A 56,689-nucleotide genomic window follows, 5' to 3' on the forward strand; every position below is an offset into this window, starting at 1 on the left:
AGACGCATCGGAGTATTTGTCAATGGTGTCAATTCTTCCTTCGCCCCACCATACCATGTTTTCTGGTTCGATCAGTTTTGAAAACTCAATGGTTCTTTTTTCTGATACAAAAAAATTGTTGTCATGAAATTCGATCGCATTGCCGCCAAAGTTTTCCTTCAGATATTTAATGTCTTTATAGATTCTGTTGGCCGATTTACCTTTCCACCTGGCATTATAAATGGGCACTACGGCACAAAAAGAACATTTAAAAGGACAGCCCATGCTGGAGTGATAAGCGATGGTTTTGGTGCCGAGATAGGTTTTGCCCAAATAACGAGGAATTGGATAAAACTGGTTTAATTTTTCATAGGGTAGGGAGGGTAGTTCATCCTGGTCGTATAATTCGTCTTTTGGAGTTTTAACAATGTTGCCTCCTGTGCTGTAAATAAGATTATGAATCTCTTCAAAATAAGCGTTTGTCTCCAATGCATTTAGCAAAGCCGGAAAAGTTTTTTCCCCTGGTCCGTTAACAACAAAATCTACATAACCGGAATTCAGGACGGCTGCCGATTGATTGGAAGCAAAATAACCTCCCCATATGATGGTAACCTGTGGAAATAACTCACGGATACTTTTTGAAATAGGAATGGCTTGTTTTAGCTGGGGCCCTGGCATAGCAGTACAACCAAAATACCTGAAGTCGCCATTGGAGAGATAATTGTAAATCTTTGTCCATGGATCGGTCTCAAGATTACCGTCTACGATCACATAATCATACAGCCCCTCAATAGAAGAGGCAATGCTAAGAATAGAATTAGGTATCCTCGGCTTATAATTGGCGCTTCGCGGATTGAACAATAAAACCCGGCTCATGCAGGATGGCTTTAAACAGTTGGTACAGTGTTAAATCGTATCAACGCAGTAAATAGTTGCCCGGCAGATGTTGATTGTAGCGCCAGGTGGCATACACGTTGTGGATATGTGCAAGGGTGGAGGGGCTGTTTTCCACCTGCTGAAAGGAGATGATCTTAAAAATAAACAGCCGGTGAATGCCATGTGTAAATGAGTCGATCAATTCAAGCTCCCTGTAACGAAGGGCTGATAACGGAACAGGTAGCTGAAAGGTAGGCGAGACCTTAGCGCTGAAGGGAAAGGATTCTTTGCGCCTCAGTTCCTGCATGTGATTTTTACCCAGTAAATAAGCCGCCTTATAAAATTCGCTGTTTACTTCTGTGAGCAGGATCTTTCGGCTTTGTTCAACCTGCCGGCAGGCCTTGCCATTATAACGCAGTGATCCTATATAATATTCGTTGTTTACCGGGCCATGAAGGTCGGTAGGAAATAAATTGTATAATTCGCCATTGCCAACCGTGATCAGGGAGATAATTCTCGGTACGGAGTAAGCGATCTGTACCTGTTTATACAAGTTGTTATGCAGGAATACGTTTCCTTTTTTCCTGTTATAGAGTCTGTTGTTTAAGCCGATCACATACTGGTAAAAAGGATGAATAAAATGATGATGACCTTTTATTCCTTCAAAAAAATAAAGTATAAAATTGTCGGTTAATAATGTATGCATCAATCTCAGTGATAAGGTAGCCAGGGCAGCCTTTTGTTCAAAAAAATCGTTAGGGAGAAAAACCTTTTGCGCAAAAATGATAGTAATATTGACAGGGAGCTGTGAATGGCTTTCACCAGCCAGGGTAATAATAAGGGGATTATAACCGGTAAACAGATGCTGATCCGTAATATCTTTTATGATCTGCCCTTCTGCTGTAAGATAAACATGAAGCGGTTGTGCCAGGGCTTCTTTGGAAAAGCATAAATACTCCTGTTGGTAATGAAGGCCATTGAGCTTGTTTAATACTTTTTTTACGAGCGCCATCTTTAAAGCTATGAAAATATTTTCCGTCCGAATAGAAACGACAAAAAATGAAGATAGTCACTACAAGCTATGCCAAAGATGAAACTTTTAACAATCCGTACGCCTGGCTGAAACGGATCAGTTTTTATACTGGTATCCTCGAAAAGCTGGCTGCAGATCATGAAGTGATCAGTATTGAAAGAATCAATTATGAAGGTTGGCTGCAGTTGAATGGTGTCTTTTATTATTTTATGCGGCTGAAAAGAAACGTTGTTTTTTTCCCCTGGCGGATGCACCGTTTTATACGCAAACAGCGTCCGGACATAGTATTAGTGCATGGATTTATTTTCCCGCTGCAAATCATACAGCTTCGGCTTTCATTGGGTAAAAGGCCAAAGATCATCGTGCAAAATCATGCTGAAAAACCTGCTTCCGGGGTAAGAAGTTTTTTTCAGCGTTTGGCGGACCATGTTATTGACGCTTATTTTTTCACTTCACCCGAAATGGCCCGGGAATGGACAGAAAGGGGAATAATAAGAAAGGAGAAGAAGGTCGTTGAAATCATGGAAGTGTCTTCTGTTTTTTCTTACAGTGAAAAAGATAGAAGGAAGAATTTGGACAATGTTAAGGGCCTTACTTTTTTATGGGTTGGCAGGTTGAATGCCAATAAGGATCCCATTACTGTTGTAAAGGCTTTTGTAAATTTTCTTTCCCATCAACCACAGGCGAGATTGAATATGATATACCAGGAAGATGTGCTATTGAACGATATAAAGCAATTGATCGGGGCAAACAGGCAGGCGGCAGGCGCAATTGTTCTTGCTGGCCAGGTTCCGCACCGGCAATTGCAGGAATGGTATAACGCTGCTGATTTTTTTATCTCCGGGTCGCATTATGAAAGCGGCGGGGTGGCAGTTTGTGAAGCTATGTCCTGTGGCTGTATCCCTGTTCTGACCAATATTATTTCGTTTCAAATGATGACGAACCGGGGCGCATGCGGATTGCTGTACGAAGCAGGTAATGAAAAAAATTTGTTGAATTGTTTACTGCAAACGCAAAAAATGGATATCAATAAAGAACGGGAAAAAGTACTAGAGCAATTCAACAAGGAACTTTCTTTCGAAGCAATTGCTCAAAAGATTGATAAGGCAATAACTGCGCTATAAATAATAAATACTTGAAGGGGATGCAGGTTCAGGCTGATACATATACCGTAAGTGTCATTATGCCAACTTATAACAGGGCCGGGCTAATAATGGAAACAATTGATAGTATCCAAAGCCAAACTTATCAGAACTGGGAATTGATCATTGTAGATGACGGTTCAGAGGATAATACCGGAGAAAAAATTGCAGGGATTAAGGATGAAAGAATTCAGTTCCACAGGGCCGGTCGCATAGGGATTGGGGGAAAAGTAAAAAATATCGGGTTGCAAAAAGCAAAGGGGGAGTTGATCGCATTTATGGATTCGGACGATCTTTGGGCGCCAACAAAACTGGAGAAACAGGTAGTTGCTTTGCAGCAATATCCTGAAGCTGGTTTTTCGCTGACGGGAGGGTATAATTTTAGGGTGCCCGATCAGCCATTGGAATATTTTTATAAACAAACTGAAGGCGTGAAGTATGGTAATATGTTTAATTCTTTTTTTGAATCACAATTACCGGGATTTACACAGGCATTAATGGTAAGAAAAGAATGTTTTGCCGTGACAGGTTTTTTTAAAGAGGAAAAATCTTTTTCTGATCTTGACTTTATTGTAAACCTGGCATTGCATTTCAAGGCCGTCATCTTGTATGAGCCACTTTTGTATCGCCGCCTGCATGCCATAAGTTATATTAACTCAACCTGGAAGAAAAGCTACCAGGAGGGAATCGAAATTATTCAATTCTACAAAAATAAAAAGTTAGTGACTTCAAAAATGGCGGATAAAGCTTTGTTTACTGCGTATATAAATTTTGGGGAAGACTGTTTATTGCACAAAGAAAGGATAGGGGCGATAAGAAATTTCTTTACTGCGTGGAAGAATAAGCCGTTTAGTATTATTCCTTTTAAAAAAGTAGGAAAAGCTATTATTCATTATTTCACAAACTAAATAGCTCCATTATTTTTTTGGCGGTATCCTCTACTTTAAAATTGCTTATTCTCTTGTATTCTATAACCGGGTTTTGTAGAATCTCCAAAGCTTTTTGTTTCATTTCTTCTTTGGATTGTACAATATGCCAGTGTTCAATTTCTTCTCTCATCGCCTTGCAAAAGCTAATGACATGAGCTGCTTCAGACAAAGCCTCCATGCATACGCCTGAAAAGCCTTCGTACGAAGAAGGGTGCAGCAATATTTTTGCTTTTTGCATCCATAATAATGTTTCGTCATGGGATAACTCGCCGGGGAATACAATATTGTTTTCTAATCCTGATTGGACAGTAAGAGATTGCAGTCTTTGTATTTCAGGACCCTTACCTATCAATGCTGCCTTTACCGCAGGATAGTGTTTCTTTGTTTCGGCTACTACTTCAATAAAGATTTCATACTGTTTTAGAGGGATCAATGAACCAACCGCTAAAAGATCAATATCTTTTTTTAGACCAGGTTTCAATAGTCGTTTTATCTGCATACCGGGTGGAACAACAAATCCGGGACGGAGGCCATGATTTTTTTCAAATTCATCCTGCAAAAAATCAGAAAGTGCTACGAGTGTGCTCGCCGGCAATTTTATTTTTTTGGGATAATCATTTTCTTTTCTTGCATCCTGGCCCAATATCCAACAAAAATGCTGTAGGCCGTGTTTAGCCGCGAATTGGTGGCCAACGGCTGCACACTCGCCATACCAAAAACTTAATAGCCCTGATATTGCCGAAGTACGATGAATATTATCCAGGGAGGAAATTATTTTTTTTCTAAGCAATAGCCTGGATATTCCTCCTTTGTTGCGGCCACTAAATGGGATCACCTCAATTCCAAACCAGGAATAGTTATAGGTATGATAAGGGTATTGAAAGCTTAGTATTTTAACCGATATTTCCGGATTATTTTCTTTTAAGGTTTTAACTAGTTGTTGCTGCATTGGCAGACAGACGGAGTCTGCTTCGCTTTCGGCAAAGCCGGGAGTAAGTATGACCAGTGTATTTTTATTCCCCGCCATCCAATGAAATTATTTTTGTACAGTATGCCAGGCTCTTTTTATTATGTGTGATCAATACGATCATTTTTCCTTGTTGAGTCAACATCCGGCAATGTTGCAGTAGTGCAGTTTCAGCATTTTCGTCCAGTTCGTTGAAAGGCTCATCCAGCAGGATCATATCTGCGGTCTTGTACAAAGCCCTTGCAATAGCAATTCGTTGCTGCTGTCCGCCACTGATGTTCTTTCCATTTTCCGTGATCATTTTGTCGCATCCTTCCGGTGATTGACTGATCAGCTCTGTCAGCCCCGCTATTTTTATGGCAGACTCCAGCGTTGATTTGCTCACTGCTTCTTCTTCCAGCGTGATATTTCTGGAGAGGGTATCATGAATTAAAAATGTTTGCTGCCGGACATATGCTATCGAAGGCCAGGCCTTTTTTATTTCCCCGTTTTTAATGGGTGAATTATTGATCGTTAATTCGCCTTTTGCTGTTTCAACAAAACCCAACAATATATTCAGGACGGTTGTCTTTCCCTTACCCGAAACACCGGTAATGCCAATAAAATCCCCTGGTTGTATGGTGAGATTAAAGTTGTCAAGCACCGGATGCCCGTTATAGCTAAAGTAAATATCTTTTAATTGCATGGATCGGATGCCGCTTATTGCTGCATCATCTTTAGGCTGCGGTTTGTTTTTGTTGATCAAATCGCTGGCCGAAAATTCAAAGGCTTTCATTTGCCCGCTTAGATTGGTGATCTTCACGATACCGGGTATGATTTTATAAGCTGCAGCCATAAATGCTCCAATCGTCAATAGAAAACTTTCCACAGCAGCTGAACTTTTTGCAATAAGGATAAGAACAAAAAGTCCGAGCACGGCAAAAACTTCAATCACTCTTGGCGGCATGTTTTGCAAAGCCAGTGAATCGAACAGGGCATTACTAAATTGCTTTCTGGATTGAATAAAACGGTTTAGAAAAAAGCCATGGCGGTTATAGATATTGCTTTCCACCCATCCTTTCAGCGCATCCATCAGGTAACGGTAAGATTGTTGGTTATGAATCCTGATATTTTGCCTGGCCAGGTTCATTCTTTTTTTTATCCAATAAAAAACGATTATAACCGGGGGGAGTAAGATTAACAGGAGTAACAGGAAAAGTTTTGCATTCAAAATAAGAATGGCAACAACCGTAATAATGATAAGACTGGATTGGGTAATGATTTGCTGGATGCCGGTCAGGATATATTGACAAAATTCAAATGGTTGGAAACAGATATTTCGGATATGTTTGGATGAATCAATATTCACAAAGTCATCGTAGTTTGATTGTTGATAGCCTGACAAGTTGTTGTAGGATATACGAATTGCCACATCGCTGTTGAATTTATAATAAGCCTTGGAAATAAAAAATGCAGCGGCATTCTTGACAGCGAAGAAGATACAAAAGAGAGCGACGGGCCAGGCAGAGTCGTTATTAGTTAACCAGGCCGGCAGGAAGGCCGACTGCAGGTTGTTGCCTGGTTGGATGTAAAATTGTATGATCCATAATAATAATGCAAGTGATGCTATATCGAGGATGCTGATGAAGATGTCGAGCATGATCAGGATGTTGAAATGTTTCTTTTCTTTTTGAGAAAGAACCCGCCAGGTATTTTTTAGAATGCGTATCACTGTAAAAGTGTTATTTTTTCAGCACCCGGATTTAATTTGGTGGCGACCGTAGTATTTTCTTTTTGAAGGATGAATAAAGGAAAAAAAATAAAAATCATGATGCCATACTGCCTTTCAAGTACCGACTCAGTGAATAGCCAGGCAAAAAACAAAAGCACAATAAGGATCAGTGTTTTTTTTCTGCTTTCAAACGCCATTTTTCCGGCAAAAAAACAGGTGAGTAATAAAGCGGTCAGGCCAATAATTCCATTTTGTAAAAGGGTTTCTAAAAATTGATTGTGTGTGTTGTAAGCCATATACCCAATGTCGTTCCTTTCTTTTTCTCCGGTGTACATGTTTTTGGAAACATATTTTCGGTTTAGCAGATCCTGCGCATCCCCGGAGCCAACGCCCAGCCACCAACTTTTGTTTTCAGAAAGTATTTCCGGAACAAATCTCCATTGCAGTAATCGGAATTGCAGACCGTTAAAATAGTCGGCTTTGCTAAAATGAGGTTGGGTTATCATGTGAAGACTGCCATTTGTGATATCCCGGAAGCGTTCGCTGACCGGATTTTTTGAAATAAGGATAAGGCTGCTTAGGCCGAGGCTGATTAAAAAAAAGCCGCTTATAGTAATGCGTTTCACCCCGGATTTTTTTGCAAAGGATATAAAAAAATATAACAGGCATAATGAATAGAATAGTATAACCAGTTTGGATGAAAGCATGAATAATACGGCGGATAGAAAAACTATAAGGCAAATATTAATAAGCCCGGCGATGATAACTTTTTTTTTATAAAAGGAGTCGGTTAAAAAACTAATGCCGATCATTACTAATACGGAAAAATACACCGCATGCTGGCCAATGGGAGACACCAATGAATGATAGAAAAAAACAGAAGAATCATTGGTGTAGTGATGTTTTAACAGGGCACGAACAAAACAGTACAAAGAGGCGATGGTTAACAAAAGACAATAATGTTTCACCAGTTTTTGATATACATGCGGGCTGAAATTTAGGGATAGCAGAACGGCTAATGGAATCAGCAACAGGCCGGCTTTTACCCGCAAACTGTTCAGGGCCTGCTGTATATTTTCAGTATAGAGAAGCCCAAAAACCTGGAGTAAGAAAAGAACTGTGCATCCGGCAAGAAAAAACGTGAAATAGTTTTTTTTGAAAAGAGAAGATAAGGCTTGCTTGTTTGTAATTGCTCCTGTTAAAAGGATGGCGGCTATACTTAAACTGCTTACAGCTCTTAGTGAGAAAATCAGGCTGGCGAAAAAGGAGAAGTAAAGCGTGTAATTAAGTAAACCAAGGATTTTGTTCCTGGTATCTCCTGCATATGTCCGCCAACTGACTTCACCATTTGTAAGGCGCTCAATTCTGTTTTTCTTTGCGATAAGTGGCACGTCTCATTAGTTTTTGATTGATGGAACTAAACAGCGAGAAGAGGAAAGCAATAGAAAGGCAGGATGTCAAACCGATAAAAAGCCACACAAATAGATTGGGGCCTGCCAGCTGCCCGGATTTGCCAAAGCTTTGTAATACCTGTACGGAGCTGGTAAATTTCAACTCTTCCTTAAATCCCGATAGTTTTTCATTCAATTCCACAAGTTGACGGCTGATAGCAGAGCCATCAAAAATGAGAGATGAAGTATTGACGCCTTTCCCCTTTATAATATTTTCTACTGTTTGCTTCGTTGTCTCCAGCCTGTTTATTTCCACACTGGTTTTTTCAATAAGCTCTGTAAGCTTTGTCCTTTTTGCCGCCAACCGGTCTTTTATATATCCACTGTTATCAAAACCATAGACAATACCTTTCTGTAATTCAGGCAGGACAGATGGATCGGTTACCCATGCGTCGATGGTAAACCCGATTGGATTGGCAGGTGTAAATAATTTTTGAATCTCTTCTGCTTTTATGCTTTTAACCTTTGACAAAATATCCTGCGGGCAGTTCAATGCAGCTGCAAGTTCTGCGTACCCATTGTGATTTAAGAGGGCATTCCAGTTGGCGGTAATTTCTATGTTGTTTTGATTGGTTAGTGCGATGGTTGAAAGCAATACCAGCCGGGATTTATAAACTTTTGGCAAAGATCGATATCGTAAAAAACCTAATGCCAGGCCGCTGATTATAGCTACGATAAAAACCCATTTATATTTTTTGAAAAAAAGTATAGCTCTTTCCAATAATAAAAGCAAGTCTATATCATCTGACGGCAAGTTTTGTGTTTTAGGATTACCACTCATAAAACCAGCTATTGGTATTTTAATTTTGATAAACCAGCAATCAATAGGCAAGCCTTCAGGGCATAGCTATCCCCTGCATGTTCGTCAGCTATAAAACGGAAGTTCTTTTTTTGGGGTTGCCTCAGGACCTGCTAAAAAAAGAAATTATATTTTGCTTTCAGCGTTTATGTGGTATTATCTTCGTTTTGTCTATGCCAACTGGAAATAGCAATAAGCTGTTCTACAATTTCTTTTCACTGGGCACCGTGCAGGCTATCAGTTCCCTGATCCAGTTGATGGTTATCCCTTACGTTATCAGGAAGATTGGTGTGGATAGTTTTGGAGTAGTGGCGGTAGCACAGGTGGTGATGTTTTACCTGGCGGTGTTGGTTGATTATGGATTTAACCAATCTGCTGTAAGAGATATCGCCATTTATAAAGATGATCCTAAGCAGGTGTCAGCCATTTTTTTCAGGGTGCTTTTTTCAAAATTGATCCTTTGTGTTATTGCTTTTATCCTATTACTCTTGTTAGTTTTGTTTGTTCCGGTATTCCGTGAACATTTTGTTTTGTATGGAATGGCTTTTTTATTTGTGGCCGGTCAGTCTTTGTTATTATCATGGTTTTTTCAGGGATTGGAAAAAATGCATTTGGTGGCTGCCGCCATATTAACCGGCCGTGTCTTATTCGTCATACTTGTATTCATTTTTATTAAAAATAAAAATGACGATATCTTATACCTGCTTTTTTGGGGTATAGGTAACATTATTACCGGTATCATAAGTTTGGTGATAGCTGTCAGCGTTTTTAATTTGACTTTTGTCAGGCCGTCCCGACAAGATATTACCGCGGAGTTGTATGAAGGTTGGCCAATTGCTTTTAGCCATCTCTCTAATAGCGCCTGTCATTATTCAAATACTTTTATTTTAACTTTTTTTGCCAGTGACCTGGTAGTAGGTTATTATAGCATCGCTGAACGGATATTGTTTGCCATCAAACAAGTGTTTGTCGTGTTTTCGCAATCTGTTTATCCACGGGTATGTTTGTTGCTGCAGAAAGGAAAAGAATTTGTATTTGTTTTTTTCAGACAGGTATACCTGAAGTTTTTTGTATTGGTTGTGCTGGGGTGTTTCCTGCTTTTTATATTCTCTGCCCCAATACTTTATTTTTTTATGGGGAATGAAAATGTACATTCCGTATTTTTTCTCCGCATGTTTAGTATTGTAGCCATAATGATTTGTCTGAATATTCCGGCTACACTTTTATTATTGGCTGCAAACCAGAAAAAAAATTATTTCAGATTATATACATCGGCTGCTGCCATAAACATTTTACTCAACATTACACTGGCAAGTCGCTTTGAGGCGCGAGGCACCGTGCTGGTTGTTTTCTTTACTGAGTTTTTAATAACAATGGGGCTGAATCTTATCGTGTACCGGCAATATATGAAGGATAATAAACAGGTCGGGGAACAACCGGTTGACGTCAACTATTGATATATGCAGGAGAAAACAGGTCAATCCTTTTTTGAATGGGAAAGTATAAAGATCAATAAATATTTTCCTTTTGCATTCATTTACTTTTTTATAAATGCAGTGGCCCTGCCGTTTGGCCTGACTTATATGGCATTGTTGGCTCCTTTTTTCTATATATGGGTATTGCTGAAGCGAAAAAAAGAAATACTGCTTCCGTTTATAGTCATACTGTTACCTTTTGTTATTATTCATATCACGGTGGTTGGAGTGGAACTGAAGTCGTACACAATTTCATTGCTTAATCTGCTACTGGTCTATGTTTTTTGCCAGGCCGTTTATACTTTTTTGTGCGTATGTAAGGATGTTGAAAAAATATTCCGCTGGATACTTGTCCTGAATTTTATTTGTTGCCTGGTGGCGATACCCCTTTATTTCACCCCGTACTATCATGTACTGTGGGATGAGCAAATATTGACGGAAGGAGTTGGCCGGTTAAGACGGTTGAAGCTTTTGACTTATGAGCCGTCCTATTATGCCTTACTTTTTACTCCCTTTTTCTTTTTTTATCTCCTTCAATTTTTTTTAAAACAAAACAAGCTCGCCGGCAGCTTGTTGTTGTTCATGTTATTTCTGCCTTACCTGCTTTCTTTTTCCATTGGTGTTATGGCGTCTGTTCTGTTCGCTTTGTTTTTTACCTGGATCAGTTATTTTAAACGACTGACTTCGAAAAGGAGAATCACCAACGCCATTATTACCGGAGTAACGGTTGTGGCCGGGGCAATGCTGGTGTTGATTCTATTTTTCCGGCACAACCAGCTTTTTACAAGGATCAGCAATATTTTTAGCGGCACAGATACGTCCGGTAAAGGAAGAACCATCGATGCATTTATATTGGCAGGTAAAATGTTAAATGGAAAAAATGAGTATTGGGGTATAGGGCTTGGCCAGGTTAAAATCGCCGGTAACTCTATTATCAGCAATTACTACTTGTATAATATGGACTTTGTCGCCACCATCCCCAATGCTGTAGCGGAAACAATGGCCATCTTTGGCTGGGTGGGCGTTTCCATCAGGATACTTATCGAAGTAGCGCTTTTCTTTTTTACAAGTGTTTGGAAAAACTACTACAGGCTTTCACTTTTCTTATTCATGTTCATCTACCAGTTTACCGGAAGTTTTATAACCAATATTGCTGAGTATGTAATATGGATACTGGCATTTACCAATGTCTTTCGCCAATTTGATGTACACGGGAATAAAGAATCTGAAGCTACACGGACTTCGCAGCAGCCGGTTTAATGATCATTCGTTGTTCCCCACAAGCGGCCTGCAGCATCAGACGTTCATAGTCGGCAATGTTTTTTTCTATGCTATATACGTTCCTGATTTTTTCGAGGTTGGATTTTTTTCTTTCCCAGACGGCGATATTGTTTTGCGGCGTGTCAATGATGGTTGACACTTCTTTTTCATTTGAAAAATAATCGGCGCCTGCCTGTAATACGGCTTTATTGAAAATATTGTTATGGGCCGCGATATTGCACCCGCAAGCCATCGCTTCTAAAAGGGAAGGGTTGGTGCCGCCGACTGAGTGGCCATGAAAATAGCGGGTTGAATAATATCGAAGGTTGTTGAGTACATACTGATCATATATTGAACCAATAAACTTAACACCGCGGTTATTGAATTTCCTGTTTAAATATTTTCCAAACTTATTGTTGGTGTTGCCAACGATCAGCAATGGGTGGGATTGCCCGGAGCCAAGAAAACCCCTCACGATCATTTCAATATTATTTTCAGGCTCTATCCTCGCAACTAACAGGTGATATTGATTGGGAACAAGTTTATACCTGGCCGGAATGTCTTCATTTGGCTGGGAGAAGATATCTGCACCATAAGGAATGTACGCTGGGTTCCTGCCGTAGTTAGCCCAAAAATGATATTGCATTTGCGGGGAATCTGCAATAAGTACCTGGGCATTTTTGGCCGCCAGTGATTCAGCAAATTTTAAAAATCGCTTGGTAGGTTTATTGAATTTACTGCGCATCCATTCCATGCCATCTACGTTGAGCATGTTGATAGTTTTTTTGGGCCAGCGCCAATGCCAGATCGAATCGCTGGTATAGCCAAGATGCAGCAGAATGTCAAAATCTCTTTTACGGGAATCGTTGATACAATTGAGATCATAGATGAACTGCCCAAAAGTGCCCAGTTTTGCTTCGGGGTCGGTGCAGTGAATGATCTGTACGCCGTTCCATTCATTTTCCTGGTAAGGATGCCTGCTTGAATTATAAACGAAAACTTCATGTCCTCTTTGTACAAGACCGGCTGAGAGATATTCCGCAAATTGTTCGAACCCTCCATAGTGATTGGGTATGCCCCGGGTGCCTAATATGCCGATTCTTAATTTTCGCATGGAGATATAATGGTTTGGTAAGCTTTTAAAGTGGTAGCCGCAGCCTGCTGCCAGGTGTAATGAAGCGATACTTTCTGCTGCAACTTTGGATTGAAATCGGTATGTGCGGCATGCGTTACTGCTGCATAAATTGATGCCGGATCACCGGGATCGCAATAGAAAGCATCATCGTCAAAATATTCTTTGGTGAAGCCTTTTTCTGTCACAACAATATTGCATCCCATGGCGGCTGCTTCCAGCGAAGAAAGACCACAGGTCTCATGCCAGCTCGGCAGCACATGAACCTTTGCTTTTTTGTAATAACTGATCAATACATCAATTGGCACGCGGCCACAAAAAATAATATTATCAGCGGCTATCTTTTTACACTCTTCATAGTAAGCTTGCTGATTGGGCGCCGGCAATCCCGTTAGTAGAACATTATAGTCCGTATGATTGAGGGCCCGGATCAGGTTAAGCTGATTTTTTCTCCCTTCTATTCTTGCAGCCGATAAAACCAGTTTGTTATCTTTTTTTATTCCGGGATCGAAGGAAAATAAAGAACTGTCAATGCCATTTGGCACTACCCTGTATTGTTTCCGCACACCATATTGTTGTTCCAGTTTCCGGTATTCCGCTTCCGAATTAGGAAGAAGCAGTTTGGCTTTCTGTAAAATTTCCCGGATGCTTTTGGTCTGTCCTTTCCATAGATAAGACTTGCTTTGCAGACCGTCTTTTCGCAGCAGCCATCTTGCAATTGTCTTTATGTATTCATTTGCGGCTGAAGGAAACAGGCGTAGGATCAGCCCTGGCATCCCTTTACGATGATAGGTGTCATATTCAGTATAATCAACAAGGATGGTAGAAACAACGGCAGGTTTTGAGGCTTTTGAAATGTGCGATAAAATATCTGCCGGCCGGGTGATATTAAAGAAATGTACCAGGTCGTAACGGGAATAATCAATGGGCTCAGATGTCAAAAAAACACTTACATCTACTCCCAACTGTTGCAGGAATTTTGCTGTTTGTAAAACCTGTTCCGTATCTCCACCAGGAACAGTATGCAGCGTGGATCGGGTAATAAATGCAATTTTCATTATTTATCCGGTAAGCTTACAGCAACTTTTCAGGTCAAATCGGATAAAGCTGGTAATAGGCTGCCTGTGATAAATAAAAATTATTCTGTCTTTGGGATTAACAGGATTAATAGGAGGATAAATTTTGACAATCTAAATATTTTGATCCTGGCCATTTATTAAGATTGTATAGTAATTTTAGCCAAAACATATTTTTCAAAGCACTCTAACTATTGTTATGCACAAAATGAAAGTTCTTTTAGTCTGCACCCTGCTTGTTACACTAAATGGTATGACACAAAACAGCCGATGGCAAAAACTTTTTAACGGTAAGGACCTGCAGGGCTGGAAACAATTAAACGGGAAAGCAACCTATGAAGTGAAAAACGGAGAGATAGTAGGAACTACCGTGATGAACGAGCCCAATTCCTTTTTGGCTACCGAACAGGTTTATGGAAATTTTATTCTTGAGCTGGAGTTGTTGGTCGACACATCGATGAATTCCGGTATACAAATAAGAAGCCTCAGTAAACCAGAATATCTAAACGGGAGGGTACATGGCTACCAGGTAGAAGTAGATCCCGCCAAAAGAGCCTGGAGCGGTGGTTTGTATGATGAAGCAAGAAGAGGCTGGCTTTATCCATTAGAGTTAAATCCCGCCGCTAAAAAGGCCTTTAAAAACAATCAATGGAATAAATACCGGATAGAATGTATTGGTCATACCATTCGTACCTGGGTAAATGGTATCCCGGCTGCACATGTCGTAGATGCTGAAACAGCAGAAGGGTTTATTGCCTTGCAGGTACACAGCATCAATCAACCGCAACAAGCTGGTAAACACATTCGCTGGAGAAATATCCGCATTCAAACAGAAGACCTGACGGCGACAGCTTACGATAATATTTATGTAGTGAATACCGTTCCCAACAATCTTTCATCGCAGGAGGCCAGGAATGGGTTTTCCTTATTGTGGGATGGAAAGACAAGTAATGGCTGGCGGGGAGCCTACAAAGAAAGTTTTCCGGAAAAAGGTTGGGCAATTAACAATGGTGAATTATCGGTGGAGAGGTCGGCTGGTGGCGAATCGACAAATGGTGGCGATATTGTAACGGAAAAAAAGTTCAGCGCATTTGAATTGAAATTTGATTTCAAATTAACGGAAGGAGCGAACAGTGGCGTAAAATATTTTGTGACCGAATCGGAAAATAATAAAGGTTCTGCCATCGGATTGGAATACCAGATTTTGGATGATGAGAAACATCCCGATGCAAAAATGGGTATCAATGGCAACCGGACCTTAGCTTCTCTGTATGACCTGATCGCCTCTGATAAAAATCCTGCCGCAAGAAAAAAGATCGGAGAATGGAACCAGGGCATTATCAGGGTTTATCCTAATAATAACGTAGAGTATTGGTTAAACGGTTATAAAGTTGTGAGCTATAAAAGAGGTTCGCCCGAATACCTGGCTCTTGTTGCCAAAAGCAAATACAAAGATTGGCCCAACTTCGGCATGGCAAAAGAAGGAAGGATTCTTTTACAGGATCATGGCGACAATGTTTCTTTCAGAAGCATTAAGATCCGCACATTAAGATAGAACCACGAGTTATAGGATTATGGAGGATGATGAGGAGGTGGAAGGCATCTCACTGGTCAGTCGAATTATTTATTATGTCAGTTTTCTTTTTTACAAGGAAAGATTTTAGAAAACTCAAAAAATATTTGTCCATTTTAAATTTCAATTATGTCGGTAACACGTAGAAATTTTATCAGGCAGTCAGCAAAGGCTTCTGCCGCATTATATGCAGCTTCTTTGGGCTTTAGTGCCAAAAGCTATGGTAATATTATTGGCGCCAATGACAGGGTAAGGATTGGTGCAGTAGGTTTTTCTGATCGTTTCAGGCAGTCTTTATTTCCTTCTTTTTTAAACCACTATAAAGAATTGAATTTTGACCTGGTGGCTGTAAGTGATATCTGGAAATTGCGACGGGAGGAAGGACAGGCGTATTTGAAAGAAAAAATGGGTCACGATATTCAAGCCTGTGTAAATAATGATGAACTCTATCGTATCAAGGACCTGGATGCTGTGATTATCAGCACCGCCGATTTTCAACATGCATTGCATGCCATCGAAGCCGTGAAGGCTGGTAAAGATGTGTATGTTGAAAAACCATTTGCAGAAACGATGGAAGATAACCGGGCTGCACTAAAGGTGATCAAAGCATCTGATAGAATTATACAAGTAGGTTCACAACGCAGAAGCGGTGGCAACTACACTGCTGCGGCCGACTTTATACAATCCGGAAAGTTTGGACCGGTTACCATGGTTGAATTGACCTGGAATGTAAATCAACCGGGTCGCTGGCGGAGACCGGCCTTGGTAGCCAAATGCAAAAAAGAAGATACGGACTGGAAACGGTTTTTACTGAATCGTCCCTTTGAAGAATGGGATCCACGCAAATATTTGGAGTATCGTTTATTCTGGCCCTATTCATCCGGCATGCCCGGTCAATGGATGAGTCACCAGATCGATACGGTGCATTGGTTTAGCGGTTTAAAACATCCACGCAGCGTGGTGGCCAATGGTGGTATTTATATGTGGAAAGATGGCAGGAGAAACTGGGACACCACTACTGCCGTATTTGACTATGGCCCGGAAAACGATAAGACGACCGGCTTCCAGGTTACCTTTAGTTCAAGAATGCATAATGGCGATGAGAGACCTGCTGAAATTTATTACTCGAATGGTGGTGAGTTAAATCTTATTACCAATAAAGTATCACCGGCCGGAGGATTGGAGGAAAAACATGCAGCGGCGATGAACATGAAACCAAATCTGCTGCCTGAATCAGTATTGATAGATAAAACAGAAAAGGTAGTGGCTTCGGCGAATACTGGTGCAGATACGTTAACCAGTAATCACATGCGCAATTATATGGAATGCATTCGTAGCCGTAAGCAAACCAACGCACCGGTGGAGGCAGGATATAATCATTCCATCGCTACCATCATGACAAATGCTGCCGTCAGAACAGGTGCTAAAGTAACCTTCGATGAAAAGACGCAGGAAGTAATGGCCAATGGTAAAGTATTTAAATACTAGTATTAAGTTATTATACTTTGGCAGTCCCTATTCGGCTGTGAGCTTCGGGACTTCAATTTAGCTATCGAACTATCGGTCTCGAAGCTCATAGCCCCAAGCTCGTGGCTTTATTGAAACGACATTTTAAAATTGACATAACACCAGGTCATGCAATTAATGAGAAAAACGATTTGGCTTTTGCTTTTGTCGCTGCCATTTTTTGCTTCAGCCCAAAAGGCATTTAAGATTGTTGAACAGAAACACAAAAAGCAGGTTGATATTTTATTTGATGGAAAGCTGCTGACTTCCTATTGCTACTATGATTCGAGTTTCAAGCCAATACTGTTTCCCGTGAATACGGTGGATGGTATAACCGTGACCCGCGGTTATCCGTTTCAACCTGTTGCAGGTGAAAGAACAGATCATCCGCATCATACAGGAATTTGGCTGAATTACGAATCGGTCAACGGGCTGGATTTCTGGAACAATTCAACAGCGATTGCACCGGAAAAAAGAAATCACTACGGAACCATTGTTCATAATAACATAGTAGATAAAAAGGTCAACGGGAATACTGCTACCCTTGCAACATCAGCGTTATGGAAAAGACCGGATGGAAAGATTTTATTGAATGAACAAACAACTTTTCACTTCAGCGTCCGCGGCAATAATTTTATCATTGACCGTACAACTCAGTTAACGGCTAAAGATACAACAGTAGTTTTTAAAGATGTAAAAGATGGCATATTTGCTATTCGTGTTGCCCGTGAATTGGAGATGCCTTCCAGAGAAGCTTCCAGTTTTGTAGACGATAAAGGAAATATTACCACTGTTACTGCTTCTGATAAAAATGTTACGGGAATGTATTATGCCAGTAACGGTTTAAAAGGTGATTCGGTCTGGAGCAGCAAAGGCAAATGGGCTGTGCTTACCGGAGAAAAAGATGGTAAAAATATTACTGTGGGCATTATCGATCATCCAGCAAACATTGGTTATCCCGCTTATTGGCATGCCAGGGGTTATGGTCTCTTTGCCATTAATACCCTGGGCAGAAAAGTATTTAGCAAAGGCGCTGAGGAGTTAAACTTTTCGCTGGCTCCGAAAAAGTCAGTGATTTTTCGTTACCGGGTGGTAATCGCTTCCGGTTCAAAATTGAGCACTGAGCAAATGAATAAGCTTAGCGATGAGTTTGCGAAAAAGTAACGCGGTTTCTATAGTTTCCCGGCGTATTCACGGTTAAGTTTATTTGAAACACAAAGTCACGGAGACACAGGGATACAGGAAAATAAAAGATAAATCTCCCTCATTCTGTGTCTTGGTGCCTCCGTGGTTCAATATTCCGTGCTGGATTTTGCCACACCTGATTTGCGTTACCCCATGTCTTTACGAGAAAATACTTTTAAGACAGCTTTTTTCTTTATCTCTCCCAGAATGGGGGCGGATCTATTCCGAGTGTTCGCAGGTACACATATCCCTGTCCGCGGTGGTGTATTTCGTTGTCAATAAAATATAGAATAACCCAATAAACGGGCCCTTCATATTGACCAAAGGCCAGCGTGGTTTCCTGGAAACGTCGTGGCGTAATTTTTGGCCATAATTCGTTCAGCATGTCTGTTGTTTCATCCCACAACTGCAGCAATTCGGCTTTCGTCGCAGGTTTGTGTTCGCCATCATTAAAAGGTTTCCACTCGTTGGTCACTATACCGCGAATACCGGGTGCGGCCATCGACAGCATCTCCAGCGCCAATTCGGAAAAAGGTCGCATGCCGCCAACTGAATAATTAAATAATTCTTTTTCTGGAAAGGCCTCTATCATTTTCCTGGTCAGCCTGCGGTGACCCTGCCAGTGATTCAAAAGTGCCTCTGCTGTAATAGCTGCATCAATAACGTTAGTCTTTTCTGCGATGGTATTTTCCATATGTACCTGTTTATGGGTTTAAATTTTGTTTGATAGCACAAAGAAAATATCAGTTACTGACAACCCTATGGCAGTGCTAATTTTGCTGAATCACTTTTTATAATTTCTACAGATAATAGTTAGCAAGATTCGGGTAGGCAAAGGATGTTTGCCAGTTTAGTTTTGCCCTGAACTAAAAAGGAATAAAATGAAAGAGCAGGATATAACCAATTACGACCGGATTGCTGAAGCAATAAGTTATATTAAAGAAAACTTTAAATCGCAACCGGGGTTAGATGAGATCGCTGAAAAAATTCATTTAAGCAGTTTTCATTTTCAGCGGATGTTCACGGATTGGGCGGGTGTGAGTCCGAAGAAATTTTTGCAATACCTGACCATTGAACATGCAAAAAAAATGTTGCAGCAACAACAGGCAAGCATTTTCGATACAGCATTTGAAACAGGATTGTCTGGAACCGGTCGCCTGCATGACCTGTTTATTAATATAGAAGGTATGACCCCGGGTGAATATAAAAATGGCGGCGAAAACTTATCCATTAATTACAGCTTCGCCGAAAGCCCGTTTGGAAATATCCTTGTTGCGTCTACGGTTAAAGGGATTTGTCATATGGCGTTTGCAGATGATGAAGCAGCTGCTTTTGAAGCGTTGCAACAAGTTTTTCCTAATGCGCAGTATCATCAAAGGGTTGATTTGATACAGCAAAACGCATTGTTCATTTTTACCCATGACTGGAAAAAGTTGAACCAGGTGAAGCTGCATCTCAAAGGAACAGCCTTTCAAATAAAAGTATGGGAAGCCTTATTGAAAATCCCAATGGGACAGTTGTCAACCTATGGCAATATTGCAAAACATTTACAGAATCCCAATGCGTCGAGAGCCGTCGGCACTGCTGTCGGTGACAATCCTGTGGCTTTTCTCATTCCCTGTCACCGGGTGATTCAATCAACGGGAGTCATTGGTCAGTATCATTGGGGAAGCGTTCGTAAGACAGCTATGATAGGATGGGAGGCTGCCCAAACTGAAGGGGATAATTGAGCAGGTGGAAAAACATTCCAATATAAGTGATGCTGAATTGAGAACACTTATACGCAACCATTCAATTTTGTTGGGTGGAAATAGCCAACTAAAAATATTTGGTAAGTTAAATTGCCGGTCTGGTAAACGAATGAAAAAAATAAACAGAGTTTTCTTTGCTTCAAAACAAGAGGCAATTGAGCAAGGGTACAGGCCCTGCGGTCATTGTATGAACAAAGAATATAAAGCTTGGAAAAATGGAACTATTTAAACGTGATCCTACACAAAATTTATTGCCTTACGAAGGAATGGTCAATTATTATGGCCGGGTTTTAAACCAGGCACAGGCTGATTATTTCCTGCATGAGTTGCTGGACCATATTACATGGAAAAACGATGAAGCCGTAATCTTTGGCAGACATATCATCACCCGGAGAAAAGTGGCCTGGTATGGAGACAAGGATTTTTCATATACTTATTCCAATATAACCCGGCAGGCCTTGGCCTGGACAGAAGATCTGAGAAAACTAAAAACAATTGTTGAGGAATTAACCGAAACAGTCTTTAATTCCTGCCTGCTTAATTTATACCATAATGGTGATGAAGGCATGGCCTGGCATAGTGATGATGAAAAATCATTAGGCAAGGATTCCGCTATTGCTTCATTCAGTTTTGGAGAAGAAAGAAGATTTTCCTTTCGTCATAAAAAAAGTAAAGAAACAATTTCGTTGTTGCTGGAACACGGTAGCCTGCTGGTGATGAAAGGCGCCACACAAACAAACTGGCTGCACAGTTTGCCAAAATCAAAAAAGATAGCGGGACCAAGAGTAAACCTGACGTTTCGTACTATGCTGGCCGGGGAATAGTGGTTCCCAGGCATTTTCATTTTAGTTAAAATTGGTAAAGTATCAGTTATTTTATCCTCATACACTTGCTGATCGTAACAGTAGATTTGCAATAAGCTGTAGTAAATTGTATGAATAAATTACCTGATCAATGGTTAACGTAAATGAATTGACCGTTTCTCTGAATAGAAGTTCGACTGGCATATTAAAAGCATTCAGCCCGGTTACAAAAGAGTATTTGCCGGGAGAATATCCTGTTACAACCATTTCCGAAATCAATAACATAGGAACCGTGGCTGAAAAAGCCTTTTCTGAATATAGCAGGAAAACAGCTGAGCAACGAGCTATTTTCCTGGAAACGATTGCTGATGAGATCATGGCACTTGGTGACGAATTGATACAACTCACCATGCTGGAATCAGGATTGCCGGAAGCAAGATTGATTGGCGAAAGAGCAAGAACGGTAGGCCAATTAAAATTGTTTGCGGAAGTGTTGCGGGAAGGATCGTGGGTAGATGCCGTTATTGATACTGCTTTGCCCGATCGAAAACCATTGCCAAGACCTGATTTGCGAAAGATGTTAGTACCAATCGGGCCGGTGTTGGTTTTTGGCGCCAGCAATTTTCCGTTTGCTTTTTCTACAGCAGGAGGAGATACTGCATCTGCATTGGCAGCGGGTAACCCGGTCATTGTAAAGGCACACGAAGGGCACCCCGGTACGCATGCATTAATGGCCAATGCTATTAAAAGGGCGGCACAAAAAACAAATATGCCTGACGCAGTTTTTTCATCTGTTGTCAGTGATGAAATTGATACCATCCAGTATTTGGTAAAACATGAAGCGATAAAAGCGATTGGTTTTACAGGTTCGTACAAAGCTGGCATGTCCATTTTCAGTACTGCAACAACAAGTCGCAAAACACCGATACCGGTTTATGCGGAAATGAGCAGCATAAACCCCGTGCTTTTATTACCCGGTAAGTTGGAGAAGGAAAGCAGTGCTGTTGCTACGCAACTGGCGGCATCCATTACATTAGGCACGGGGCAGTTTTGTACGAATCCCGGCCTGCTGTTTTTGATAGAAAGCGAGGCTGCAGAAAAATTTATTGATGCACTGGGTAGTCAATTAAAGAGTGTTGCGCCAACAACCATGTTGAACAAGAATGTGTGTAATAACTACTACAATACTAAGAACAGACTGCAGCAACAAGCGGGTGTAAAGGTTGTGGCAGCTGTTGAGAGTGCTGCGAATGATATCAGGGGAGCTGCTGTTTTGTTACAGACCAACGGCGCTGATTTTATAGCGAATGAAAATTTGCAGGCCGAAGTTTTTGGTCCCTGTTCCTTAATTGTAAAATGCAAAGATGCCGGAGAGCTTTTGCAGGCAGTCAGTTCACTGCATGGACAGTTGACCGGTACTGTTATTGGCCTGAAAGAAGATCTTGAAGTGTTTGCGTCCTGTATCGAAGTATTGACCGGGAAAGTTGGAAGACTGCTGTATAATGGAGTACCCACTGGTGTGGAAGTTTGCCATGCAATGGTACATGGAGGTCCTTATCCTGCTACCACAAATGCCGGAAGTACTTCAGTCGGGGCCGATGCGATAAAACGTTTTGCAAGACCTGTTTGTTTGCAGGATTGTCCGGCGGAATTGTTGCCTTTAGCGCTGCAAAATGAAAACAGCCTAAACATCATGCGAAAGATCAACGGTCATTATACCCGGGAGAGTTTGACCGTTGGCGTTTAACAAGATATTTTTATTTATAACACAATTTCAAGTTTAGTGTAAGATGAAAAGATTGACAATATTCTTTGCGTTATACTTATCCGTATCGGCAGCACAGAGCCAAAGTTATATTGCCGAAAAAAATAATCCCCGTTTCAATGTGAAGCCTGTAGTACCTGTTAAGGCTTATGCATTCAACCTGCGAGATGTAAAATTATTAGGGGATGGGGCATTTAAAAACGCCATGCAGAAAGATGCTGCCTATTTGCTCGAGATTAAGCCTGACAGGTTATTATATCGCTTTTATAAAAATGCACACCTGCCGGTAAAAGATTCCGTGTATGGTGGCTGGGAAAGCGAAGGCTTGTCAGGACATACGATGGGGCATTACTTGTCTGCTTGTGCGATGATGTATGTTTCGACAGGTGATAAAAGGTTTAAGGAAAAATGTGATTATCTGACAGATGAATTGGAAAGATGCCAGTTGGCAAGAAAGACAGGTTATATCGGGGCTATTCCGGATGAGGATACCTTATTTGCCAGGGTAGCGAGGGGAGAGATAAAATCAGGTGGTTTTGATTTGAACGGTGGCTGGGCTCCGTGGTACACCGTACATAAAATAATGGCCGGTTTGCTGGATGCTTACCTCTATTGCGATAATAAAAAAGCGGTAAAGCTTGTAACAGGCATGGCTGATTGGACATTCAATACTATTAATCATTTAACGCAGGAGCAATTGGACAAAATGCTCAATTGCGAATATGGAGGTATGAATGATGTGTTGGCCAATCTATACAGTATTACAAGAAATAAAAAATACCTTGACCTTTCCTATAAATTTTTTGACAAGTTCGTCATGGAACCTTTGTCAAAACAGGTTGATCCGATGCCGGGCAAACATTCTAATACACAGGTGCCAAAAGCTATCGGCAGTGCCAGGCAATATGAACTGACAGGAAATGAACGTGACAAAACCATCGCATCATTTTTTTGGTCCACGATGGTCAATCATCATTCTTACGTTATCGGGGGCAACAGTAATTATGAATATTGCGGGCCGGCCGATAAGTTAAATGACAGGTTGAGTGATAACACGGCAGAGACCTGCAATTCGTACAATATGCTAAAGTTGACCAGGCATTTATTAAGCTGGCAACCGGATAGCAAACTCGGAGATTTTTATGAGCGAACATTATACAATCATATACTGGCATCACAAAATCCGGCTACAGGAATGATGTGTTATTTCGTTCCATTGCGCATGGGCGGCAGGAAAGAATTCAGTGATAAGTTTAACACCTTTACCTGTTGTGTGGGAACAGGCATGGAAAATCATTCGAAGTATGCAGAGAATATTTATATGGAAGGCGCGGAAGGAAGTCTTTATGTGAACCTGTTTATTCCCTCGCAATTAAATTGGAGAAGTAACGGAGTGGTTATTACACAGGCATCAACTTTTCCTGAAACGGATCACACAACTCTTACAATTCAGTCAAAAGCAAAAAAGAAATTTGCCGTTCGTGTGCGCCATCCCTGGTGGGCGACAAAAGGAATGTTTGTGAAGGTAAATGGTAGTAAAGTAGATGTAGCAAAAGATGAACACGGTTATATTACCATCGATCGCAGCTGGGGCAGTAATGATAAGATTGAAATCACTTTTCCAATGTCTTTGTATACAGAATCAATGCCCGATAATCCAAACCGTATCGCATTATTATACGGGCCAATCGTATTGGCCGGTCAGTTGGGTAAAGAAATGCCGGACCCGGTCTACGGCGCTCCTGTTTTGTTAACTGATAACAGGAATGTGGCTGATTGGGTATTGCCTGCTTCAGCACCGCTTGCTTTCAATCTGAAAGGAGTTGGTAAACCTAATGATGTGATGCTTGCACCTTTTTATAAAACATATGATCAGTATTACAGCGTGTATTGGGATTATTTTTCCAACAGTGAGTGGGTAGCGAGACAAGCAGCTTACGAAGCGGAAAAGAAAAAGCAAAAGGAATTGGATGATCGCACCATCGATGTGATGCGATTGGGTGAAATGCAACCTGAGCGGGATCATAATTTAAAATCAAGTGAACAATCTTACGCAGAAATTGCATTGGGACGTGGCGGACGTGAAGTGAGAAAAGGTGGTTTCTTTTCATTTGAGATGAAAGTACTTCCGGATGTGGAGTCGGTATTGCTATTATCCTATCTCGGAGATGATAAAGGAAGAGCATTTGATATCCTGATTGATGGAACAAAAATCGCCACGCAGGAATTGAAAGGTGCTGAAACAGGAAAATTCTTTGATGTGGAATACCCGATACCTGCTGAATTGCTAAAAGGAAAAACAAAAGTGGAGGTAAAGATACAGGCGCATCCGGACCGTACAGCAGGTCGAGTATTTAGTCCAAGAATTTTGAGAAAATAATTTTTAAAAAGTTTCATTTTTAGTTTTACTCAAAGGGAATGCCTTGCAGTGCATTCCCTTTTTATTTATTGGGAACGAATCAGCATGCGTTTCTAAACGTCTATAAGCTGTTTACTTTTTTATCAATTAACATTTGGTTAATATCCGCATAGCATTGGTGAATTATTATAAAACATCGTGGGTTAATGATCGATAAATTTGAAATGACTTTTTAGTTAAGTGTTTTCTTGACGCTTATAATAAACGTGACGCAAGCAGGATGGTTACGGCTTTTACTTGCCGGGCCATACTATTGCGCTGATGATTGCTCCTTTCTGATTAACCTTTAAAACAAAAAAACTGCGTTATGAAAAAAAAGATCAGGGGTACACTGGTACTCATGGCGGCGCTATGTATTCAACTGTCTCTGGCTGCTCAATCCAAACTTATTAAAGGAAAAGTTATTGATGATGCCGGTTTACCGCTTTCAGGAGTAAGTGTTGTCGTTGCCGGCAGTAAAGCTGGTGTTATTAGTAACGTTGATGGGTCGTTCGAAATTAATGCTGCGCCGAATGCCAAATTAGTTGTGAGCATGGTTGGTTTCGAACCTGCGGAAAAGCCTGTTGGGAATGGCGAAGCCATTGAGATAAAACTGCGTAAAACAGGAGAACAACTTACAGAGGTGGTTGTAACTGCATTGGGATTAAAAAGAGAGAAAAGAAATCTCACCTTCAGTTCGCAGGAATTAAAGAGTAACGAGATACTAAAATCGAAAGAGCCTTTTTTGATCAACGCCATGTCAGGTAAGGTGGCGGGTGTGCAAGTTACCAATGCTTCCGGTACACCAGGAAGTTCTTCACGGATATTAGTACGGGGTGTTACATCCTTTCTTAGAAACAACGAAGCATTGATTGTATTGGATGGAATTCCTATTGATAACTCTGAAACGGGTACAGTCAATTCAGGTCCCGGTAGTAATCGCCTCATTGATATAGATCCTGCTACTGTAGAAAGCATGAATGTTTTGAAAGGATCTGCCGCTACTGCTTTATATGGGTCGGCAGGTGCAAGAGGAGTTATTATTATTACAACGAAAAGTGGCGCAGCCAATAAAAAGCCACTTATCTCCGTCAGCTCAGACCTCACGTATGATATGCCTATTTTTCCTGAAGTGCAAAATAAATATGGACAAGGAGACAAGATAGAGACCTCTCCTGGTATTTTTGTTTATGGTACTTATTTTGATGGCGACACTAAAAAAACAAGTAGTTCCTGGGGGCCATTGATGGATACCTTGAAAGTAAATGGCCAGCCTGCACAAAAACATAACCAGTTAAAAGAATTTTTCAAGACGGGTGTAGGTACCAATAATACTGTTAGTGTGGCCGGTGGCGGTGGTGTAGCCAATTACTTTGCTTCTTATTCTTATTTCAACCAGCAGGGCATCGTTCCTACCAATAGTTTCAAAAGGCATTCGATGTTCACAAAATTCAACGCAAAAATTTTTGATAATCTTTCCGCTTCTATCCAGTTTAACTATACCAACTCCAACCGCAACAGTATGCCTGAAGGTTGGATATTGGAGAGCCCTGTATGGACCATTTTCAACGGTCCTATTTCGTATAACATGAAACCCTACCTCGATGCGGATGGCAATCAGCGGCTATATCGTTATTCCCGCAACAACCCTTACTGGGTATTGGACAACGTATATAATAAAGCAGGTGTAAACCGTTTCCTGCCTTTGGTTACATTCAACTTCACACCGTTAAAATGGCTTACAATTACAGAAAGATTGGGCGCCGATATTTATACGGAGCAGGTAAAATATTTTGAGAACCTCGGATCAATTGCCAATGTCAATGGCGTTATTGTTGATCGTACCAATATATTTCGCCAGTTCAATCACGATTTTATTATTGATGCCACCAAGCAGTTTAATGATTTTAACCTGAACCTTATATTGGGAAATAATATTCTCTCTACCTATGGCCAGGGAATGGGAACAAGAGGTGTTGGATTGTCTACTCCGGGATTTGATAATATGTCAAATGCAGCTACACAAACTTATAGTGAAGGACATTCATTACAACGAAAAGTGGGTTTTTATTCACAAGCGAATATCGAATATAAGCGGTTGTTGATTTTAGCTCTAACCGGTCGCTATGATGGAAGTTCAGTGTTGGCAAAGGATAATGGCTTTTATCCCTATGGATCCGCCGCGGTTGGTTTTGTTTTTTCTGAGCTATTGCCTTCATCGTTGGATAATGCTATAAACTTCGGAAAACTGCGGGTATCCTATGCTACAGTTGGTAATGACAATGTAGAACCTTACTTATTAAACACACCATTCTTTGCAGCCAATGTTGGAGGAATAGCTTTTCCTTTCCAGGGTCAAAACGGTTTTCTGTTAAGTCCGACATTAGGAAATCCATTTCTGAAGAATGAATTGGTGAATGAATTTGAAATAGGTCTTGAGGCAAGGCTGTTAAAAAACAGGGTTTCACTAGAGTTTTCCTGGTTCGATAAAAAAATAAATGATGGTCTAATACCGGGTGTTTCTATTGCACCTTCTTCAGGCTATACAGGAACAACTGTCAATAGTGCCAAAATGGAAACAAAGGGTATTGAAGCCCTGATCAATGCCAGTGTGGTGAAAACTCCACGATTTAGTTGGGATGCTACTTTTACCTTCACCCGTTTGCGCAATAAAGTACTATATATTTATGAAGACCAGCAGCAATTGGGCAATGGTTTTACACAGATCGTAGTAGGCCAGCCTTATGGTGAACTGTATGGTTCTACCTACAAACGCAATGCGAAAGGCGAACTACTGATTGACGATTCAGGGCTTCCCGTAATAGGCGATTACGGTCATGTGGGTAATATATCTCCGGATTGGCAAGCAGGTCTCACCAATAATTTCCGTTATGGCGGCTTTAGCTTCAGTTTCTTTTTTGATATGAAGAAAGGAGGTGACTTATCGAACAACGTTGACAGTTATGGATTTTTCTATGGTATGCCCAAAGCGACCGAAGATAGGGGTAAAAGAGTGGTAGCAGGAGTGAATGAGAATACCGGCCTTCCTAATAAAGTAGAAGTAGAAGGCGTAGATTATTGGCGGAGGCTTAGTGGAATCAACGAAGCTACTACGCAGGATGCTACCTATATTAAGTTGCGCAATGTCAGTTTAAGTTATGATGTAAAGCCAGGCTTATTGGCTAAAACGCCATTTAAGTCTGCATCGGTAGGTGTTACAGGCCGCAATCTCTGGATTCATAAACCACATTTTACCGGCTCTGATCCCGAAGCAAGCAGCTTTGGTTCATCCAACGGTTCGCAGGGTGTTTATTCATTCTCTACGCCTACTACACGTTCCGTAAACTTCAATGTCAGGTTTACTTTTTGATAATTCTTGACATAACTGATTACTGATTCTTAAAAATATTATTATGAAATGAGCCATTAAATTTTCGAGGTAAATTATACCAACCGATGAAAATTTTATGGCGAATTCCATGTGGCAAAAAAAAACAATAAAAAATAACACATGAAAAAAATATTTCTTTCAATACTGGTAGTCCTGTTGATTGCAACAACAGGTTGCAAAAAATTCATCGATGTAAACGATAACCCGAATGTTCCGATTGATGTTAGTGAGGGGCTGATCCTGTCACCGGTAGAATTGGATATTGCGCATACGGTTTCCACTGGTTTTGATTTTGCTGTTGTCAATCACTGGATGCAGAATGTAGCCCTAAACCAGCCGGTACCTAACACAGGTACTTACCAGCTTTTTCACGGGGATATGGATGGTGACTGGGCCAACGTGTATGTTACCTGTCTTAACAATTTGCAGGTATTAATAAAAAAAGCTGAAACCTCAGGAAATAGTAATTATGCCGGTATTGGTAAGATATTAACGGCCCTTGCATTGGGAACCACAACTGATCTGTGGGGTGATGTACCCTTCACAGAAGCTTTCCAGGGAAGCGCTAAATTCAAACCAGCGTATGACAAACAGGAAGATGTTTATAAAAGCATCCAGGATTTACTGGATAAAGGGATTGCCGATATCAACACCAATAAAGGTAAATCACCAGGCAGCGATGATTTTTTCTTTGGCGGTGATTTGGATAAATGGAAAAAGCTGGCTTATACTTTGAAAGCCCGGTATTATATGCATCTTACTAAGGCGCCGGGTTACACCGCTGCAGCGCAAGCTGATCTTGCTTTAGCGGCCTTGCAAAATGGTATGCAGTCAAATGACGATGATATGAAGTTTGGTTATCCTGGTACTGCAGGGCAGGAAAATCCCATCTTTGTTACTTTTCATCCTGTATCTACATTGATTTTATCTGAACATCTCGTCAATGGGTTTAAAACAAGAAATGATCCCCGCCTCAGTGCTATGGTAACACCGGCAGAAAACACAGGATTGTACACCGGTCGCCCCATTGGCTCCGTTGATGTCGGTGACCTTGAAGATTATTCAAGACCTGGAAGTTTTTACAGTGATCCGGCTTCATTTCTTTACGTAGTCAACTATACTGAAGCTTTATTTCTAAAAGCAGAAGCAACATTCATAAAATCTGGCTTCGTTGCGGCGCAACCTGTTTACCTCAATGCAATTAAAGCTCATATGGATAAATTGGAAATAAGTGATGCCGCTACTACTACATACCTCGCCAGCCGTGGTGTTTTGACGGCCGGTAATGCGCTTCAATTGATCATAGAAGAAAAAACAATTGCCAGCTATCTCTCCATCGAAAATTTCAACGACTGGAGAAGAACAGGTTTTCCGGCGATAACAAAAGTGCCCAATGCTTTAACAGATATACCCCGCAGATTTTTATATCCACAATCAGAAATGATTGCCAATCCGCAGGCAATACAATCCGCAACGCTTACTGACAGGGTGTGGTGGGATAAACAATGATTTTTAGTTTAGCAGTCAATCCTCATAAGCAGTTAGAGGAGTTTTAAAAAAGGGGTTTCTACCCCTTTTTAATTTTTTATCATGGCCGTTGTAGCCAAAAGCATATTAAGATCTTGCTATCAGATCGGAAGACAAAACAAATGCTGCTAAAATATAAGTAGAAAAAGATAAGATTTAAGGCGGCGCGGATAATTTGAATCCGGAAGTTTATCATTTATTCACTACTTTTTGTCCTTCATGAAAACGAAAGGCACAATCAATTTTGCCAATTAAACGCCAGCAAATGCATAATGTCATTAAATGTTTTTGGAAACCGGTATTCATCGCTCTTTTATTGATAAGTGCAGGACCCGAAGGCTTCAGTCAATCCCTAAAGAGTACAATGGATTTCAACGTAACAATGAAGAACCCAGTCAGTCATCTTTACCAGGTGTCTTTTCAATGTAACGGAATAAAAAAAGACTGGCTTGATTTTAAAATACCCGTGTGGATGCCGGGTTATTATCAATTGCTGGACTACGCAGACAATATCATTGGCTTCGAACCGACAGATAAAAATGGTACAGCGCTTAAATGGGAAAAGGCTGCTAACAATATCTGGCGTGTTTACACTAATAATAAAGAAGCTGTAACGATCAGCTACCAGGTAAAAGCCACCCGCCAGTTTGTCGCCACCAATTATCTCGATGAAGATCGTGGATTTATTGCTCCTACAGGTTTGTTTATGCATGTGGATGGTTATATTAATCATCCGGTCTCTGTCACAATCACGCCACACAATGGGTGGAATAAGATTGCCAGCGGTCTTGAACCCTTTCGGGGCAAGACACATGTATATACCGCTCCTGATTTTGACATTTTATACGATAGTCCCATCTTAATTGGTAATCTCGAAGAACTGTCCTCTTTTTCTGTAAGAGGAATACCACACTATTTTATTGGCTATAAACTGGGAAATTTCGATAAAGAAAAATTTATAGCCGACCTGAAGAAGATAGTGGAAGCAGCTGTCGATATGATGGGTGATATTCCTTTTAAACATTACACGTTTATTGGCATCGGTCCGGGACGTGGCGGTATCGAACATCTTAATTCTACGGCCATCAGTTTTAGTGGTGATGGATTGGATGGCCCGGGCCGCACAGGTATACTGAGTTTCCTCGCACATGAATATTTTCATCATTACAATGCCAAACGGATAAGACCGATAGAACTTGGACCTTTTGACTACGACCGCGGCAGCCGCACCAATATGCTTTGGGTTGCTGAAGGTATCACTGCGTATTATGATGAGTTGCTTCTGCGCAGAGCCGGATTAACAAGTGAAGAAGATTTATTGAAAGCATATCGTTCAAGTTTGTCAGCATATGAGAATAAGCCCGGTCATTTATTTCAGTCGGTGACGCAAGCCAGTTTCGATACCTGGTCTGATGGTCCCTTTGGCCGGACAGGTGATGATGTAAACAAAACCATCTCCTATTATGATAAGGGGCCGGTACTGGGCTTATTGCTCGACTTTAAGATCCGTCATGAGACAAAGAATAAAAAATCGCTGGATGATGTAATGCGTACTTTGTATAAAAATTTTTACCAGCAAAAGAAAAGAGGTTATACTGAAACGGAGTTTCGTAGCACCTGCGAGTCGATAGCAGGCGTTTCCCTGGCAGAGTTTTTTGATTATGTATACACCGTTAAAGGAATTGATTATGCAAAATACTTTGCTTATGCGGGTTTAGACATTGCTACAAAGCCTGTGGCGCTGCCGGGTGCGTGGAGCGGGTTAGTTGTTCGACAAAAGAATGATAGTTTAACCATTGCAAATGTGGAATGGGATTCTCCGGCATGGCATGCCGGAATAAGGGCCAGGCAACTGCTTCTTACAATAAATGGAGAACCGGCTACGGTGAAAATACTTGAGCAATTGCAAAAGGAAAAGAAAGCCGGTGACATCGTCCACTTACAAGTGCTGCAGGATGGCGTGATCAAAGATATCCCGTTCATGTTTGCCACTAAGTATGAGCGACCTTTTACCATTACAAGAATGAAAAATCCAACTGCCTTGGAGGCTGCTATACTCAAAGATTGGCTGAAGGGAAAGTGATTTGAGGAGTCGTAAACTAATTAATGCAGGTTAATTTTTGTTTGAATTGATACATTCACTTTTTTCTGTTAAATACACTTAAAGAACATTAAATATGATAAAAAGGATATTCATTTTGACGATGACTATTTCAATGCAGCTAACTGTTGGCAACATATGGGCGCAATCATCAACTAGCACTGACTTGTATGCGCAAACCAGTGAAATGAATAACATGATGATCAATTATGACGCAGACCTCGGCAGCATTAACCGGTTTTATTCGACCAGTGCCGTGGGAGTAGGCTGGGCATGGGGCAGGCAAAGCAACAATTATAATTCACCTGAACGAAGAGCAAGATTGTTGCAGTTGAACAATGAGTACCTCCGGCAACTGGATAATGTAGACTTTGACAAGATGAGTATTAATGGAAAATGTGATTTTATCCTGTTTAAAAGAAACCTGAATGACGCAACATACCGGTTAAAGGAAGAGCAGGAAACTTATGACCAGGTAAGTAAATATTTTCCGTTTTCCGACCGGATCTATGCATTAGAAAAACCAAGAAGAAGAGGTGCGACGGTTGATGGCGAAAAAACAGCAAAAGAATTAAATGCGATCCAAAAAGAAATTGAAAAAGCAATTGATGCCATTAAGAAAGAGGAGACGATAGATATAAAACTGGCAAATTTTGCAACAGAAGCTGCGAAAGGTTTGCAGGGCTCGTTGAAGAACACTTTTGATTTTTATAATGGGTACGATCCATTATTTACCTGGTGGGTTCCCAAAACTTATACGGCAGTGGACAGTGTTTTAAATATATATGCTGGTTTGTTGAAAGGAAAGGGAAAACAAACCTCCTCGCAGAAAGATGATGGTAGTGGAATTACCGGCAACCCGATTGGCAGTAAAGAATTGATGCGACAGTTGCAACTGGAGTTTATTCCTTATTCGGCGGAGGAATTAGTTGAAATCGCTAACAAAGAGTTTGCCTGGTGCGACGCTGAATTATTAAAAGCCTCCAGGGAGATGGGCTTTGGTGATAATTGGAAAACGGCACAGGAGAAAGTAAAAAATAGTTACGTAGCGCCCGGCAGGCAACCCGAGGCAATGTATGAACTCTATAAACAATCGGTCGATTTTTTAAAGAAGAATGATTTGCTAACCATACCAGAGTTGGCAGAAGAAACCTGGCGAATGAGTATGATGTCGCCGGAGCAACAACTGATCAATCCATTTTTTCTTGGTGGAGAATCGTTGATCATTTCCTATCCCACCAACACGATGGATTATGAAGATAAGATGATGAGTATGCGGGGCAATAACCCGCATTTTTCAAGGGCAACAGTGCATCATGAATTAATCGCCGGTCATCACCTGCAGGGATACATGACCAATCGCAATAAAGCCTATCGCAATTTTTCTACGCCTTTTTGGGTGGAAGGAAATGCTTTGTATTGGGAGTTGCTGTTGTGGGAGATGAAGTTTCCCCGTTCTGCTGAAGACAGGATCGGTATGCTGTTTTGGCGTATGCATCGTTGCGCAAGAATTATTTTTTCGCTGAATTATCACCTGGGCAAATGGACACCTCAGCAATGCATCGATTTTTTAGTGGACAGGGTAGGGCACGAAAGGGCGAATGCAGAAGGCGAAGTACGTAGATCGTTTGTTGGCGGTTATAGCCCGCTATACCAGGTGGCATACATGATCGGCGGATTGCAGCTGTATAGTTTGAAAAAAGAACTCGTGGATTCAAAAAAGATGACCTATAGACAATATCATGATGCAATATTCAGGGAGAATGCAATGCCTATCGAAATGCTGCGGGCTATATTGACGAATCAAAACCTGAAAAGGGATTTTAAAACGTCATGGCGTTTTTATGATATCAAAGGGAAGTAATTAAGGTAAGTTTTTACCACAGAGAGCACAAAGTAATTTTACAGAGAGTACGGAGAATTTTTCCTGACTAATTCAACTTTGCGTACCCTGTGTAAACTTCGTTATCTCTTTGGTTATATATTCATTTTGAAACAGCCTTCTTTTTATTAATCAGCTATAGCGACCTTTCTTCTTTGCGCCGCGATAACAAGATAATAAACCGGGATGCCGATCAGCGTTATGATCAAACCAGGCCAGGTAAATTTTGGTTTGTAAATGATCAGTAAAATACAAAATGAAAGCCCCATTAAAATATAGATGATTGGCAACACCGGATATCCAAAAGCTTTGTAGGGCCGTTCAGCATTGGGTCTTTTTTTCCGTAGGATAAATATCCCGGCAATGGTGAGCATATAGAAAACTACCACCACGAACGAGATCATATCCAATAGATCGCCATAGCGGCCGCTAAGGCTCCATACGCAGGCAAAGATGCACTGTATCCACAAAGCGAAGGAAGGAACGGCGGCCTTGTTGAGAGTTCCGGCTTTTTTGAAAAACAATCCGTCGTTGGCCATGGTATAATAAACCCGGGCGCCGGCCATGATCAATCCATTATTGCAACCGAATGTTGAGATCATGATCATGATAGCGATAATAATAGTTCCGGCATTGCCAAAAATCACCTGTGATGCGGTTACGGCCACACGATCTTTTTCAGAGCCGGCAATATCCGTCAGCGATAAAACGCCGGTGTACATGATATTGGTAAGAATATAAATAACTGTTACGATCAATGTACCCAGGAAAAGACTTAAACCAATATTACGTTTAGGATTTTTTATTTCACCCGCAATGAATGTCACATTATGCCAGGAGTCGCTACTGAATATAGAGCCCACCATAGCCGCAGCGATGGCGCCCATGGCAGCGACCATGGTATAATTGCTGGTAGAGCCGCCTGGCGTTAATTTTTGAAGATCCCATGCATTGGCCCAGTTGTATGTCCATATCTCCGGTTTTAATGCAAGCAATCCGAAAATGATCAGGCCAAAAAGACTCAATAATTTGGTCAGTGTAAAAGTGGTTTGAATGGCTTTGCCACTTTTCACTCCCTTTGTATTAATGAAGGTTAATAATACAATGATGACAATGGATAGTAATTGCGCCGGCGATATCGTTAATGATCCAAAATCGATAGCGACTTTGTCTTCGCTGACAGCAGGAATGAGGTAAGCGGTAAATTTTGCAAATGCTACGCCGACCGCAGCAATGGTAGCTGTTTGTATGACGGAGAAAAAACTCCAGCCATATAAAAAGCCGATCAGGGGATTGTAAGCCTCTTTGAGATAAACGTATTGACCGCCGGCCCGGGGATACATGGCGCTCAGTTCACCATAGCTCAGCGCTGCGGTCAGTGTCATAAAGCCTGTAAGCAACCATACCAGTATCAGCCAGCCGGCACTTCCAACATTGCGGGTGATATCGGCACTAACGATAAAGATACCCGAGCCGATCATGCTTCCCGCCACGAGCATGGTTGCATCTAATAATTTAAGGGACGGTTTAAACGAAGTTGACTCCATAAAGCAGAATAGAAATTGAAATGAAAAGATTTAAGCCTGGCTTTTAAAAATAAGGCTGCCAATCAGGACTCGCTTTCCTATTCTTGCCTGGAAGTTTGCAGATATTAACTCCTTTTAGAACAACTCTATGGAGGTATGTCAGCGGAAATTAACTTGTCCAATGTAGTTATCAATAACTGGCGTCCTGCTCTACGCTCAACATCTTCGAAAAATTATTTACATACTCGGAAGGCGAGAGGGAGGTAACACTTTTAAATACCCGGTTAAAATTGGTAATACTGTTGAAGCCGCAATTGTAGGCGATGGTAGCGATACTATCATAGGCGCCGTCTGTCAATTTTTTGCAGGCCTCGTTGATACGCACCTCGCTCAGGAAGGATACAAAAGTATGGCGGGTATGTTTTTTAAAATAGCGGCAAAAGGCCTGCGGTGTCATGTGAGCCTGCTTGGCAACTTCTTCCAGGGTGACAGGTTCACTATAATGCTGCATGATATAATTATAGATATTGGCCATTCTGATACCTTCATGTTCGCTATACATTTGCGGCTGCGAAGAGTTGGAAAGAGGCGTAAGATCTTCATAGCTCATCAACTTATTCAATATATCGAGAAAGTGAATCATCTGTTCGATCCCATTGCCATTTTTTACCAGTAGCATTTGATTCGATATTTCAGCTACATGCTGTTGCGGAATTTTAAAACCAGCCGGGTTTTTCTGGATAAACTTTTTGACGTTTTTTATTTCGGGTAAATCAAAAAGAGGAACAAGACGGCCGTTGGGGTCAAAGAAAATCGTGAGCGCCGAAATGATTTTTTTACTCTTGGGCAAAAAGTAGGAGGGGTCGCTTTTGAACAAATGAGGTTGATTGGCTCCCAACCAATATATTTCATTCGATTCGAAGCTGTGCATATTGTTATCTGCTACCAGGGTGCCTTCGCCTTTTTGAATCCAGGTCAGTTGAATTTCATGATGGCGATGAAGGTGCGGGTAAAAATAGGGTAGTACATCCTTCTGCACGATGATCGTTTGGTTGGCTGGTACCGGTATGGTAAATTGTAGTACTTTCATATCCCTTTTATAAGTGTCAAATTTACAATTTAAGACAATAGCGTGGCCGAATATTAACCGGAAAGCTAATAAATACTTATGAAACGGGTTAAAGTCCGGCTAATCGATAAAATAGGAACAACGTTCAGGAACCGGTGGCCGTTGTTCTATATAAGCGAATAAAATCTGGTAAACTTCTATCAATATTTGTATATCGGGCAAACAGGGATGCAGGTATTTTTATGGGCCCCTCTAAATCTCACCTGAAAGGAGAGACTTGCAAAGCACAGCCCTTGCTTTTCGAGGAGTACAGTAGAAATAGTAAGCTTTGAAAATGTTGAGAAGAGATATAAAGATGATGTGGTAGTTATAAAGATCATTAAAGATATGGGGCTACGCTCCCTCTCTTTGGGAGAGGGAGAGGGAGAAGGAGGGAGAGGCCGGATGAGGTCGATGAAGGTTGAAAATACATCGTGTAAAAAAATATAGTATGAAACATCTCAGAATAAAAAAAGCGGGCACAGGGCTGGCAGCCGTTTTGTTGTTCACTATCGAAGCAGCAAATGCCCAGTTGAAAAAAGACTATCCTATACAACCGGTAGCTTTTACCCAGGTACATGTGATGGATAATTTTTGGGCGCCCAAAATAAAATTGAATGCTGACGTCACTATCCCTTATACATTGGATCAATGTCGCAAAACAGGTCGCATTGGTAATTTTTTAGTGGCGGCCGGTAAGAAAAAATCGGATAAACTTACCGAGTACACATTTGATGATACTGATCTCTATAAAATCATCGAGGGAGCTTCGTATGGATTGCAGGTAACAAAAAATCCACAGTTGGAAAGATACCTGGATACGCTTATCGCCATCATCGGAGATGCGCAGGAGAAAGATGGCTATCTGTATACTTTTCGTACAGCAAAAATGGAGAAGCCGCATGATTGGGTTGGTAGCAAGCGCTGGGAGAAGGAAGAAGACCTGAGTCATGAATTATACAACTCCGGCCATTTATTTGAATCAGCCGTGGCGCATTACCAGGCAACCGGTAAAAGATCGTTGCTGAATATCGCCATTAAAAATGCTGATCTGTTGGTAAGGACTTTTGGCTATGGCAAAGAAGAAAGATTCCCCGGTCACCAGATTGTTGAAACTGGTCTTACCAGGTTGTATCGTGTGACGGGCAAAAAAGAATACCTCGACCTGGCTAAATTTTTTCTTGACCTGCGTGGTACAGCAGGACATTTGAATCATGAATACAGCCAGGCACACAAAAAGGTAATTGATCAACACGAAGCAGTTGGTCATGCAGTAAGGGCTACCTATATGTATACGGGCATGGCTGATGTGGCTGCATTGACAGGCAACCAACAATACCTCGAAGCGATAGATGATATCTGGCACGATGTGGTGGAGAAAAAATTATATATCACCGGTGGCATTGGAGCAACAGGTCATGGTGAAGCTTTTGGTAAAGCCTATGATTTACCCAATATGTCGGCCTATGCCGAAACCTGTGCATCGATTGCCAATGTATATTGGAACAGCCGCATGTTTTTATTGCATGGCGATGCAAAATATATCGATGTGATGGAACGTACCCTCTATAATGGTCTGCTGGCCGGGGTTTCAATAAGCGGTGATCGTTTTTTTTATCCTAACCCATTGGCATCAATGGGCCAGCACCAGCGCAGTGCCTGGTTCGGCTGTGCTTGTTGCATTTCAAACATGACCAGGTTTTTACCTTCTATGCCGGGTTATGTGTATGGTCAAAATAAAAATGACTTATATGTCAATCTCTTTGTAGGCAGTGTCTCTCAAATAAAATTGCCTGCAGGAAATATTTCGATTACACAGAACACGAATTATCCCTGGGAAGGGAAAAACGAATTCATCATCAATCCTTTCAAAGCAACAAAATTCGCTTTGCATATTCGTATCCCCGGTTGGGCCATCGATCAACCCGTGCCTGGTGATCTGTATGTAAATGAAAATAAGGCGACAAAACCGGTTACTCTTTTATTAAACGGTAACCCCGTTAATTATAAAATTGTGAAAGGCTATGCAGTGTTAGATCGAACCTGGAAAGAAGGAGACAAAGTACTATTAGATCTGCCAATGGATGTAAAGCGGATCATGGCCAACGATAAAGTGCAGGACGATAAAAATCGCTTTGCCTTGCAACGTGGTCCCCTCATGTATTGCCTGGAAGGGCCCGATAACAATGATGCTGCGGTCATGAATATCGTAGTAAAAAAAGATGAACCTGTTCAGGCCGTATATAAACCCGAACTGTTGAATGGTGTAATGACGCTGCAGATGAAAGGGTCATCTACCAAACGGCAGCTGAATAGTGATGAACTGATCAAAACCCAACAGAATGTGGTTGCTATTCCCTATTATTCCTGGGCCAACCGTGGCCCTGCTGAAATGGAAGTTTGGATACCCTATGAAGAATCGGCAGCGAAACCGATGCCGGCGCCTACCATTGCATCAAAGAGCAAAGTGAGCGGATCGATAACGAATACAAGAATGTTAAAAGGCCTGAATGATCAATATGATCCCAAAGACTCTCATGATGGCAACGCCACTTATTTGCATTGGTGGCCAAAGAAGAACTCTTTGGAATATGTTCAATACGATTTTGATAAAGCCTACACCGTATCAGAATCAAGTGTGTATTGGTTTGATGATGGTCCTTTTGGAGGTTGCCGTATTCCTGCTTCCTGGAAATTGTTATACAAGGATGGTGATCAGTGGCTGCCTGTAAAAAACAAGGAGCCATATGAAATTGCAAAGGATAAATACAACACGATCCGGTTTGAGCCTGTCAATACCACAGCATTGAAACTGGAAATTCAGCAGCCGGTAGAACATTCGGCGGGTTTGCATGAATGGAGTATAAAATAAATCCGGTAGCTATCGGATCGGTTGAAAAATTGGCCGCATATTAACTCATTGAGATTAACAGCCCGGCATGATGTCAAGTTATAAAACATCATGCTTTTTTATTGATGCAAAAGAAAAGAAGTAATGAAGAAAATCATTTTGACAATTGGGTATAGTTGTTTTTTTATGATGTTGTATTCTCAGCAACGGGCCACCATAACGATTGATGTGACCAAAAAGGGGAATAGAATTTCACCGACCCTGCATGGAATTTTTTTTGAAGAGATAAGTCATGCAGGTGAAGGAGGCCTCTATGCAGAATTGATACAGAACCGGGGTTTTGAAGAAACCCGTATCCCGGCGGGTGCAGTTTTACAAGACGGTTTCCTGGTGCCCTCGCCAGCGAAGCCGCACTTTATGATTGAGCCAAAGAAAACAGATTGGAAACTGGAATGGCCGCATAAAACCGATTGGCCGGCATGGTCAACACAGGCAACTGGTAAAACAATCATGCAGGTTTCATTGACAAGAGAAAAGCCATTGAACAACGCAACACCCAACTCAGTTTGTATCCGGGTGAAAAATTTTGATGCAAGTGGTAAAGCGGATTTGATCAATGAAGGATTTTGGGGAATCAATACAATCGCCGGCGAGCAATACAATCTTTCGTTTTATGTAAGAACAGATGCGCAGTACAAAAAGCCGATCACTGTATCACTTCAATCAGCTGATAAAAAAATTCTGGCCAAGCATACGTTTACTAATGTAACCGGAAGTGAATGGAAAAAATATTCCTGCACATTGAAGCCCAATATTTCCGATTCCAAAGCAAAATTTGTTTTGTCATTGGGCGGCAGTGGCACTGTATGGATTGATTTTGTTTCGTTGTTTCCCGTTAAAACTTTTAAAAGTCGCCCCAACGGCTTAAGACCCGGTATTGCTGAGCTGATTGCTGGATTGAAGCCATCTTTTGTCCGGTGGCCGGGTGGTTGCTATGTAGAAGGTATCACCATAGAAAGTGCGCCCAACTGGAAAACCACTATCGGTCCTGTTGAAAAAAGACCCGGCAGTTTTAGCCCCTGGGGTTATTGGAGCAGTGATGGATTTGGCTATCATGAGTATTTACAGTTTTGTGAAGACATCAATGCGGATGCTTTGTATGTTTTTAATGCGGGTGTGTCCTGCGAATATCGCAGCGGAACTTATGTGCCGGAACCGGAACTACAACCATATATTCAGGATGCACTGGATGCGATCGAATATGCCATTGGTCCTGTTACATCGAAGTATGGAAAGATGAGGGCGACGAATGGTCATCCCAACCCTTTTCCGTTAAAATATGTGGAGATTGGCAATGAGCAACACGGACCAAAATATGCCAGCCGTTACAATATTTTTTATAAGGCGATCAAAGAAAAATATCCGCAGATACGATTGATGGCCAGTATGGGTATCGGCGATGTAAACCAGCGAACGCTGAAGGACATGAAAGAAGTGGATATTGTGGACGAGCACGCCTATAAAGATGCTTATTGGAGCAGGCGCAATACGGATCATTTTGATAAATACAAGCGGGGTGATTGGGATATGTATGTGGGGGAATACGCCACCAATGCAGGCGTTGGTGCGGGCAATATGCAGGCGGCCTTAAGCGACGCCATTTATATAATGGGAATGGAGCGCAATGCTGACCTGGTGAAATGGAGCAGTTATGCGCCGTTGCTGGTAAATGTAAATGATGTCGACTGGCCGGTGAACCTGATCAACTTTGATGCGGCAAAAAGTTTTGGCCGTATTTCCTACTATGCAATCAAACTTTTGAGTGACAACAGGGCTGATGTAAATCTTTCTACAACTGTAGAGACAAGTAAAACAAAATCAGTAAAGCCAATGTTTGGCGGCGGGATTGGTTTCGGCACCTGGGACACACAAGCAGAGTTTAAAGATGTTGAAGTGATACAAGGCGGCAAAGCGGTTTACAAAAGTGACCTGGCAAATAATGCTGCCGAATGGAATAAGATACGGGGAAGCTGGTCACTGAATAATGACGCATTGTCGCAGACAGCGGAAGGACCCCAACAGTTTGCTATGCTAAGTAGTAAAAGTTTCGATGCTTATACTTTAAAACTAAAAGCCAGGAAGACTGGTGGTCTCAATGCCTTTATGATACCGTTTGCTGTAAAAGATACTAATACCTACCTGCGGGCACATATCGGTGCGTGGTGGAACTCTCACTGTGTTTTTGAGAGTGTAGAGAACGGGTATGACGTGGCCGGGCTCACTGATCAAAAACGACTGGCCGCTCCAATTGAAACGGGCAGATGGTATGATGTAAGATTGGAAGTAGGCATGGATAAAATAGATTGTTATTTGAATGACACTTTATTGATAAGCTACCAGCCGCCACCGCTGGTATTTGCATTGTCGGGCCGTGATGAAACCAATGGAGATTTAATTATAAAATTAGTAAATGCATCGGGTGAAACTGTCAATAGTAAATTGGATATAAAAGGCGGAAGCAGGTTAAGACCGGAAGCCGACCTGACTGTTCTTTCAGCGGAAGAATTAAAAGTGGAGAATTCTTTTGCCTTTCCTGAAAAATATATTCCGCGGAAACAAAAAGTAAGGATTACAGGAAATATTTTTGAAATGTCCTGGCAACCTTATTCCATCAATGTTCTTCGTATAAAAGATGAAATGAACCATAAAAATTTTCGAGCAAATTCATCCCAACCGCGATGAAAATTTTTATGGCGAATTCCATCCCGAAACAAGTTCGGGACAAGTTTTGGCTAAAAACAATAAAAAATAAACACATGAAAGCTGGAAAAAATAACAACTAAACAGGATATAAGTAACTTGTCGCTTCTTTTTAAAAACAGGATATAAAAATGAGAGTCAGATTTCTTTGTATTGCTGCAGCCATTATTTTTGTTGCCAGCGGTAAAGCACAACAAAAAGTAGCTGGAGTATTCACGCATGCAGACACCGTGCGGGGCAGTATTACCAAAGAGCGGGCCTGGTGGGATCTGCTTCGTTATGATCTGTCCATAAAACCAGATTATACAGCGAAAAGTACGGAAGGAAAGAATACCATCACCTATAAAGTAATAAGTAATAACAATACTACATCGTTACAACTCGATCTGCAGGCGCCATTGGTGATCGATAGTATTATTTTAAATAAAAAAACTTCGCTTCTATTTACTAACGACGGTAATGCCTGGTTTGTAAAAATGCCGGCGCAGCAAAAAGGATCGGTTCATAAAATAGATGTGTATTTCAGCGGCAAACCGCATGAAGCCATTCGTGCACCCTGGGATGGCGGCTGGTCGTTTGTTAAAGATTCGCTGGGTCGTCCATGGATGACGGTTACCTGCCAGGGATTGGGATCATCTATCTGGTTTCCCTGCAAAGATCATCAAAGCGATGAACCGGACAAAGGAGCTTCGTTGACGATGACCGTACCCGATACATTGGTTGCGATTGCTAATGGCCGGATGCAATCAAAAAAATTAAATGGCGATGGCACGGCCACCTACAAATGGGCCGTATTGAACCCGATCAATAACTATTGTTTGATTCCTTATATCGGCAAATACGTGAGTTTTAAAGAAACCTATAACGGTGAAAAAGGAAAACTCGATCTCACTTACTGGGTGCTGGATTATAATGAACAAAGAGCAAAAAATTATATGCCCGACCAGGTTTATAAAATGTTTAAGAGTTTTGAATACTGGTTTGGCCCTTACCCATTCTATGAAGACGGTTATCAGTTAGTGGAAACTTCACATACCGGTATGGAGCATCAAAGCGCTGTGTCATATGGCAACTGGTATAAATTCGGCTACCGTGAACGGGATCTTTCGGGAACCGGTTGGGGAATGAAGTTTGATTTTATTATCATTCATGAAAGCGGGCATGAATGGTTTGGCAATAATATCACCACCAAAGATTTGGCGGATATGTGGGTGCACGAAGGCTTTACCAATTACAGCGAAACGTTGTTTGTGGATTATATTTTTGGTAAAGATGCTGCCAATGCTTACAATCACGGTATTCGTAGTGGTATCAGAAATGATAGGACTATTATTCCAGCCTATGGTGTCAATGCCATGGGAAGCGGCGACATGTATCCCAAGGGTGGCAACTTGCTGCATAGCATTCGTCATAGTATCAACAACGATGAAAAGTTTCGTCAAATCCTAAGAGCCCTCAACAAAGTTTTTTATCACAACACTGTTACGTCCGCACAGGTTGAGAAATTTATTTCTGATAAAGCAGGGTTTGATTACAGTAAGGTGTTTGATCAGTATTTAAGAACGGTTCAAATCCCAACATTTGAATTTTATTTTAGCCCCGATAAAAGCAAACTGCATTATCGCTATACCAATTGTGTAAAAGGGTTTAATCTGCCCTTATCTTTAAACAGCAAGGATGCCAAAATCAAAATCTTTCCAACGGATGAATGGAAGGAGTTAAAACTAACAGCCAGCCAGGCAGACCTGTTCACTGTTGATGGCATTGAAAAAATGTACTATGTCAATCCTGTCATTGTAGAAAAATAATAAGCCAGTAAGATCTTTTTTATCAATAATAATTTTCCCATGAAGTTGTTATGTCGTTTGGTTGTTTTTGTTAGCTTTCTTTTTCTTTCTTTTAAAACCATTGCCCAGCGTGGAATTAAATGGACGCCGGATGGAACATCTTATTACGCTAATGAAAAAGGTGTTTTAGTTAAATATCAATTACCATCATTTGCACGAATGGAGCTAATACAACCGGCCCAGTTGACTCCGGCGGGTATGGATAAACCTTTACCGGTTCGTGATTTTTTCTTCAGTAATGATGGTAAGACAGTCTTGATCTATACTAATTCAAAGCGGGTGTGGCGACAGGATACCCGGGGTGATTACTGGATATTGAATACAGCCACCAATGAATTAAAACAATTGGGAAAAGATAAACCGGCGTCTTCATTGATGTTTGCAAAAATATCACCCGACGGAAAAAATGTTGCCTATGTAAGCGGGCATAATCTTTATGTAGAAGAGATAGCTTCTGGTAAAATTACTGCACTGACAATAGATGGAACGGCCCGGATGATCAATGGCACTTTCGACTGGGTGTACGAGGAGGAATTTAATTGCCGCGATGGCTTTCGCTGGAGCCCCGATAGCAAGAGCATTGCTTACTGGCAGATCGATGCGACAAAGATTAAAAATTTCCTGCTCATCAATAACACAGACTCACTTTATTCTTTTACCATTCCTGTCGAGTATCCAAAGGTAGGAGAAGATCCTTCTGCCTGTAAAGTAGGGGTGGTATCGCTGGCTTCGAAGCAAACTACCTGGATGAATGTGCCCGGTGATCCCCGGCAACATTATATTCCCGCCATGGAGTGGAGCGGCAATGCCGTGATGCTGCAGCAACTGAACCGGAAGCAGAATGAAACCAACGTTTTTTTATGTGACCCTGTCACCGGTGAATCAAAAATGATCTACACCGAAAAAAATAATTCGTGGATAGATGTAGAACCTACACAGGATAATGGCTGGCGATGGATCAATGGCGGCAAAGAGTTTTTATGGATATCCGAAAAAGATGGCTGGAGACATTTGTATCGGATCAGCGCTGATGGAGAAAAGGAAACTGTGATCACCAAAGGTGATTATGATATGATCAGCCTGAGAGCGATAGATGAGAAAGGCGGCTTTGCTTATTTCCTTGCATCACCCGCCAATGCCACGCAACAATATTTATACAGGACTTCACTAAACGGAAAAGGTAAATTGGAATTGCTATCACCGGCTGATCAGCAGGGAACGCACAATTATACCTTATCACCAAATGGGCAGTTTGCCAACCATAATTTTTCCAATCATAAAAATCAGCGGGTGGCTGAATGGGTAAGCTTTCCCGGTCATAAGACGATAAAAGAAACAACCCGTACGATGGAAACCAGTGGTGATGTGGAAATGATAAAGGTCACCACGGAGGATAATATTACACTGGATGGCTGGGTGATAAAGCCGAAAGATTTTGACAGTACAAAAAAATACCCCGTACTTTTTTATGTGTATACAGAGCCTGCCGGAGCAACGGTGAAAGATGCAGCTGGCAGTGCAGGCACTCCGCTGTATGCCGGCGATATCGCTGCCGATGGGTATATACAAATAAGTCTCGATGGCCGAGGTACGCCTGTACCAAAAGGAACGGCATGGCGCAAAGCTATTTACCAGAATATCGGCATCATGAACACCCGGGACCAGGCAATGGCTGCCAAAAAAATATTACAATGGCCTTTTGTTGATACCAGCCGGATAGCAGTGCATGGCTGGAGCGGCGGCGGTTCTACAACACTCAATCTGCTGTTCCAGTATCCGGATATTTATAAAACGGGGATTGCTATTGCATCGGTGCCTAATCAATTGCTGTATGATAATATCTACCAGGAACGCTATATGGGTTTGCCACAGGAAAATAAAGAGCCATTCATCCAGGGATCACCGATAACACATGCGAAAAATTTGCGGGGACATTTATTATTGGTGCATGGCACCGGTGATGATAATGTACATTACCAGGGTGCTGAAATGCTGATCAATGAGCTGGTAAAAAATGGCAAGCAATTTCAATTGATGGTGTATCCCAACCGGACGCATGGTATTAGTGAGGGCCCCGGTACTTCGGCGCATTTATCACAATTGTTTACAAAGTATTTACAAACATATTGTCCGGGTGGTGGGAGATGAGCTACGTGTTTGTCATGGTGAAAAAATCGTTTCCAATTTTTATGAATAATTCATTTTAAAATTATCAAATCCTGTTAGGCTCTTTCTAAAAAAGGGTTCTAAGCCCCTCTCTCCTGAGCTCTGAGCTTGTCGAAGAGTCGAAGGATGGAGAGGGGTTGGGGTGAGATCTAAAACTCAATTATGTTCAGTAAAGAAACTTATATTCAAAGAAGACAGCGATTAAAAAAAGATGTTGGTAGTGGCGTCATATTATTGTTGGGCAATGAGGACACGGGCATGAACTATAAAGACAATTGTTATCCCTTCAGGCAGGATAGTAGTTTTTTATATTTTATCGGCTTGGACAAGCCCTCACTGGCTGCAGTGATTAATATTGACGAGGACAACGAAATCGTTTTTGGGGATGATCCCACCATTGATGATATCGTATGGATGGGAACACAGCCAACTGTGAAGGAACTGGCTGCTCCAACCGGCATTACAACCGTCATGCCAGCAAAGGAGTTGAAGACTATTATTCAAAAAGCAATAACAGGTGGACAAAACATTCATTTCCTGCCGCCGTATCGTTCCGAAAATTTTATAAAAATCAATGAGCTTATCAATATTCCCCTTGATGCGATAAAAGAAAAAGCCTCTGTTGCCCTTATCAAAGCTGTAGTAGCACAGCGGGCTATCAAATCAACTGAAGAAGTAGCAGAAATAAACAAGGCCGTCAACACCAGCAACGAAATGCATCTGGCAGCTATTCGCCATACAAAGGAAGGACTAACCGAAATGCAGGTAGCGGGGATTGTACAGGGCATTGCGATAGCTGCAGGCGGAAACATTTCTTATCCAATCATCTATACTGTCGATGGGCAAACTTTACACAATCATCCTACCTCAAGAGTTTTGAAAAAAGGGGAGCTGGTGTTGTGTGATGCAGGAGCGGAAACAGCAATGCATTATGCCGGTGACCTTACCCGTACATTTCCTGTTGACAAGAAATTTACGCCGGTGCAAAAGGAAGTGTATGATATTGTGTTGAAGGCTGAAGAGGCCGCGGCCAAAGCGTTGGCGCCGGGTAAGTTTTTTAAGGATATTCATTTTTTAGCCGCTGAGCACCTGGTGGATGGTTTGAAGCAAATGGGACTGATGAAAGGCGATGCGAAAGAAGCGGTGCAGCAGAGCGCCCATGCATTATTCTTTCCCTGTGGGCTCGGCCATATGATGGGGCTTGATGTGCATGATATGGAAGATCTCGGTGAACAATACGTAGGTTATACGGATGACCTGAAAAAAAGTACTCTCTTTGGTTTAAAATCATTGCGGTTGGGCAGGGCATTGGAGCCGGGCTTTGTATTAACCGTTGAGCCGGGTATTTATTTCATTCCCGAATTGATCGATCTATGGGAAGGACAAAAAAAGTTTACTGATTTTATTAATTACGAAAAACTGGCACCGTTCCGCAATTTTGGCGGCGCCAGGGTAGAAGAGAATTTTCTAATCACGGAAAAAGGAACGCAATTATTAGGCGAGCCATTGATAAAAACAACTGAGGAGATAGAAACACTGCTGGCGGAATAATTGGATATCTTAGCTCCTGCGAGTAATGAACTCTGCATCCCCTCCGTCGGAGGGGCAAAAGCATTTTCGCATAAAAAAATTTCGATAGGGGAGGGTTTTGGCGATGCGAAAATTATCGTCTTTATTTCTGCGGTTTATAGGCTTTCAGTTTAGGTATCCACCTGGGAACATTTTTTTTATACACCAGATATTCCTCGCCAAATCGCTTGTATAGATCGGGTTCTTCTATCAAAATAAAGTAGATGGTGTTGAACGCAAAAAAGATCAATGCTTCAATCAATATATTGGTGGAGTTCAGTAACAATGTTTCTCCCAATAAAATGAAAAAGACGCCGGATATCATGGGGTTCCGGCAATATCGATAAGGCCCGGCGATGACAAGCTTTTGCGTTGGTGTCCACGGGGCTAGAGTGCCTTTCCCGATTGTTTTAAAAAGATAAACGGTCCTCAGAAATAAGATCAGGCCGCAAACGAACAGGATAATGCCTATGACCTTCAAAAAAATAGTTGCGTTAAATAGCGCCTGGTGTTTGTCATAAATTAACCAGGGAATGATAACTGTCACCGTAAAAGGCAGTATAAGAATATCACGAATATGTTTTATGATTGACGGGTCTTGCATGTTGGATTCTGCTCGTGAATGTATTGAATTATATATTTTATTGAAGAAGGCGCACTCGTTTGTTCAGTAGGTTAGAAACATCAACTGCGGCGTAAAAAAACTAACTACAGGAGACCGTTGTAAAAAAGCATAAAAAATCCGTTGAAGTGTATCTATTGACAGACCGCTATACTGACTTAGAGTCTTAAAAGTTTGCCATTTTTATACCCATTTTTTGAACCAGTCGAACCGGATTTTCCAATCGTTGATTACGCAACTTTTACATTTAAACCGTTGCCTGGCGACTTGTTTTCTCCATCGAATAACGCCGCCCTGTTGTAAGACAGCGACGTTTTTTAGAACTTTTTATTGGTAAAAAAAAGCTAGTGAAACCAGTTTCACTAAGCTTTCTTCAAACTCTTATTTGGCGTAAGGTACAGCCGGCTCTACCAACTAATTTTCAGTAAAATGCTATTATTTTTTTAGAATCATTCGTTGCATATATTCTTTATTCTGCTGGTTATATATCCTAAGTATGTAAAGACCGGCAGCGAGTCTTCCCATATTCAGGCTGGTGTTGCGGGCAAATTGTTTTTTCCCCAACACCTCCTTCCCGGTGAGGTCAACGATTGTCAGCATAAACAAAGTTGGGTTACCCTGATAACTGATGAATAGTTCATCTTTGACCGGATTGGGGCCTATTTGCATTTTTGTATCAAGATCCGGCGAGTTGATTGCAGTATACACGAAATTAAAAGGATCGGATGCCGGGCTTGTACAACCATTGGTATTGGTTGTGACAGTATATAGCCCTGAACTGGAAGGCTCATATACAGCGCCTGTAGCTCCTGCAATCGCAGTATCATTCAGATACCATGTGTTTCCAGCACTACTGGAAGAAGTCAAACTGTTGCCAACCTGCGTTATCGTTGGTACGGGCGACTGCGGACTAACCACCACTGGTTGTGTAGCGGTAGTTGATCCGCAGGCGTTTGTTGCTGTCACGATATAATTTCCTGCTGTATTTACGGTTATACTATTTCCACTAGCCCCGGTATTCCATGTATAGATACAACTGCTGCAATTCACGAGCGATGCTGTTAAGATAGCGTTTCCGGGCGGGCAAATGGTAGCGGAAGGAGTTGCCACAATAGTGGGAACGCTTGGTAAGGTTAAACCTGTTGTTACATTGATTCCAATCCTTAGAGCGTTATTATTTTCATTGGGCTCATTTACCTGGTTAGCGCCATCAGCAACTACAAAAAGAAAATAAGATTCGGGAGAGACACAGGGCATAGTCAGCGATTGATTGATCGTTCCCGAATTTGCACCTGCTCCAGGCCCTGTAACAACGTCGTAATAATTCAATAAAGAATCTCCATTTGTACCCGGCGTAAGAATCGTGTCTGCCGACAGGTAAAAATAAATCTTATGTGCACTGGCATTGGCGGCACCCGAGTTGTTTTCAATGAAACTGGTGGTGAATACCGAACCGGTGGATACACTGTTTGCACTAACTGTCTGTTCACTTATGGTAAGCTCTGCCGAAGGAATTCCCGTTACCAATGTAGCCAGCGAATCAGTAACAGTGAATTCAGAAAAAGATCGCTGGTTAGTAATAGTTATCGTCCTGTTGTTTCTGTCAACAACATTAGGATGAATTTCCTGCCAGCTTCCTGTAACATCTGATTCCCGTTTATTGACAATCATTGTCGCTTCATCGCTTATCTTTCCTAACATAGATGAGTCGTAGTATAATGTTAGATCGTAACTATATCCACTGCCACCTGTGGCTGGCAGATCAAGATAGCTGCTCCAAGTCCGTGCATTGGCGATGGTGTTGCCATTGGTGAGATCATTTGGCCAGGTACCGGTGTAAAGCCGAGCATTGCCAAGATCGGGCAGGGTCCCTTGTGAGTCCCATTGAATGGTAGCGATTATTCGGCCATTGAAGCTAAGCGTATCCGTTCCACCAGGCGCATGCCGGCCATAAACATATACGGCGGGGGGGGTGGTGTTTGTATTGAATTCATGGCTGCCGATATCCACGGATCCATTGTCAACGCTTACAGAACGTATTCCGGTTTGCTTAAAATCGGCGTCAATATCATTTAATGGGATTCCTTTTCCATTAACATACCAACAGAAATTGTTGGCGGTATTGATATCCAGGTTTCCCTTTGGAGGATCAACAAAAAGTGTGGAGACTGACAATACACTCTTTGGAGTGATATAGCCGTTTCTATCCGAACCAGTGATTGATCTCCAACCAGCCATTGAAAGAATATTATTTCCCCAAAGAAAAGCACTGCTGGTATCGGTTGTTACAAATAAATTATAGTCTGAAGTTTGCTGCGACCACACCGAGGATGGGCTAACCACTTTGACCGCAACAGCTCCGTGCTGTGCCGAGCCACCAGTACGCTCATTGATGATGAGATTATTTTTGAATCGCTTTGTCACACCAATGCCTTCATTATGAAAGCCGAATGACGAAGTAGTGCCTGACACCTGCGAACCACCGAGTACTATCGTATTGTAGTCAATGGATTTATCGTTTTCTGTATTGATGGTAGATTTATCATAAATACCGTACAGTTTCACTGGATTTGGATACAGGCCGTTTGTCAGCCTGATTTGGTTATTCTCAACTTTCCAGCTTCCATTTTGAGACAAATGGAAACCAGTTATTGTACCATTGATACTGTTCGGCATCGTAATGTTATAAACCCGGTTTTTCCGCATAATACCGCCGCCGTTGTGGGCAGAAGATGTTTGGAAACCGGTTACCTTCACCGCGCCGCTGTGAGTGGCGGAGAGATTAAAGACCTCGTTCTGTTCGACGAGATTATTTTTAACAGGCGTACCCACGTATATCCCGGTAAGTGCATCGTTTCCAATTATTGACGTAGCAACAGTAATATCCCTCACGATATTATTCCGGATAATTACAGCGGAGTCGGCGAATGCAAATATGCCCTTGGTTGATGCATAGAAAACGGTAGCGTTGGTACAGGTAATACCTGCAACCAGGTTGCCGGATATTGTACTCCTGCGGCCGCTTCCGTAGATTAAATATATGTTGGATGCAGCCAGCTCCATGCTTTGCCGGTTCGTGCTATCGCCAATTGTGTTATCGAGAACCGAAAACCGTCCATAAGCCTGGATGGGGAAGAAATTGGCTGCATTTACGTGGGTAGTTTGAATATTTTGAATGGTATTTCGTTGGATATAACAATCGTTGTTGGAGTTGCCTTGCGCATCAATAAGCATGAAATTCTGAAATGCGCCATCATGTATCCATGGCTTTCCCTTACAAAACGGCTGCGATCCACCAAAGTAATTATCATTGATTTCGCTCATGGACATAGCAAAGGTGTATATACCATGATAAAATGTGGAATGATGTGCGTTAAGGTCGTTCCAGTAGAAATGATTGGAGTCGATGCGTATGGTTTCACCAATTGGGTTGAGGCGTATACCCGCATTTTCCATATTGACAAAATGATTGGCATGTATGGACAGTCTTATTGGAGTACTGGTTCTATCAGCGGAAATGCCGATAGTGGGCTTGCCGGAATTACCCTCAATATTGCTGAAAATATTATTGCTGATTACAAGGTCCTTTTTAGTTCCTTTGGCAAGCGTAAGAATACCCCGCTCATGATCGTATTTACCCATATTGTTTTGGAATTGCGAATTACGGATTTGCACGCTATCGGTACCACTTATCAATGCCAGTGTCGATTTTGCATTGGCGGGGTCGGAATGTGCATTGATAAAGCGCAGCCATCTTCCACTGCCATTAAAACTACCGTCTATTGTTAGGTTATCGTAACTATCCACGCGGATCATTTCCGTGTTGAGATCCGCATTGTTCCTGATCACAAATAGGGAATCGTGAGAAGGGACAATCGTCACATTTACGCCACGTTTATTTATGGTACTGTCCAATGCCCATTTCCCATTTTCATTTAAATGCGAAATGATCCGTATCGTCAGGTTACCGGCTTTTATAGAATCTCTTTTCAATCCTTCAAATACGCCGCCATCAGCGGTAAGAGATGTATACCGCTGGTTGACGCCAACATTCACAACGGAAGGAATGATATAGCCGCCTGATCTGATCCGGTATGTATAGGGTTTCAGTGGCGCAGACACTTGTTGACTGACGGTTGTATGCACCGCACCTTGGGCCGGACTAACGGAAAGATTAAAGCCCGAGTTGAACGTCGTATCCTGGGCCACGAAATAATATTGAATGCTGTCCGAGCCATTGTGCGTAACGTTCACCAACTGGTGATCGATATAAAACCGCCAGTTGCCGTCTTTCGCCGTACCACTCACAAGAGTTCCATAACTGAACTGCCATGGCGAAGTGGATGGATAGCTTTTACGATACCATATGGTCGGTCTTTCGTTACCGGTTACATTCAATCCCTTCAGCGCATCGGTAATAGAAATGCTGATATAACGGCTTGTTGTATCAGTCGCATCCGGCAAAGGAACAACAGTGATGTTCGGTGGATCGAGGTCAAGTGGCAAATAGTTACCGGCGTCGGCGCCAATATCCACAGGTGAATTATTTGCCCTTACATCGCCATCGAAATCGAAAGTTGTACTGTATGATCCAAAAGAAGTACCCCGGCGCTCAGCAGGTGTAGTACCTGTAACATGCAAATCCAGCAAACGTGTGGGACCATCGGGTAATACAAAATTTGGCTGCACTAATACGGAATGAACATCTTTGCCCTTATCCTTCCATTGCTGAAAATTCAGATTTCTTGGATAAGCTGTGCTAAAGATTGTATTCGTTCCCTGGTAGCAAACATTGTAATCCGAATAACTATCATGGGAACTTGAGGCGGTTGAGAATATGGAATTGATGCCGCTCGTTGAAGTACGGACATTCACCAGTATATTATTCACAAAGCTCGATGATCCGTAATAAGAAACACATTCCGATGAACCTTCGCCATGACCTGCAATATAAATTGTATTGTGTACAACACGGTTATTGGTAGTATATGTATTTGAATATCCGGTAGAAGGCCATTTACTTGTAGCATTCCCGGCAGAATCAATACCCAGCCTGATCATATTATTGGTAATAACCGAGCGATCGTCGTCCATGCTTAGCGCTTTTCCGGTTCCGTCAATAAAATTGGCGTTGATGGTGTTATTACAATCTCTCGAAAAAATAGAAACAGGACCACCGGATATCATACTGCTGTCTTCCATATGTAGTATCTTATTCCTTTCTATCAGTACTCCGGAACGTGCCGCATAAATTCCTGCAACAGAAAAGTAGGCGCCGGAAACACTTTCCAAAGACTTAATGTAGCTGATGGTATTACCAGTAATTTTTCCGTTAATAGTAGGATCAAAATGCTCGTCGAATACTTTTGAAATGCCGATAACCGCATTTTTAGCAACAATATTTGTAATGAGGTTATCAGTGATCGTGGCTCTTCCCCAGGAATAAATAGCTGTCATCATTCCGGAGCCTTTATGTATGATCTTATAATCCTGTTGAACAGTACCCAGTATATTTTTGTTGATCAGTACCGTATTTCCCGAGTTGGTCTCTAAAAGCCGTAAACTTAAGATATCTGTATTAGTACCGACAACTGATGTGCGGATATGCACCATGGTGTTAGTTTGAATAGAACCAACGGCGACACCAACAGTTCTCACTATAGTAGTTTCAACTGTGTAAGGATATGCGGGATTATAGGTATACGAGATACTGTCAGCAGGATTAAGATCGCCAAATTGATTTTCTTCTATGGTAAAATCAATGGTTGCTCCTGAACTGCCAAATTTTCCTACACGAATAAGATCAATATAGGAAGAGATTGGCTGTGTGGTAGCTGCAACTATTTTTAGACGTTTAAACCGATTGTTCTTGATCGTAGCACTGGCGTTTGTTCCAATTCCATTAAAAAACCAGGAAGCATTCCATATTAATACATTGCCGCCGCAGTTCGGACTGCTTCCACCGAAATAGTTTCCGGTGATCTGGTTTTTCATCGAATTATCGTTGGTGCTTATGTTGATAAATCCTGAACTATCAGTTGCTGCAACAGGGAGGGTAGCATAAAAACTGTTATCATTGATTATCCAGCCTTTTCCATCGATGTCAAGGGCATAACGCCGGAAATTGTAGAGGCGGCAACGCGATACAGTGTTATTATAATTCGGAGCCCCGTTACTGATTACAGATCTGATGAGTTGGACAGGTAAAGAAAAAGAGGCACCCCTGTCATGCAGTTCACAATTTTCAATGTTGTTCGAATAACTTCCGCCTCCACTTTTGCCTTCAACCGTGACCGGGCTCACCGTGGAAAAGTTGGTACTGGATTTAAATTCTATATATCTTATCCTGTTTTGCCAGCCGTTTACAATCCTGATCAATTCACCTGCGCCCTCTAGGGTGAGTGCTACTGGCCCTGTTCCCGCTGCTCTTCCTTCCAGGATAATATTTTTTGAACTATCAATAAGAAATACAGGTGTTGCGGAATTATTTATAATATTAAAATTGGCACCTGCCGCAGGTTGAAGAGTAAGGGTATAATCTTTTTCGTGACAGGGAGCAAGAGATTTAAAACTAACAGGCAAGCTCTCCGATGCGAAACTGAATGAAGGAACCAATTCCCATGTTATGTTACCAACCATTCCCCATAGCGCAAGTGAATCTTGTGCAGCCCTGATGCTGCTAAAATTTCCACCAGGCCCGATTTTATAAATGCCGGCCATCGAACAACGGGTGCTGTCTGTCAACACTAACTTGATATCCGTGTTGCCCTCGGTGAAAGGAATAACCTTCCAGTAGTATCGCGTATTTGTTTGAAGATCCTTGGCATCGTAAGTATTGGCATTTGGCGGAAGTGTAGTCAGCAGTTGATAATTGTTGGAATCGGAAACCGAACGGTAGATCATCCAGCCGAAGTTATTAGTAATGTTATCCGTCCAGTTGAGCTTCATGGATTTTGCAAGCACACGGGTCACGGAGCTGGCTGTAACACTTCCGTTGCAGGTGACCGGCGTCATGGATATTTTTCTGCGTACACCCTCTGTTGTCGAATGTAAGCCGGCAATGATACCTGGTGTAGCGGAACTAACCAGTGATTGGGTGGCAAATTCTTCGGCAGCCACACGGGTTGCACTAAATGAACTAAGGCTGCTGATAGCAAGAAAGCTATTATCGGTATTACCCGAAGAGAAGCCGATGGAAGCCGTAACGGTTGTGCTCCCATTACCAATTGTCATCTTGCCATACACGTATTCAATCTCACCAGTGCTCTCGTAGATCCTTGCCTGGAATACGGCATCAGCGGGATTAACTGCCGTTGTGGAGGTTGAGCTGACCACGCTATTCCATTGTACTACCAGGCAACGGTGTGGATAGCTACCACTGATTGTTGATTGTATGGTAGGCCCGGTTCGGGCAGTTCGCTGGTCACCGGAAAAAGCTGCCAGTAACGGAGCATCGTTAAAAGAATCGGGTGGATAACTGATAGCACGGGTGAGGTCATTGACTCCTCCCAGTATATAGGAAGGTGAGCCCGCGACAGCAAGCCCGATCTGGCCATAACCTCCTACCACAAAATGGGTATAAAGCTTTCCCATAAAAATGAGGTCGAAACCTATCGGTAGCACGGTCGAATTGGTACTTACAATATTATTCGCGATGAGGTTGGGCGAATTGGAAAAATTAATGGAGTTCCCATTCTTATCAGCCAATAGAGTAGCCGATGTATTGGTGCTGACGCTATAGTTCGCAGATGTCTGCGAATGGAGGGAAACATTGAAGTAACAGGATACGATTATAACAAGCAGAGGGCGGCTATGGTGAAATCTCATGAATTTACAATGGTGGTGACGAGAATTTACGATGGTGGTGACGAGGCTAAGATAGCAAAAGCGTTTTGTTTGTACTAGTCAGGTAATGGGTAAATAATTTTTAAAATTCTTAGAAGGCTGCGCCGCAAGAATTACCTTAATTGTTACTTAAGCTGTTATAAAAATAAATTTAATTGCAATTTGGGGTGTATATTACTGGGAGAGCTTTAATTAATTCAAGTTGCTAGTTTACCACACGAAAAAAAACTCAATTATTAATGCTCACAGAGAATGGATTATATGGATTTATTGTATTGTAGATGATATTTTATAAAGGATCAGACATTTTTAGGATCGCCATCGCAAGGTGAGCGACAGTGAAACAATAACAACGGCGACAATATCCGCTTTTTAAAGGGGGTTCTGCTAAAACCGGGCAATGTTTATTCTTGCCTTTTCACAAATCAACTCCTCCAAAATTTTGACTTACTGTTATGCTTAGCTATATTGGCGACCAGAAATTTGATTGTGATCGGGCAGTCAAACCTTATCATTTACTAAAACTAACTAACTCAAGTTGCTAGTTAATATGTCAAAAAAACTATTTGGTCAACGCAATAGGCTGTTTGGTGTATAAAAAAAGAAGTGAGCATTAATAAAAGATAATTTTGAGTTACCACACGCAAAACTCGATTATCAATGCTCACAGAAGATAAAATTAT

At 41.6% G+C, this 56,689-nt stretch carries 34 protein-coding genes (1 of these 34 cut by a window edge); 21 read left to right on the plus strand and 13 right to left on the minus strand.

Features of this window, described 5'->3' with window-relative positions:
- Both P2W73_RS10315 and P2W73_RS10320 read right to left on the minus strand, forming a co-directional pair.
- A protein-coding gene (locus P2W73_RS10315; protein WP_276501949.1) for a B12-binding domain-containing radical SAM protein crosses the window boundary here: on the minus strand, positions 1-855 show its 5' portion. Its footprint begins 645 nt before the window's first position; the window shows 855 of its 1,500 coding nt (coding positions 1-855); the start codon lies at positions 853-855; its stop codon lies beyond the left edge, outside the window.
- Positions 856-895: 40 nt separating this feature from the next.
- Positions 896-1,867 (minus strand): hypothetical protein, encoded by a 972-nt coding sequence (locus P2W73_RS10320; protein WP_276501950.1) that lies wholly within the window; start codon positions 1,865-1,867, stop codon positions 896-898.
- A gap of 47 nt (positions 1,868-1,914) precedes the next feature.
- Between P2W73_RS10320 and P2W73_RS10325 the strand changes: the two genes are divergently transcribed.
- Together P2W73_RS10325 and P2W73_RS10330 are read left to right on the plus strand one after the other, a co-directional pair.
- Positions 1,915-3,012, plus strand: coding sequence for a glycosyltransferase family 4 protein (locus tag P2W73_RS10325; protein ID WP_276501951.1), 1,098 nt, complete (start codon positions 1,915-1,917; stop codon positions 3,010-3,012).
- A 20-nt stretch (positions 3,013-3,032) separates the two neighbouring features.
- Positions 3,033-3,938, plus strand: coding sequence for a glycosyltransferase family 2 protein (locus tag P2W73_RS10330; protein WP_276501952.1), 906 nt, complete (start codon positions 3,033-3,035; stop codon positions 3,936-3,938).
- Here the strand turns inward: P2W73_RS10330 and P2W73_RS10335 are convergent.
- Genes P2W73_RS10335 through P2W73_RS10350 form a run of 4 tightly spaced genes read right to left on the minus strand, consistent with a single transcriptional unit; the run spans position 3,928 to position 8,869 of the window.
- Positions 3,928-4,986: a glycosyltransferase family 4 protein gene (locus P2W73_RS10335; RefSeq protein ID WP_276501953.1), complete on the minus strand. Its 1,059-nt coding sequence runs from the start codon at positions 4,984-4,986 to the stop codon at positions 3,928-3,930. The two genes, P2W73_RS10330 and P2W73_RS10335, sit on opposite strands and share 11 nt — an antisense overlap.
- Positions 4,973-6,637: an ATP-binding cassette domain-containing protein gene (locus P2W73_RS10340; RefSeq protein ID WP_276501954.1), complete on the minus strand. Its 1,665-nt coding sequence runs from the start codon at positions 6,635-6,637 to the stop codon at positions 4,973-4,975. The genes P2W73_RS10335 and P2W73_RS10340 overlap by 14 nt, the downstream gene beginning before the upstream one ends.
- Positions 6,634-8,028 (minus strand): O-antigen ligase family protein, encoded by a 1,395-nt coding sequence (locus P2W73_RS10345; RefSeq protein WP_276501955.1) that lies wholly within the window; start codon positions 8,026-8,028, stop codon positions 6,634-6,636. Before P2W73_RS10345 ends, P2W73_RS10340 begins: the two co-directional genes overlap by 4 nt.
- The gene (locus P2W73_RS10350; RefSeq protein WP_276501956.1) at positions 7,997-8,869 is read right to left on the minus strand and encodes a hypothetical protein; all 873 of its coding nucleotides are present in this window, start codon (positions 8,867-8,869) and stop codon (positions 7,997-7,999) included. Before P2W73_RS10350 ends, P2W73_RS10345 begins: the two co-directional genes overlap by 32 nt.
- Before the next feature lie 191 nt (positions 8,870-9,060).
- On the opposite strand from P2W73_RS10350, the gene P2W73_RS10355 reads away from it, so the two are divergent.
- Both P2W73_RS10355 and P2W73_RS10360 read left to right on the plus strand, forming a co-directional pair.
- The gene (locus P2W73_RS10355; protein ID WP_276501957.1) at positions 9,061-10,344 is read left to right on the plus strand and encodes an oligosaccharide flippase family protein; all 1,284 of its coding nucleotides are present in this window, start codon (positions 9,061-9,063) and stop codon (positions 10,342-10,344) included.
- Between the two features lie 3 nt (positions 10,345-10,347).
- Positions 10,348-11,622 (plus strand): hypothetical protein, encoded by a 1,275-nt coding sequence (locus P2W73_RS10360; RefSeq protein ID WP_276501958.1) that lies wholly within the window; start codon positions 10,348-10,350, stop codon positions 11,620-11,622.
- Here the strand turns inward: P2W73_RS10360 and P2W73_RS10365 are convergent.
- Both P2W73_RS10365 and P2W73_RS10370 read right to left on the minus strand, forming a co-directional pair.
- On the minus strand, positions 11,594-12,736 hold the full coding sequence (locus tag P2W73_RS10365) for a DUF1972 domain-containing protein (protein WP_276501959.1): 1,143 nt from the start codon (positions 12,734-12,736) through the stop codon (positions 11,594-11,596). The genes P2W73_RS10360 and P2W73_RS10365 overlap by 29 nt on opposite strands.
- Positions 12,724-13,812, minus strand: coding sequence for a glycosyltransferase family 4 protein (locus P2W73_RS10370; protein WP_276501960.1), 1,089 nt, complete (start codon positions 13,810-13,812; stop codon positions 12,724-12,726). The genes P2W73_RS10365 and P2W73_RS10370 overlap by 13 nt, the downstream gene beginning before the upstream one ends.
- Before the next feature lie 226 nt (positions 13,813-14,038).
- Between P2W73_RS10370 and P2W73_RS10375 the strand changes: the two genes are divergently transcribed.
- The 3 genes from P2W73_RS10375 to P2W73_RS10385 all read left to right on the plus strand — a co-directional run bounded on the left by P2W73_RS10375 (position 14,039) and on the right by P2W73_RS10385 (position 18,073).
- A complete protein-coding gene (locus P2W73_RS10375; RefSeq protein WP_276501961.1) occupies positions 14,039-15,385 on the plus strand; it encodes a 3-keto-disaccharide hydrolase in 1,347 nt (448 codons plus the stop codon).
- A gap of 147 nt (positions 15,386-15,532) precedes the next feature.
- The gene (locus tag P2W73_RS10380; protein ID WP_276501962.1) at positions 15,533-16,891 is read left to right on the plus strand and encodes a Gfo/Idh/MocA family protein; all 1,359 of its coding nucleotides are present in this window, start codon (positions 15,533-15,535) and stop codon (positions 16,889-16,891) included.
- A gap of 147 nt (positions 16,892-17,038) precedes the next feature.
- Positions 17,039-18,073 (plus strand): DUF6807 domain-containing protein, encoded by a 1,035-nt coding sequence (locus P2W73_RS10385; RefSeq protein WP_276501963.1) that lies wholly within the window; start codon positions 17,039-17,041, stop codon positions 18,071-18,073.
- Positions 18,074-18,287: 214 nt separating this feature from the next.
- Here P2W73_RS10385 and P2W73_RS10390 read toward each other — a convergent pair whose 3' ends face one another.
- Positions 18,288-18,788, minus strand: a complete 501-nt coding sequence (locus P2W73_RS10390) for a DinB family protein (RefSeq protein ID WP_276501964.1) — start codon at positions 18,786-18,788, stop codon at positions 18,288-18,290.
- Positions 18,789-18,975: 187 nt separating this feature from the next.
- Between P2W73_RS10390 and P2W73_RS10395 the strand changes: the two genes are divergently transcribed.
- The 9 genes from P2W73_RS10395 to P2W73_RS10435 all read left to right on the plus strand — a co-directional run bounded on the left by P2W73_RS10395 (position 18,976) and on the right by P2W73_RS10435 (position 33,694).
- Positions 18,976-19,824: a methylated-DNA--[protein]-cysteine S-methyltransferase gene (locus P2W73_RS10395; RefSeq protein ID WP_276501965.1), complete on the plus strand. Its 849-nt coding sequence runs from the start codon at positions 18,976-18,978 to the stop codon at positions 19,822-19,824.
- Between the two features lie 4 nt (positions 19,825-19,828).
- On the plus strand, positions 19,829-20,074 hold the full coding sequence (locus P2W73_RS10400) for an Ada metal-binding domain-containing protein (RefSeq protein ID WP_276501966.1): 246 nt from the start codon (positions 19,829-19,831) through the stop codon (positions 20,072-20,074).
- Positions 20,061-20,669 carry an alpha-ketoglutarate-dependent dioxygenase AlkB family protein gene (locus P2W73_RS10405; RefSeq protein WP_276501967.1) on the plus strand — a complete coding sequence of 203 codons (609 nt, stop codon included), beginning with the start codon at positions 20,061-20,063 and terminating at the stop codon, positions 20,667-20,669. The genes P2W73_RS10400 and P2W73_RS10405 overlap by 14 nt, the downstream gene beginning before the upstream one ends.
- A 130-nt stretch (positions 20,670-20,799) precedes the next feature.
- A complete protein-coding gene (locus P2W73_RS10410; protein ID WP_276501968.1) occupies positions 20,800-22,395 on the plus strand; it encodes an aldehyde dehydrogenase (NADP(+)) in 1,596 nt (531 codons plus the stop codon).
- A gap of 43 nt (positions 22,396-22,438) precedes the next feature.
- Positions 22,439-24,793, plus strand: a complete 2,355-nt coding sequence (locus P2W73_RS10415) for a glycoside hydrolase family 127 protein (RefSeq protein ID WP_276501969.1) — start codon at positions 22,439-22,441, stop codon at positions 24,791-24,793.
- 346 nt (positions 24,794-25,139) lie between these two features.
- Positions 25,140-28,181: a SusC/RagA family TonB-linked outer membrane protein gene (locus P2W73_RS10420; protein ID WP_276501970.1), complete on the plus strand. Its 3,042-nt coding sequence runs from the start codon at positions 25,140-25,142 to the stop codon at positions 28,179-28,181.
- A 141-nt stretch (positions 28,182-28,322) separates the two neighbouring features.
- Complete coding sequence (locus P2W73_RS10425; protein ID WP_276501971.1) at positions 28,323-29,711, plus strand: SusD/RagB family nutrient-binding outer membrane lipoprotein; 1,389 nt, start codon at positions 28,323-28,325, stop codon at positions 29,709-29,711.
- A 283-nt stretch (positions 29,712-29,994) separates the two neighbouring features.
- Positions 29,995-31,812, plus strand: a complete 1,818-nt coding sequence (locus tag P2W73_RS10430; RefSeq protein ID WP_276501972.1) for a M61 family metallopeptidase — start codon at positions 29,995-29,997, stop codon at positions 31,810-31,812.
- A 94-nt stretch (positions 31,813-31,906) separates the two neighbouring features.
- Positions 31,907-33,694 (plus strand): DUF885 family protein, encoded by a 1,788-nt coding sequence (locus tag P2W73_RS10435; RefSeq protein ID WP_276501973.1) that lies wholly within the window; start codon positions 31,907-31,909, stop codon positions 33,692-33,694.
- Between the two features lie 146 nt (positions 33,695-33,840).
- Here P2W73_RS10435 and P2W73_RS10440 read toward each other — a convergent pair whose 3' ends face one another.
- Together P2W73_RS10440 and P2W73_RS10445 are read right to left on the minus strand one after the other, a co-directional pair.
- A complete protein-coding gene (locus P2W73_RS10440; protein ID WP_276501974.1) occupies positions 33,841-35,259 on the minus strand; it encodes an APC family permease in 1,419 nt (472 codons plus the stop codon).
- Between the two features lie 169 nt (positions 35,260-35,428).
- On the minus strand, positions 35,429-36,328 hold the full coding sequence (locus tag P2W73_RS10445; RefSeq protein WP_276501975.1) for an AraC family transcriptional regulator: 900 nt from the start codon (positions 36,326-36,328) through the stop codon (positions 35,429-35,431).
- Between the two features lie 469 nt (positions 36,329-36,797).
- Here P2W73_RS10445 and P2W73_RS10450 point away from each other — a divergent pair, with 469 nt between their 5' ends.
- The 5 genes from P2W73_RS10450 (at position 36,798) to P2W73_RS10470 (ending at position 47,521) form a co-directional block, all read left to right on the plus strand.
- Positions 36,798-39,218: a glycoside hydrolase family 127 protein gene (locus P2W73_RS10450; RefSeq protein ID WP_276501976.1), complete on the plus strand. Its 2,421-nt coding sequence runs from the start codon at positions 36,798-36,800 to the stop codon at positions 39,216-39,218.
- 123 nt (positions 39,219-39,341) lie between these two features.
- On the plus strand, positions 39,342-41,939 hold the full coding sequence (locus P2W73_RS10455) for an alpha-L-arabinofuranosidase family protein (protein ID WP_276501977.1): 2,598 nt from the start codon (positions 39,342-39,344) through the stop codon (positions 41,937-41,939).
- Positions 41,940-42,088: 149 nt separating this feature from the next.
- Positions 42,089-43,765, plus strand: coding sequence for a M1 family metallopeptidase (locus P2W73_RS10460; protein ID WP_276501978.1), 1,677 nt, complete (start codon positions 42,089-42,091; stop codon positions 43,763-43,765).
- Between the two features lie 39 nt (positions 43,766-43,804).
- Positions 43,805-45,952, plus strand: a complete 2,148-nt coding sequence (locus P2W73_RS10465) for a S9 family peptidase (protein WP_276501979.1) — start codon at positions 43,805-43,807, stop codon at positions 45,950-45,952.
- Positions 45,953-46,132: 180 nt separating this feature from the next.
- Positions 46,133-47,521, plus strand: coding sequence for an aminopeptidase P family protein (locus P2W73_RS10470; RefSeq protein ID WP_276501980.1), 1,389 nt, complete (start codon positions 46,133-46,135; stop codon positions 47,519-47,521).
- Between the two features lie 121 nt (positions 47,522-47,642).
- Here P2W73_RS10470 and P2W73_RS10475 read toward each other — a convergent pair whose 3' ends face one another.
- Positions 47,643-48,143: a methyltransferase family protein gene (locus P2W73_RS10475; protein ID WP_276501981.1), complete on the minus strand. Its 501-nt coding sequence runs from the start codon at positions 48,141-48,143 to the stop codon at positions 47,643-47,645.
- 453 nt (positions 48,144-48,596) lie between these two features.
- Positions 48,597-55,988, minus strand: coding sequence for an NIDO-like domain-containing protein (locus P2W73_RS10480; protein ID WP_276501982.1), 7,392 nt, complete (start codon positions 55,986-55,988; stop codon positions 48,597-48,599).
- Between the last annotated feature and the right edge of the window lie 701 nt (positions 55,989-56,689).

The sequence above is a fragment of the Terrimonas pollutisoli genome (genome assembly GCF_029360765.1).
In the GTDB taxonomy this organism is placed as follows: Bacteria; Bacteroidota; Bacteroidia; order Chitinophagales; family Chitinophagaceae; genus Terrimonas_B; species Terrimonas_B pollutisoli.

Coding starts and splice junctions, on each gene's coding strand:
- P2W73_RS10320 (WP_276501950.1), bottom strand. CDS start 1,867: ATGGCGCTCGTAAAAAAAGTATTAAACAAGCTCAATGGCCTTCATTAC.
- P2W73_RS10325 (WP_276501951.1), top strand. CDS start 1,915: ATGAAGATAGTCACTACAAGCTATGCCAAAGATGAAACTTTTAACAAT.
- P2W73_RS10330 (WP_276501952.1), top strand. CDS start 3,033: ATGCAGGTTCAGGCTGATACATATACCGTAAGTGTCATTATGCCAACT.
- P2W73_RS10335 (WP_276501953.1), bottom strand. CDS start 4,986: ATGGCGGGGAATAAAAATACACTGGTCATACTTACTCCCGGCTTTGCC.
- P2W73_RS10350 (WP_276501956.1), bottom strand. CDS start 8,869: ATGAGTGGTAATCCTAAAACACAAAACTTGCCGTCAGATGATATAGAC.
- P2W73_RS10355 (WP_276501957.1), top strand. CDS start 9,061: ATGCCAACTGGAAATAGCAATAAGCTGTTCTACAATTTCTTTTCACTG.
- P2W73_RS10360 (WP_276501958.1), top strand. CDS start 10,348: ATGCAGGAGAAAACAGGTCAATCCTTTTTTGAATGGGAAAGTATAAAG.
- P2W73_RS10365 (WP_276501959.1), bottom strand. CDS start 12,736: ATGCGAAAATTAAGAATCGGCATATTAGGCACCCGGGGCATACCCAAT.
- P2W73_RS10370 (WP_276501960.1), bottom strand. CDS start 13,812: ATGAAAATTGCATTTATTACCCGATCCACGCTGCATACTGTTCCTGGT.
- P2W73_RS10375 (WP_276501961.1), top strand. CDS start 14,039: ATGAAAGTTCTTTTAGTCTGCACCCTGCTTGTTACACTAAATGGTATG.
- P2W73_RS10380 (WP_276501962.1), top strand. CDS start 15,533: ATGTCGGTAACACGTAGAAATTTTATCAGGCAGTCAGCAAAGGCTTCT.
- P2W73_RS10385 (WP_276501963.1), top strand. CDS start 17,039: ATGCAATTAATGAGAAAAACGATTTGGCTTTTGCTTTTGTCGCTGCCA.
- P2W73_RS10390 (WP_276501964.1), bottom strand. CDS start 18,788: ATGGAAAATACCATCGCAGAAAAGACTAACGTTATTGATGCAGCTATT.
- P2W73_RS10395 (WP_276501965.1), top strand. CDS start 18,976: ATGAAAGAGCAGGATATAACCAATTACGACCGGATTGCTGAAGCAATA.
- P2W73_RS10405 (WP_276501967.1), top strand. CDS start 20,061: ATGGAACTATTTAAACGTGATCCTACACAAAATTTATTGCCTTACGAA.
- P2W73_RS10410 (WP_276501968.1), top strand. CDS start 20,800: ATGGTTAACGTAAATGAATTGACCGTTTCTCTGAATAGAAGTTCGACT.
- P2W73_RS10415 (WP_276501969.1), top strand. CDS start 22,439: ATGAAAAGATTGACAATATTCTTTGCGTTATACTTATCCGTATCGGCA.
- P2W73_RS10420 (WP_276501970.1), top strand. CDS start 25,140: ATGAAAAAAAAGATCAGGGGTACACTGGTACTCATGGCGGCGCTATGT.
- P2W73_RS10425 (WP_276501971.1), top strand. CDS start 28,323: ATGAAAAAAATATTTCTTTCAATACTGGTAGTCCTGTTGATTGCAACA.
- P2W73_RS10430 (WP_276501972.1), top strand. CDS start 29,995: ATGCATAATGTCATTAAATGTTTTTGGAAACCGGTATTCATCGCTCTT.
- P2W73_RS10435 (WP_276501973.1), top strand. CDS start 31,907: ATGATAAAAAGGATATTCATTTTGACGATGACTATTTCAATGCAGCTA.
- P2W73_RS10440 (WP_276501974.1), bottom strand. CDS start 35,259: ATGGAGTCAACTTCGTTTAAACCGTCCCTTAAATTATTAGATGCAACC.
- P2W73_RS10445 (WP_276501975.1), bottom strand. CDS start 36,328: ATGAAAGTACTACAATTTACCATACCGGTACCAGCCAACCAAACGATC.
- P2W73_RS10450 (WP_276501976.1), top strand. CDS start 36,798: ATGAAACATCTCAGAATAAAAAAAGCGGGCACAGGGCTGGCAGCCGTT.
- P2W73_RS10455 (WP_276501977.1), top strand. CDS start 39,342: ATGAAGAAAATCATTTTGACAATTGGGTATAGTTGTTTTTTTATGATG.
- P2W73_RS10460 (WP_276501978.1), top strand. CDS start 42,089: ATGAGAGTCAGATTTCTTTGTATTGCTGCAGCCATTATTTTTGTTGCC.
- P2W73_RS10465 (WP_276501979.1), top strand. CDS start 43,805: ATGAAGTTGTTATGTCGTTTGGTTGTTTTTGTTAGCTTTCTTTTTCTT.
- P2W73_RS10470 (WP_276501980.1), top strand. CDS start 46,133: ATGTTCAGTAAAGAAACTTATATTCAAAGAAGACAGCGATTAAAAAAA.
- P2W73_RS10475 (WP_276501981.1), bottom strand. CDS start 48,143: ATGCAAGACCCGTCAATCATAAAACATATTCGTGATATTCTTATACTG.
- P2W73_RS10480 (WP_276501982.1), bottom strand. CDS start 55,988: ATGAGATTTCACCATAGCCGCCCTCTGCTTGTTATAATCGTATCCTGT.